General features: G+C 35.6%; 52 protein-coding genes and 7 pseudogenes (1 of these 59 running past the window's edge). 16 read left to right on the top strand and 43 right to left on the bottom strand.

Going from position 1 to position 57,671, the window contains the following annotated elements; all coding sequences use genetic code 11:
* Nucleotides 1–200 (top strand): annotated as a pseudogene (locus tag D8M06_RS20430) (hypothetical protein); the annotation flags it as partial.
* A gap of 828 nt (nucleotides 201–1,028) precedes the next feature.
* Here the strand turns inward: D8M06_RS20430 and D8M06_RS07600 are convergent.
* Both D8M06_RS07600 and D8M06_RS07605 read right to left on the bottom strand, forming a co-directional pair.
* Entirely contained in the window at nucleotides 1,029–1,907 is an 879-nt protein-coding gene (locus tag D8M06_RS07600) for a DnaD domain-containing protein (RefSeq protein WP_158591754.1), read from the bottom strand.
* Nucleotides 1,908–1,997: 90 nt separating this feature from the next.
* Entirely contained in the window at nucleotides 1,998–2,534 is a 537-nt protein-coding gene (locus tag D8M06_RS07605) for an RNA polymerase sigma factor (RefSeq protein ID WP_121203806.1), read from the bottom strand.
* 360 nt (nucleotides 2,535–2,894) lie between these two features.
* Between D8M06_RS07605 and D8M06_RS07610 the strand changes: the two genes are divergently transcribed.
* The 4 genes from D8M06_RS07610 (at nucleotide 2,895) to D8M06_RS07625 (ending at nucleotide 5,412) form a co-directional block, all read left to right on the top strand.
* On the top strand, nucleotides 2,895–3,155 hold the full coding sequence (locus D8M06_RS07610) for a helix-turn-helix domain-containing protein (RefSeq protein WP_121203807.1): 261 nt from the start codon (nucleotides 2,895–2,897) through the stop codon (nucleotides 3,153–3,155).
* 109 nt (nucleotides 3,156–3,264) lie between these two features.
* The gene (locus D8M06_RS07615) at nucleotides 3,265–3,726 is read left to right on the top strand and encodes a competence protein ComK (protein ID WP_121203808.1); all 462 of its coding nucleotides are present in this window, start codon (nucleotides 3,265–3,267) and stop codon (nucleotides 3,724–3,726) included.
* 40 nt (nucleotides 3,727–3,766) lie between these two features.
* Nucleotides 3,767–4,078, top strand: coding sequence for a hypothetical protein (locus D8M06_RS07620; RefSeq protein ID WP_121203809.1), 312 nt, complete (start codon nucleotides 3,767–3,769; stop codon nucleotides 4,076–4,078).
* Nucleotides 4,079–4,482: 404 nt separating this feature from the next.
* Complete coding sequence (locus tag D8M06_RS07625; RefSeq protein ID WP_121203810.1) at nucleotides 4,483–5,412, top strand: endonuclease; 930 nt, start codon at nucleotides 4,483–4,485, stop codon at nucleotides 5,410–5,412.
* Between the two features lie 163 nt (nucleotides 5,413–5,575).
* Here D8M06_RS07625 and D8M06_RS07630 read toward each other — a convergent pair.
* The 7 genes and pseudogenes from D8M06_RS07630 to D8M06_RS20130 form a co-directional block, all read right to left on the bottom strand.
* Nucleotides 5,576–5,689: pseudogene (locus D8M06_RS07630) on the bottom strand (flagellin); the annotation flags it as partial.
* A gap of 349 nt (nucleotides 5,690–6,038) precedes the next feature.
* A pseudogene (locus D8M06_RS20125) lies at nucleotides 6,039–6,743 on the bottom strand (flagellin N-terminal helical domain-containing protein); the annotation flags it as partial.
* Between the two features lie 330 nt (nucleotides 6,744–7,073).
* A pseudogene (locus tag D8M06_RS07650) lies at nucleotides 7,074–7,280 on the bottom strand (flagellin N-terminal helical domain-containing protein); the annotation flags it as partial.
* Between the two features lie 335 nt (nucleotides 7,281–7,615).
* Entirely contained in the window at nucleotides 7,616–7,810 is a 195-nt protein-coding gene (locus tag D8M06_RS07655) for a hypothetical protein (RefSeq protein WP_121203812.1), read from the bottom strand.
* The gene (locus tag D8M06_RS07660; RefSeq protein WP_121203813.1) at nucleotides 7,785–8,336 is read right to left on the bottom strand and encodes an REP-associated tyrosine transposase; all 552 of its coding nucleotides are present in this window, start codon (nucleotides 8,334–8,336) and stop codon (nucleotides 7,785–7,787) included. The genes D8M06_RS07655 and D8M06_RS07660 overlap by 26 nt, the downstream gene beginning before the upstream one ends.
* The gene (locus D8M06_RS07665) at nucleotides 8,336–9,781 is read right to left on the bottom strand and encodes a YifB family Mg chelatase-like AAA ATPase (protein ID WP_241558901.1); all 1,446 of its coding nucleotides are present in this window, start codon (nucleotides 9,779–9,781) and stop codon (nucleotides 8,336–8,338) included. Before D8M06_RS07665 ends, D8M06_RS07660 begins: the two co-directional genes overlap by 1 nt.
* 959 nt (nucleotides 9,782–10,740) lie before the next feature.
* A complete protein-coding gene (locus D8M06_RS20130) occupies nucleotides 10,741–10,854 on the bottom strand; it encodes a putative holin-like toxin (protein WP_241558902.1) in 114 nt (37 codons plus the stop codon).
* A gap of 567 nt (nucleotides 10,855–11,421) precedes the next feature.
* Between D8M06_RS20130 and D8M06_RS07670 the strand changes: the two are divergent.
* Nucleotides 11,422–12,096: pseudogene (locus D8M06_RS07670) on the top strand (UPF0236 family transposase-like protein); the annotation flags it as partial.
* Between the two features lie 246 nt (nucleotides 12,097–12,342).
* Here D8M06_RS07670 and D8M06_RS19965 read toward each other — a convergent pair.
* Nucleotides 12,343–12,492, bottom strand: a complete 150-nt coding sequence (locus D8M06_RS19965) for a hypothetical protein (protein WP_170150261.1) — start codon at nucleotides 12,490–12,492, stop codon at nucleotides 12,343–12,345.
* 549 nt (nucleotides 12,493–13,041) lie between these two features.
* On the opposite strand from D8M06_RS19965, the gene D8M06_RS07675 reads away from it, so the two are divergent.
* Nucleotides 13,042–14,136: an NAD(P)-dependent alcohol dehydrogenase gene (locus D8M06_RS07675; RefSeq protein WP_121203816.1), complete on the top strand. Its 1,095-nt coding sequence runs from the start codon at nucleotides 13,042–13,044 to the stop codon at nucleotides 14,134–14,136.
* Nucleotides 14,137–14,203: 67 nt separating this feature from the next.
* Here the strand turns inward: D8M06_RS07675 and D8M06_RS20435 are convergent, their stop codons facing one another.
* Both D8M06_RS20435 and D8M06_RS07685 read right to left on the bottom strand, forming a co-directional pair.
* Nucleotides 14,204–14,410 (bottom strand): IS3 family transposase, encoded by a 207-nt coding sequence (locus tag D8M06_RS20435; protein WP_121203817.1) that lies wholly within the window; start codon nucleotides 14,408–14,410, stop codon nucleotides 14,204–14,206.
* 63 nt (nucleotides 14,411–14,473) lie between these two features.
* Entirely contained in the window at nucleotides 14,474–14,827 is a 354-nt protein-coding gene (locus D8M06_RS07685) for a DDE-type integrase/transposase/recombinase (RefSeq protein ID WP_121203818.1), read from the bottom strand.
* 1,191 nt (nucleotides 14,828–16,018) lie between these two features.
* Here D8M06_RS07685 and D8M06_RS07690 point away from each other — a divergent pair.
* The 5 genes and pseudogenes from D8M06_RS07690 (at nucleotide 16,019) to D8M06_RS20440 (ending at nucleotide 19,097) form a co-directional block, all read left to right on the top strand.
* Entirely contained in the window at nucleotides 16,019–17,476 is a 1,458-nt protein-coding gene (locus tag D8M06_RS07690) for a DASS family sodium-coupled anion symporter (RefSeq protein ID WP_121203819.1), read from the top strand.
* A 39-nt stretch (nucleotides 17,477–17,515) separates the two neighbouring features.
* Nucleotides 17,516–17,860 (top strand): hypothetical protein, encoded by a 345-nt coding sequence (locus D8M06_RS07695; RefSeq protein ID WP_121203820.1) that lies wholly within the window; start codon nucleotides 17,516–17,518, stop codon nucleotides 17,858–17,860.
* Between the two features lie 158 nt (nucleotides 17,861–18,018).
* Nucleotides 18,019–18,333 (top strand): hypothetical protein, encoded by a 315-nt coding sequence (locus tag D8M06_RS20035; RefSeq protein WP_194074623.1) that lies wholly within the window; start codon nucleotides 18,019–18,021, stop codon nucleotides 18,331–18,333.
* Nucleotides 18,228–18,927, top strand: a pseudogene (locus D8M06_RS20040) (thiamine pyrophosphate-dependent enzyme). Before D8M06_RS20035 ends, D8M06_RS20040 begins: the two are co-directional and overlap by 106 nt.
* 29 nt (nucleotides 18,928–18,956) lie before the next feature.
* Nucleotides 18,957–19,097, top strand: coding sequence for a YolD-like family protein (locus tag D8M06_RS20440; protein WP_421904211.1), 141 nt, complete (start codon nucleotides 18,957–18,959; stop codon nucleotides 19,095–19,097).
* Between the two features lie 143 nt (nucleotides 19,098–19,240).
* On the opposite strand, the gene D8M06_RS07710 is transcribed toward D8M06_RS20440, so the two are convergent.
* From D8M06_RS07710 to D8M06_RS07730, 5 genes are all read right to left on the bottom strand, one after another.
* Nucleotides 19,241–20,335 carry a GerAB/ArcD/ProY family transporter gene (locus D8M06_RS07710; protein WP_121203822.1) on the bottom strand — a complete coding sequence of 365 codons (1,095 nt, stop codon included), beginning with the start codon at nucleotides 20,333–20,335 and terminating at the stop codon, nucleotides 19,241–19,243.
* A gap of 18 nt (nucleotides 20,336–20,353) precedes the next feature.
* On the bottom strand, nucleotides 20,354–21,523 hold the full coding sequence (locus D8M06_RS07715; protein WP_121203823.1) for a Ger(x)C family spore germination protein: 1,170 nt from the start codon (nucleotides 21,521–21,523) through the stop codon (nucleotides 20,354–20,356).
* Nucleotides 21,523–23,088, bottom strand: coding sequence for a spore germination protein (locus tag D8M06_RS07720; RefSeq protein ID WP_158591755.1), 1,566 nt, complete (start codon nucleotides 23,086–23,088; stop codon nucleotides 21,523–21,525). The genes D8M06_RS07715 and D8M06_RS07720 overlap by 1 nt, the downstream gene beginning before the upstream one ends.
* A 749-nt stretch (nucleotides 23,089–23,837) precedes the next feature.
* Complete coding sequence (locus D8M06_RS07725) at nucleotides 23,838–24,071, bottom strand: helix-turn-helix domain-containing protein (protein ID WP_121203825.1); 234 nt, start codon at nucleotides 24,069–24,071, stop codon at nucleotides 23,838–23,840.
* A gap of 76 nt (nucleotides 24,072–24,147) precedes the next feature.
* A complete protein-coding gene (locus tag D8M06_RS07730) occupies nucleotides 24,148–24,729 on the bottom strand; it encodes a hypothetical protein (RefSeq protein WP_121203826.1) in 582 nt (193 codons plus the stop codon).
* A gap of 118 nt (nucleotides 24,730–24,847) precedes the next feature.
* Here D8M06_RS07730 and D8M06_RS20135 point away from each other — a divergent pair.
* Nucleotides 24,848–25,106 (top strand): annotated as a pseudogene (locus tag D8M06_RS20135) (site-specific integrase); the annotation flags it as partial.
* A gap of 252 nt (nucleotides 25,107–25,358) precedes the next feature.
* Here the strand turns inward: D8M06_RS20135 and D8M06_RS07740 are convergent.
* A complete protein-coding gene (locus tag D8M06_RS07740; RefSeq protein ID WP_121203827.1) occupies nucleotides 25,359–26,228 on the bottom strand; it encodes a DUF5677 domain-containing protein in 870 nt (289 codons plus the stop codon).
* Nucleotides 26,229–27,116: 888 nt separating this feature from the next.
* Between D8M06_RS07740 and D8M06_RS07745 the strand changes: the two genes are divergently transcribed.
* Together D8M06_RS07745 and D8M06_RS07750 are read left to right on the top strand one after the other, a co-directional pair.
* Nucleotides 27,117–27,926 carry a HipA family kinase gene (locus D8M06_RS07745; RefSeq protein ID WP_121203828.1) on the top strand — a complete coding sequence of 270 codons (810 nt, stop codon included), beginning with the start codon at nucleotides 27,117–27,119 and terminating at the stop codon, nucleotides 27,924–27,926.
* Entirely contained in the window at nucleotides 27,923–28,756 is an 834-nt protein-coding gene (locus D8M06_RS07750) for a DUF3037 domain-containing protein (protein WP_158591756.1), read from the top strand. The genes D8M06_RS07745 and D8M06_RS07750 overlap by 4 nt, the downstream gene beginning before the upstream one ends.
* Nucleotides 28,757–29,070: 314 nt before the next feature.
* Here D8M06_RS07750 and D8M06_RS07755 read toward each other — a convergent pair whose 3' ends face one another.
* The 4 genes from D8M06_RS07755 to D8M06_RS19970 form a co-directional block, all read right to left on the bottom strand.
* Nucleotides 29,071–29,649, bottom strand: coding sequence for a hypothetical protein (locus tag D8M06_RS07755; protein WP_121203830.1), 579 nt, complete (start codon nucleotides 29,647–29,649; stop codon nucleotides 29,071–29,073).
* A gap of 389 nt (nucleotides 29,650–30,038) precedes the next feature.
* Nucleotides 30,039–30,575, bottom strand: a complete 537-nt coding sequence (locus D8M06_RS07760) for a transposase (protein WP_121203831.1) — start codon at nucleotides 30,573–30,575, stop codon at nucleotides 30,039–30,041.
* Nucleotides 30,576–32,108, bottom strand: a complete 1,533-nt coding sequence (locus D8M06_RS07765; RefSeq protein ID WP_121203832.1) for a YifB family Mg chelatase-like AAA ATPase — start codon at nucleotides 32,106–32,108, stop codon at nucleotides 30,576–30,578.
* Between the two features lie 420 nt (nucleotides 32,109–32,528).
* The gene (locus D8M06_RS19970; protein WP_170150262.1) at nucleotides 32,529–32,678 is read right to left on the bottom strand and encodes a hypothetical protein; all 150 of its coding nucleotides are present in this window, start codon (nucleotides 32,676–32,678) and stop codon (nucleotides 32,529–32,531) included.
* A 1,835-nt stretch (nucleotides 32,679–34,513) separates the two neighbouring features.
* Between D8M06_RS19970 and D8M06_RS07770 the strand changes: the two genes are divergently transcribed.
* Complete coding sequence (locus tag D8M06_RS07770; RefSeq protein ID WP_241558903.1) at nucleotides 34,514–34,780, top strand: hypothetical protein; 267 nt, start codon at nucleotides 34,514–34,516, stop codon at nucleotides 34,778–34,780.
* Between the two features lie 66 nt (nucleotides 34,781–34,846).
* Here the strand turns inward: D8M06_RS07770 and galE are convergent, their stop codons facing one another.
* From galE to D8M06_RS07875, 21 genes are all read right to left on the bottom strand, one after another.
* Nucleotides 34,847–35,842, bottom strand: coding sequence for a UDP-glucose 4-epimerase GalE (gene galE, locus D8M06_RS07775; RefSeq protein WP_121203833.1), 996 nt, complete (start codon nucleotides 35,840–35,842; stop codon nucleotides 34,847–34,849).
* Between the two features lie 42 nt (nucleotides 35,843–35,884).
* On the bottom strand, nucleotides 35,885–36,910 hold the full coding sequence (locus tag D8M06_RS07780) for an SDR family NAD(P)-dependent oxidoreductase (RefSeq protein ID WP_121203834.1): 1,026 nt from the start codon (nucleotides 36,908–36,910) through the stop codon (nucleotides 35,885–35,887).
* A complete protein-coding gene (locus D8M06_RS07785; protein ID WP_121203835.1) occupies nucleotides 36,891–38,261 on the bottom strand; it encodes a UDP-glucose dehydrogenase family protein in 1,371 nt (456 codons plus the stop codon). The genes D8M06_RS07780 and D8M06_RS07785 overlap by 20 nt, the downstream gene beginning before the upstream one ends.
* A 32-nt stretch (nucleotides 38,262–38,293) precedes the next feature.
* Nucleotides 38,294–39,313: a dTDP-glucose 4,6-dehydratase gene (rfbB, locus tag D8M06_RS07790; protein WP_121203836.1), complete on the bottom strand. Its 1,020-nt coding sequence runs from the start codon at nucleotides 39,311–39,313 to the stop codon at nucleotides 38,294–38,296.
* On the bottom strand, nucleotides 39,314–40,168 hold the full coding sequence (gene rfbD / locus D8M06_RS07795; RefSeq protein ID WP_121203837.1) for a dTDP-4-dehydrorhamnose reductase: 855 nt from the start codon (nucleotides 40,166–40,168) through the stop codon (nucleotides 39,314–39,316).
* A gap of 4 nt (nucleotides 40,169–40,172) precedes the next feature.
* The gene (rfbC, locus tag D8M06_RS07800) at nucleotides 40,173–40,733 is read right to left on the bottom strand and encodes a dTDP-4-dehydrorhamnose 3,5-epimerase (protein WP_121203838.1); all 561 of its coding nucleotides are present in this window, start codon (nucleotides 40,731–40,733) and stop codon (nucleotides 40,173–40,175) included.
* A 24-nt stretch (nucleotides 40,734–40,757) separates the two neighbouring features.
* On the bottom strand, nucleotides 40,758–41,636 hold the full coding sequence (rfbA, locus tag D8M06_RS07805) for a glucose-1-phosphate thymidylyltransferase RfbA (RefSeq protein ID WP_121203839.1): 879 nt from the start codon (nucleotides 41,634–41,636) through the stop codon (nucleotides 40,758–40,760).
* Between the two features lie 75 nt (nucleotides 41,637–41,711).
* Nucleotides 41,712–43,133, bottom strand: a complete 1,422-nt coding sequence (locus tag D8M06_RS07810; protein ID WP_121203840.1) for a lipopolysaccharide biosynthesis protein — start codon at nucleotides 43,131–43,133, stop codon at nucleotides 41,712–41,714.
* 369 nt (nucleotides 43,134–43,502) lie between these two features.
* Nucleotides 43,503–44,582, bottom strand: coding sequence for an EpsG family protein (locus D8M06_RS07815; RefSeq protein WP_147404955.1), 1,080 nt, complete (start codon nucleotides 44,580–44,582; stop codon nucleotides 43,503–43,505).
* Nucleotides 44,583–44,684: 102 nt separating this feature from the next.
* Nucleotides 44,685–45,632 (bottom strand): WaaS/CpsH family glycosyltransferase, encoded by a 948-nt coding sequence (locus D8M06_RS07820; protein ID WP_121203842.1) that lies wholly within the window; start codon nucleotides 45,630–45,632, stop codon nucleotides 44,685–44,687.
* Between the two features lie 27 nt (nucleotides 45,633–45,659).
* Nucleotides 45,660–46,829, bottom strand: a complete 1,170-nt coding sequence (locus D8M06_RS07825; protein ID WP_121203843.1) for a glycosyltransferase family 4 protein — start codon at nucleotides 46,827–46,829, stop codon at nucleotides 45,660–45,662.
* Nucleotides 46,826–48,145, bottom strand: a complete 1,320-nt coding sequence (locus D8M06_RS07830) for a polysaccharide pyruvyl transferase family protein (protein ID WP_121203844.1) — start codon at nucleotides 48,143–48,145, stop codon at nucleotides 46,826–46,828. The genes D8M06_RS07825 and D8M06_RS07830 overlap by 4 nt, the downstream gene beginning before the upstream one ends.
* Nucleotides 48,146–49,267, bottom strand: a complete 1,122-nt coding sequence (locus D8M06_RS07835; RefSeq protein ID WP_121203845.1) for a glycosyltransferase family 4 protein — start codon at nucleotides 49,265–49,267, stop codon at nucleotides 48,146–48,148.
* 38 nt (nucleotides 49,268–49,305) lie between these two features.
* Nucleotides 49,306–50,313 (bottom strand): GNAT family N-acetyltransferase, encoded by a 1,008-nt coding sequence (locus D8M06_RS07840; RefSeq protein ID WP_121203846.1) that lies wholly within the window; start codon nucleotides 50,311–50,313, stop codon nucleotides 49,306–49,308.
* Nucleotides 50,310–50,771 carry a GNAT family N-acetyltransferase gene (locus tag D8M06_RS07845; RefSeq protein ID WP_158591757.1) on the bottom strand — a complete coding sequence of 154 codons (462 nt, stop codon included), beginning with the start codon at nucleotides 50,769–50,771 and terminating at the stop codon, nucleotides 50,310–50,312. Before D8M06_RS07845 ends, D8M06_RS07840 begins: the two co-directional genes overlap by 4 nt.
* The gene (locus tag D8M06_RS07850; protein WP_121203848.1) at nucleotides 50,758–51,408 is read right to left on the bottom strand and encodes a sugar transferase; all 651 of its coding nucleotides are present in this window, start codon (nucleotides 51,406–51,408) and stop codon (nucleotides 50,758–50,760) included. Before D8M06_RS07850 ends, D8M06_RS07845 begins: the two co-directional genes overlap by 14 nt.
* Nucleotides 51,408–52,523, bottom strand: coding sequence for a DegT/DnrJ/EryC1/StrS family aminotransferase (locus D8M06_RS07855; RefSeq protein WP_121203952.1), 1,116 nt, complete (start codon nucleotides 52,521–52,523; stop codon nucleotides 51,408–51,410). Before D8M06_RS07855 ends, D8M06_RS07850 begins: the two co-directional genes overlap by 1 nt.
* A gap of 948 nt (nucleotides 52,524–53,471) precedes the next feature.
* On the bottom strand, nucleotides 53,472–53,852 hold the full coding sequence (locus tag D8M06_RS07860; protein WP_121203849.1) for a prepilin-type N-terminal cleavage/methylation domain-containing protein: 381 nt from the start codon (nucleotides 53,850–53,852) through the stop codon (nucleotides 53,472–53,474).
* Between the two features lie 264 nt (nucleotides 53,853–54,116).
* Nucleotides 54,117–55,007: a UTP--glucose-1-phosphate uridylyltransferase GalU gene (gene galU, locus D8M06_RS07865; RefSeq protein WP_121203850.1), complete on the bottom strand. Its 891-nt coding sequence runs from the start codon at nucleotides 55,005–55,007 to the stop codon at nucleotides 54,117–54,119.
* A gap of 304 nt (nucleotides 55,008–55,311) precedes the next feature.
* Nucleotides 55,312–57,132, bottom strand: coding sequence for a nucleoside-diphosphate sugar epimerase/dehydratase (locus tag D8M06_RS07870; RefSeq protein WP_121203851.1), 1,821 nt, complete (start codon nucleotides 57,130–57,132; stop codon nucleotides 55,312–55,314).
* Between the two features lie 90 nt (nucleotides 57,133–57,222).
* On the bottom strand, nucleotides 57,223–57,671 hold the 3' portion of the coding sequence (locus D8M06_RS07875) for a tyrosine-protein phosphatase (protein WP_121203852.1). It continues 319 nt past the right edge of the window; the window shows 449 of its 768 coding nt (coding positions 320–768); its start codon lies beyond the right edge, outside the window — the gene reads right to left on this strand; the stop codon is at nucleotides 57,223–57,225.

Here is a 57,671-nt window from a genome sequence, read left to right on the forward strand (position 1 = left end):
GCAAATTGAGATTTTATTTAAAACATGGAAATCATTATTTGAAATTCATCGGGTAAAGAAGATGAAAAAAGAGCGATTTGAGTGTCATTTATACGGTACACTGATACGATTACTTTTATGTTCCACGTTGGCGTTCCAGTGTCGAAGGATGCTTTATAGGAAGCATCAAATGGAAACGAGTGAATACAAATCAATAAGCATTGCGAAAGAATGCCTTTCTATATTTAAAGACGTTGTTTTAAAGAGAAATAGTTTAGTAGAGTTGTGTAGGAAGGTTTATATAAGTATTAAAATAAATGGAAGGAAGTGCCATAAGAAAAAGAAAGAAACCGTATTTGATATTTTAAATATCGCATATAAACCAAACGTATCCGAAGCAAATGACTAATCCCTTAGGAAAATGAAGTCTGAAAATAAAGTTTCCTTAGGAGGCTTATTTCCGCATGCAGAAAATTATTTAGAAAAACAAAAAAGAGAAAAAGCTAACAAAAATTAATGATTTGTTTTCATTACTTTTTTGTTAGCTTGATGGCTATGGGGACAGGTTCCTCGTCCCACCCAACTCAGGAGTTACTTGCAAGAAAACCTTAATAATAATACAGCATCCTGTTTTTGCAGAATACAATATTTTCTCCCATATCCTTGGTTAATTCTTAAATAAATCAAACGTTTGATTGAATCTGAGCATAAAAATCTCTTGATCAAACGTTTGTTTTATTTTTATATAGGAGAAATACCGCTACCGAATAATCACTAATACAAACAAATCCCCCTACTCCCAAAAAATCACCTAAAAGTCACGTCCCACCAAATCCATTTGTATAAGAGCAAACATACACCAATCTCTACCATTCGCAAATCGTATCATAGTAAAATTCTTCGTGATGATAGGGACAGTTCTCACTCCTAAATTTCCAGAAGGACAAGTCCCCCATCTTAATAATCACTTCTCATCCAACAAATCAAACGTTTGATTGAATCTAAAACAGCTAATCCCTCTAAATCAAACGTTTGTTTAACTCTCCACATTAACTACCCACATCACTCTCCATCTCCCGCTTATACCGCTCAATCCTCTCCCTCACCACATTCGGATCCTGCTCTTCCATCCGTCTCCGTTCCTCTTCACTCCGCTTCCTACTCTCTTCTCGATGTTTATCCATCCACCAAGGTACAATTTCTGAAGACCTTTGACGATTCTCTGCATAATAATATTTCTTACCAGATTGCAACTGAGCTCTTTCCCTCTCTGCATCTTCCACCGTCAGGATTCCTTTCTTCTTCCAACTTCGCAAAATCCCCTCCACATAACGCCACTCAGCTTTTTCTCGCTCTACCGCAAGATTCATCGCATGTAAGACAAGGTCTTCCCCAACTTCCTGCACCCATCTATGTAACGTTTCCGGAATCTTTTCTGTAAAATTTCGTTGAAAATAAATTTCGGCGTCCGTGCCTGCATGCTCTTTCCTATTTCCTTTTATTTTCTTTTCTTTTTGTTTATATAATGTGCTCGGATTCCCGCTCGCACTGTCGTTCACCTTGCCGCTCACTTTGCCGCCCGCTTTCCCGTCCACATTTCCGCTCGCCTTTCCAGCAACACCCCCTGCTTCCTCCACCCCTTCAAAGTCACACAACGAAATCATCGAATACACTGCCGCTTGATTTCCACCTCGCGACTGATAACGAATATACCCTTTCTCCTGTAATTCCGTGCGTGCGCGTTTACAGGTACTTTCACTTAATACCGCTTTATAACAAAGCAAACTCATTGCTACGGTAAATTCCTTCACCCACCCGGCACGATTGTTGATAGCCATCAGCACATGCCAAAGGTTCGCAGCTCCCAGGGATAATCGATTCGTTTCTTGCTTCACAGAAAATGCATTTAACTCTTTGATATAGTTCATTTTTAACATCCTTTCTATATATGTATAAACCGTAACCAGACGTCTCTACACTTCCTAGTTGTGGGACGAGGAACCCCCGCCCCACTCCTATCATTCTATGATTCTTTCTCTGAGTTTCTTCCTTGCTTGTTTGCCCCAGTCTTTAACGGCATGGACCGTGGTGCCTTCTTTCTCGGCAATTTCCTTGTATGTCCAGCCTTTCACGATGCAATAGTACACCCATTTCTTTTGCTTGACCGTTAGCTGCTTCAGCAATTTCTCCCAATAGTCGCGATCTTCCAGTACAATCCCCTCTGGATCAATCATTGCCTGTTTATCTTCCCCTACATGATTTCCATCGGTTTGCTCTCTCTTTATGTTTTGGGCGTATTTCTCTTTATGATCCTGTTCCCTCACATCTTTCCGAATCGTATCAATGAGATGATTACGTATGGAAAAATTGAAATACGTCGACATCGGACCTTTCGTTGGTTCGTATTTCTTATAGGCCATCCACATCGCATAGAGTCCCTCCGTGTAATACTCATGTAGTGGATCATGGATGCCCAAGCTCTTCAATTGAAAATAAATCCTTCCCTTATTCTGTTCAAATATTTCTTCAAAGGAATCTTTGTCGTTTTCTTCCATCTACTTCTTCCTCTCCTAGTAAAGTTTGATTCTGTACATCTATTAGCCGGCTTGTTGTTAGAAGCATCATACCGATGAATCCGTCTTTTGTCACATGCGCTAACTTGCAAAAAATGACCCAAAATGACAAAACAGACCAAAATAATCAGTCCAAAATGTCAAAATGGATCGTTTTATGCAAGTTAGGGACTTTTTAAACTTTTTCCTGAGATAACGGGGCACTGTCTTATTATTTGGAACAGATGGGGACAAGGAACCTGTCCCTCCGTCCCCCTACCAACTTTGTTTCCTTGGTGCATAAAAAGGGTGCTATAACACGTTCCGGCTTTGTTTTCTGCGCTTGATAATGGGGTAAAAAGGATGAAACTTCCATTGAATAAACAATCATTTGATAAATTATTTGGAGAAAAGCTTGAGGTTAGAAGAAGGCAATTGCTCAAGACACAAGATGACGTGGAACATGAAGCGCATATTGCAGATAGACACCTTGGAAAAATTGAACGTGGACAAGCATCGTCAAATGTTTATACCTTATATAAATTATGGAAGGTACTAGATTTAAGTGCGGATAAAATATTTGAAGAAATTGACAAAGAGATGGGATCGGAGAAAAGCAAATGACTCCTCTCCCCTCAGGCTAGCTATATCAATTACTTTAATGGAAGAAAGGAGGTTTCAAATCATCGCCATAAATCCGCCGTTAACGAAGAAGTCCTAAGAAGGAAATAATATGAAAATAAAATTAAGTCCTTACCACATCAATCCAAACACCTTAGCGATCATCCCAATTCAACACGACACCTACAAAAGTCTCATCTATGATTCCAACCAAACCATCTACAACAAAAAGAAGCCACTGCAATTAATGGAACAAGCCTGCATCGAGAATCTCTGTTTATTCGAAGATCGCAGAAAAGCGGTCATTCAGCTTACTGGTTTTAAGAAAAAAGTTCCCATCCCGATCAATCCGGACAAAAGCATGTACGCATTTCCTACACACTCCATCACAAGCGCGGATTGTTGCTGGGTCTTTTATCATCATCTAAGTCATGTAAAAAGCATCTCTAAAACCGTATCCAGGGTTTTATTTACCAATGGCGTACACTTGGAAATTCCTGAATCCCCACGAATGTTAAAAAAGCAGTTACAACGAACAAGAAAGTGTGTATTATATTTTGAAAAGATGGTATAGTAATTATTGTCAGAATTTATAAAAAAGAAAAGGTGATCAAATGATAGAATGGCAAATGCCACCAGATGGCGGAATGTATAAATTAGTAGGAACAAGAAAGGTTCCTAATGATATCAGTTTAATTGTCCTTATTGATGACGACAAAGAAGACACGCTGCATAGAAGGGAATACAGCTGGAGAAATGTCCCTAACCTGCATAATGAAGGGTTAAAACAGTACCTACTATCGATGAGCGATGGAATTGAACGAGGCTTTTATGATATAGCACTGATAGATGAAGAATTAGGAGAACTGCCTGAGGATTGGGAGAAGGAAAATTTTTATGTGGTTCGGGAAGTGAAGAAGCCATAGACTGAAATGATACTAGTATTTGATTACATAGGTAGAATACTTGCATAAAGTAAAAGCACAGGCCCGTTTTGAACTTTACTGATAAAGAAGTAATTATCTCACTCTATCCCGGGAGTAGTAATTACTTCTTTTTACAATATTCTTGTACTTGTCCCCATATCCCAAAGACACATATACTAACCACCCTTACAATATACAGTTGCTGTTTTATATTCTCCCTTCTTTATAATCACTAAACCCCGACAAATCCTCTATCGAAGTTTTGTACATGAATTCCATTTGATTACTATAAAAAATATTTTTAGGCAAAGGCATCTTTCCATATTAGTCTTATATTATATCAAATGTCATAATTCACTTAATAATGTTATAATTAGAATATACGTTCTTATGAGGTGAGAATTATGGAAAAGAATTGGCTAAATACAAGTGCTTCATTTAAAGCAAAGGTTATAGGAAAATTACTTGGAGATGGTTGTATTACCATGCAAGAAGGTAGAAAACCTAGATTTCAGTTCACACACGTTTCAAGAGATTATAGTTGGAGCAATTATTGCTACTTGCAACTATTGGAATTCTTACCTCTAAGTCCCCCTAAATACAAAAAGAACATTGATCACCGATTACAACAAGGTTATAGCTTATCTTACTACGTTCAATCAAGAACAGCAGATATGATTACTTATCTACGCTTAAAGTGGTATCCTGTGAATAAAAAGAAAATACCCTTCGATTTAATTAGTAAATATTTTGATGAACAATCACTAGCCTGGTGGTATATGGATGATGGACATTTGAAGCTAGAAGGGAATAAACCTAGAAAAATAATTTTATCAACCGAAAGCTTCAATAAATCTGAAAATAGTTGGTTAATTGACTTTTTAAAAGAGAAATATAATCTGCATTTTTATCTTGACAAACAGAATCGAATCATACTGTATGATCAATTTCAAATCTATTATTTCCTACATCTAGTAACCCCTTATTTACACGGAAGTATGCACAGAAAGTTTTTGAAAAGCTGTGAATATAGATTTCATATACCAAATAAAAGAACTACCATTTATCTCCCTACCTCAATAGCATTAAAGTATCCGACGAAAGAAATTAATGGAGCATTATATGAATTAGATAAATTAATCAACATTTATAAACGTGGTAAGTTTTATAAAAGGAATTTTTTCCTATTTAATGAGAATAATGAAATGCCAACAAAAGGCTACCAAATTATATTGGAATCAGATAACCTCTCTAGGTTATGTTTTATGAAAGGAGTTACTGGATTGACCTTTAGTAAGTTGGCGGAGATTTCCTTTAAGACAACACTCTACTAACCTTCTATAAATAATTTTCATTATATTATCTAATTAACATATTGTTATGTATAACTCCCAAAATCAGTATAAGGATCTTTTTCTTTTATACTTTGAAATAAATTATTTTTAGTATATAAAATAAGAGACTCCAGCAAAGCCAGAGTCTCTCCTAAATCTACTATTATTGTAATAGCTGTAAAACACCTTGTGGTTGTTGGTTAGCTTGTGCTAACATACTTTGTGCCGCTTGTGAAAGGATGTTGTTCTTTGTGAATTCCATCATTTCTTTCGCCATCGTGCGAACATTTACTTTCATAAATGACTAGACTATATCTTCACCCTCTAATTATCTAGTAGGGGCCGGGCACTTCGGATTTGAGAGGTCTAAGGCGGCACCTCTTTCACCTACGAATTTCATCACCTTAAGCTTAGCTGTTAGGTGGTCTATTCTAGTCGTTGAACCTTCGCCAGGCTTTCGCCACAGGCGCTTGGCTGCTCGATTGCCCAATCTCATCTTTTTTCCAACCTTCACGACTGCCGTTTCCAGCTTCGTTGTGGTAAGACAAGCTCTAAGGGGTTTCCAGCAATTCACCCGATAATTATCTCTAACCGTTACCAGTTAGGACGACTGTGACTGTTACTGCTTAAGCAGCTAAGTCATAATCAACGTCACGGATACGTGACTCTGCAGCAGTTAGGTTTTCTGCTGATGTTCCTAGGTTGTTGATTGTGTGGTCTAGGCGGTTTTGAACTGCACCAAGTTTAGATCGTTCAGATGAAACTGTATCAATAGCTGTTTGAATAGAGGTAATTGCACCGTTTGCCATTTCTTGAGTAGAAATATCAATTCCAGCAGTATCACCTTCTATTTGGAATTTAGTATCATCGTCTGGGTCGGCCGAAACAGTTAAAGGTTCAGCACTTGTTTTTGCTTCTAAATCGCTTCCAGCAGAATTAAGTCTTACATCACTTAGTTTGTAGTAATCATCTCCTACTTTTACAGCAAACTGATTTCCATCATCATCTTTTAATACTGTTTGACTACCTTTTCCTAAGACTTCCGCAGTAGCATCTTCACTTAGTCCAGTTCTTGTTCCAGTTACACCTAATGTTGATGCATCCATGGCATCAATACTAATTGTTAAATTTTGTTGTGCATTAGCTCCTACATGGAAGGTTCCTTTGAATTCCCCATCCAAAAGATTCTTTGTATTAAATTCAGTATTATCTGCAATTCTTGTTATTTCTTCTGACAATTGATTCATTTCATCTTGCAGTGCTTTACGATCTTCTTCATCATTATTTGTATCGTTGGAACTTTGAACTGCTAGTTCACGCATACGTTGAAGAATCGAATGAGTTTCATTTAGAGCACCTTCAGCAGTTTGAATTAAAGAAATCAATATGTTACCGCAATGGCATTTAATCCACTACTTCTCTATGTCTCCATAAAGCTCAGATCATATCTTCATCCCATTAGGATGCCCCGCGCTCGTGGGTGGGTTATTGGTCTGGTTCCTCACCACCTGATCGTTACACCTTCCTAACTACTATCTACCAATTCATTAGGCTTGGCTCGGTATTGCCCACCATCCGCAAACTGAAGCTTGGTTTGGGGTTCCACCGAATTCACGGAGTTTTCATCTAAGTATTACTACTTAGAGCGGCATTTCTTATTTACCGTCTTGTGCATTTCTTTGTGCAGTTTCCAACCCACGAATCTGCCCACGCATCTTCTCAGAAATCGCTAGACCCGCAGCGTCATCCCCAGCTTTGTTAATTCTCAAACCTGAAGAAAGCTTCTCCAATGAATTTTGTGTTGCACCTTGGTTTGCTCCTAATTGACGATGCGCATTAAGAGCTGAAATATTGTGATTAATAATCATAATTCCTTACCTCCATGTAAGTATATTTTTTGCAGGTCACATCCTTGTGTCCCACATATATAACAACTCTTATTTAGAGTTATTAACAAGAATAGTTGTACAGTTCACATCCTGTGCACTCTACATTTGAATAACGTTAAGGCCTTAACAAATCACCCGGTATGGATGATTACACTCTTTATATCGGCATGATTCGGGAATGTTTAACAATAAAATAGAAAAATTTACAAACTAACACTACTATCCAAGGTGGAATAATAATACTGCATGAATCTTATAGAACGAATTCATTGACTCCTTAATCCAACCTTATCTTCATCCTCAAAATCTGATACCTATAACCCAATGACATAGCCATACTTATTCTGTATGTTTACACCCCCCGTTGTTTCCTCTTCTTCTGGTACTTTTTCAAAATGCAATCCTCCTAGCTTTATAGCATCGAAAGGATATTTCGGAATACTTAAACTGCCGGTTACGGTTTTGGAATCACCTGTTGGAACGTCACTGTGACACACCAAGGCTTCCACAATACTTCTCCCGCCTCTGTCTCCATGTCCCTTCATAATAATCTAGTAAGCTATTCAAATTAATAAAACTCGGATAATGAACATTCTCATTCTTATAAAAATGAAAGCTGCTCCATGGGTAGTTTTCTGGTTGCTTAACCATTTTTGCCCTGACTGGATTTAGATGGATATAACGGCTGACTTCTAACATCCCTTCTTTATCTTCAATGACCTTGTCATAGAAGCGTTTTTCATATACATGGCCTGTGAGTTGGTATTTGGTATTATAGTAATTGGCATAACGCTTGTTGGTTAGCCCCATTATCTTTGAGATGGATGTTTCCTTTGATCGTAGTTGTAGGTGGTAATGATTGTTCATTAGGCAATAAGAGGCAATTTCGAAAGGGTACTTTTCGTTGAGTTGCTTTAGAATGTGGAGAAAAGCTTGGAAATCACTAGCATTCCGAAACAAGGGATCGCGGCGATTGCCCCTACTAACAATATGATAATATCGTCCCGGTATGTATATCCGTTTTTTGTATGGCATCATGTTTCCCTCGCAATCACTTGTTTTTTATTCTGACTCCATCTTCTTAATTTCATCGCCTCCCAAATGGCTTGATCGGATATCCTTTCTTCTCCTGCTAAATCAGAAATGGTCCTTGCGAGTCTGATAATTTTAATTTGGACACGATTGCTCCAGTTTTGCTTTGCAGAAACATTTGTGAGCATCCTTTTCTGCTCCGCCTGCAATGGACTCTTTTCTATCATCGTTTCAAACGGAACCTTGGCATTGGATACTTCTAGTTGATAACGTTCAAACTGACGTAGTCGTGCTGATTCCACTCGTTTGCGAATATCTGATGAGGTTTCTTGCTTTATGGATGGCTGGTTTACATTCACCGATTGTAGGGATAATAGAATATCCATCCGGTCATGAATAGGGCCTGAGAGGCGATTTCGGTAGGCTTGAATTTGCTTTTGTGAACACGTGCAGTAATGATGAAAAGATCCGAGATAGCCGCATGGACAGGGATTCATGGCACCAATAAGGATAAAAGAGGATGGGTACGTCACGGTGGAATGGGCTCTGCTAATGGTCACCTCTCCCGTTTCAAGTGGTTGGCGCAGCATATCAAGTGTTTTCTTGGAGAATTCTGAAATCTCATCCAGAAAAAGTACACCACGATGAGCCATTGAAATTTCACCAGGTTTTGGATTAGAACCACCACCAATGATGGCAACGGCAGAAGCAGAATGATGAGGGTGTCTGAAGGGAATAATTTGATAGTGGGTTCGTTTTTCATCTGCTAGCTGGTAAAGACTCATCACCTCTAGCTGTGCTTGATTCGTTAAGGTTGGTAGAATAGAAGGGAATGTTTCAGCCAACAAGCTCTTCCCACAACCAGGAGGACCACTCATGAGCAAATTATGCTCCCCAGCAGCCGCAATTTCTAAGGCTCGTTTCGCTTGCTCATGGCCAATCACATGACAAAAGTCCTTTTGATGTGTTTCAGGAGTGTGTAGCAATTGCTCCATTTGGGGAGAGTTTGGGTGAAGTGACAAACCTTCTTGCCCTTCCAGATGGTGGACCACCTCCTCCATATGCTGTACAACTATACACTCTACGTCCTTTATCATATGAAGCGGCAGAACAGGGTCATACGGTAAATACACTCGTTTAATCCCTAGCCCCTTGGCAGCAAGGACAGCAGGTAAAATCCCCTCTCCACTCACAACCGCACCATCAAGGGATAACGCACCAATGAAAGCCGTCTCTGTTGAAATTTCACACGTAATCTCACGCAATTCCTTTAATGCCGCAACCGCAATGGACAAATCAAACAAAGAGCCGTTCTTCTTTTGATCAGACGGCGAAAGATTCACGACCACCTTCTTATCAGTCACATCCAAATCAAAATGAGCAATCGAAGCCAACACCCGCTCCCGTGATTCTTTAACCGACGCATCAGGCAGTCCCACAATCACCATCGATTCCGTATCCTGCGAAACCCGCACCCCCACCTGCACATGGTAACCTTGTAACCTTAGCAGTCATACAATAGCCTCCAGTCTATTTAGTTTTTACTTCGCTCTGAAATAATAGGAATCGTTTAAGAAGAATATATCGAGATGAATGGTAGGGAAATAGGAAAACAGGGAATTCATCGGGGATTATAAAAGGAGTCTTCCCTTTGAATAATAGGAGAAAAAATACCTATACCTATCTTTTCTACAAAATAATTCAAAATCCTGCAAAAAAACAGAAGAAATTTAAAATTTTACTGTTTTACTATCTACTAATGTTCGACAAATTTCGGGGTGTCACTGTGATCTAGACTTCAATTCTTCATCTAGAAATTTGTAATAATTTTATGTATAATGGATATAGATAAAAGGAGAAGTGCTGTAACACTTCTCCTGCAACCTCTACCGTCAGGGTGGTGGTTGTCAAAAAAATATTATTTAATTTGAGATCCACCCCTATGCTTGCGACGGCGCGGGGTGGTTTTCTTGTGTTCTAGTACGATTTTCCGAAAGATATATGCACTCGTTTCACGCATAATTCCTTACAGAACTTCTCGTAGGAATTCAAGAAATGTTTCCATGATTATCACCTCTTTCCAAAAAGGAAAGAAGAGCGACAACCAACTACCCTCACCATATTCAGTTGCTACATTATTTCATCATATTCTTACTGCTTTTTTATCTACAACATTCGACAAATTTCGGGGTGTCACTGTGACCATAACAAAAAGTTGAAAAGCCATATTCATGTCATGTATAATATAATTAAATAGAAGATAAAATAAAAAATAGACAGAGTGCTTCCAACACTCTGCCTAAGCAACATACATGCCGCATTAAAGGGCGGCTGACCAATGATACATGATCCTTGTTTTAGTCAAAAAGAAGTAATTTCCCTACTCTTTGGTCGGAGCGAAGGGTGGTTACTTCTTTTTTCTATTGGTGACAACCGTGATGATGGTTACAACTGCTGTTATTGTCGTAACTAAGAAAATGCCAAATTGAAATAGCATATCCATTGCTTCATAAGTCACCATAATATACACCCCCTTTCTTTAAGGGAGTGTCAACCGCCCGTTCGCTTTATGTAGTTGCTATAACATTATTTTAACAATATTCTCAAAAAAGTTCTATAAAATCTATCCTATTATTAAAGGAGAGTAGAATACACAAACTATACACCTTTCAGCTTATACATTTTAACACATTAACACAGTGGGGGGCACTGCCTCCTTAGCCTGTGTCCCTTTTAACTCAAGTTATTATAAATAATTGAATAATTGCATAAACAAACGAAAGTTATGTATAATATAAATAGAATTATAATAAAATAAAAATAGACTGAGTGCTACTAACACTCAGCCTTAGCAACTACATGCCGCAAGAAGAACGGCTGACCAAAAAATATTAAGTACTTTTGAAAAAGTAACTATCCTATCCTTTGCTCGGGGGCTAGGCGGTTACTTTTTTCTCTGTTTAACGACCTTTACTATAAGTATCTAAACACCTATCAAAACCAGATTTGAGTTAAGTGCTATCATTACCAGGGCGTCACTGTGACCAGGGTCCAAAGAAATGGTCGTCGAATTAGAGGGTTCCGTGAGTTGCCAGAGAGGAAAGAAATAGACTTTCTCTATGCTGAAGCTGATGGCGTATTTTTTCGGGGGATAGAAAAGAAAAAGAGTCATAAGGTAAGCTATGCAATCCTTTATGAAGGGTGGGATAGGAACGGGAAATGGGTCTCTTTGCGTAACCCGATGGCGATTATGACAACCAAACCCATTGCGGATTTTTGGAAAGTGGTCACTAATAGTGACGGTGGTGCTGGATATACAGCTGAGAAGTTCCAAGAAAACTTCTCACAAACGGAATATCCCGTCCTGAATCAATTGGATGCCTATCATGTCTTTCAAGGGCTTAATCGGGCGTTCGAGGCTGGAAAAAGTGAGTATAAAGACGAACTGCGAAAAGCATTAAAAGACCATGATTTAGATTACTTTAACTTATGGATTGACACTTACGAAAGCACGCTTGACGATACCAAGAGGATAGAAAAAGTTCGGGCATTCCGTTCGTATATCTTAAACAATTGGGAGCGCATATTAGACTGGAGAGAGTGCGTTGATAACCCACCAGAGGATGCGAGAAGCTTGGGAGCGGAAGAATCCAATCAACGCCATATTACTTACCGGATGAAGAAACGAGGCATGCATTGGAGTTCAGAGGGTGCTGAGGCAATGGTCAAATTAAAGCAAGGCAAGCTAAACGGAACCTACAAAATTATAGTCCACCAAGCGATGCCATTCACGCAGTAGCCGAAAAAAGCGTACAAAAATAGAGTGCCAGAAATACTGGGGTAAAAAGGGTACCGAGAAAAGCTTGACACAAACCCGAAATCTAAATAAATAGAATTATAATAAGAAATCATGTATAATATAAATAGAATTATAATAAAATAAAAGAGAAGTGCAACCAACACTTCTCTCTGCAACCTCTACCGTCAGGGTGGTGGTTGTCAATAATATTTAACCTTTATCTTGAGAACCACCCTTTTGCTTGTGACAGCGTAGGGTGTTTTTCTTGTTTTCCGTGACGTTTTTACGTAAGATATATGCACTTATTTCGCGCACAATCCCCTTTAGAACTTCTCGTAAGTATTCAAGAAATGTTTCCATGATTATCACCTCCTTTCCAAAAAGGAAAGAAGAGCGACAACCAACCACCCTCACAGATTCAGTTGTTACTTTATTTTATCATATTCTTACTGCTTCACTATCTACTTATCTACTAATCTTCGACAAATTCCGGGGCGTCACTGTGACCAAGAGTTAAGCACTCTCCATAAGGAAATGTGCTTGATTTTTTAATGTTTGTAAACTGATTCGATCCGTTTATATATATATTTTGGTTAACAAACTAAATTGAAATTGCACCCATTATGACAAAACGATAGTGATATAATTTGACAAGAACGAAGAATACCAAGGAGGAATTACCTACGTAAAGTAGTATTGCTATTTTAGTATAGTTTAATTGTTCTTATTACTTATTTTACTTGTTGTAAAGCCTATAATCCCTCATTACTTAATTATGATACTCCTTCGTTTTTGGGTCAAATAAATTATTGTATATTAAACAATAATTAATTTGAAATAGATTACATGTATAATTAATTTATTTTGTCTTAAAATATAATTGAACCAAATAATCTCAAGGAGGCCACTATGAAGATTAAAGCAGCAGTAACAAATGGACAAGGTCAGGAGTTTAGTTTTGAAGAAGTAGAATTAGCAGCACCTAAAGCAAATGAAGTTTTAGTGAAAATTGTTGGTACAGGTGTTTGTCATACGGATGCAGTTGCACGTGATGAAGCAATTGCACCTCTACCTGCAGTACTTGGACATGAAGGATCAGGTATTGTAGATGATGTTGGTGAAGGAGTTACACGTTTTGAAAAAGGAGATCATGTTGTATTATCATTCGCACATTGTGGGCATTGCGATAATTGTTTAACAGGTCACCCAACAGTTTGTGATACTTTCAATGATTTAAACTTTGGTGGTACGCATGACGATCATACACACCGATTATCAAAAGACGGTCAACCGCTTTCAACATTCTTTGGTCAATCTTCATTTGGTACATTTGCCATTGCTCACGAGCGTAATGTTGTCAAAGTAGATAAAGATGTAGATTTAGCTTTATTAGGTCCTTTAGGATGTGGTATTCAGACAGGGGCAGGTACTGTTCTAAATAGAATCAAGCCAGAATTCGGTTCAACCATTGCCATTTATGGTGCAGGCGCAGTTGGTTTAAGTGCGATTATGGCTGCAAAAATAGTTGGCTGTAAAACTATTATTGCCATTGATGTACACGATTCACGACTAGATCTAGCAAAAGATCTTGGTGCTACGCATACATTTAATGGAACAAATGTAGATGTTGTGAAAGAAATTAAAGAACTAACAAACGGCGGTACAAACTACGCAGTCGATACAACAGGTGTTCCTCCAGTCGTTCGTCAATGTTTACAAGCTTTACGCCCACTTGGAGCTGCTGCAATCGTTGGTGTTACACCAGAAATGAATATTGATGTGCATAATGATCTAATGGCTGAAGGAAAAACAATGATGGGTGTTATTGAAGGTGACTCGGTACCAAATGTCTTCATTCCAGGATTAATTTATTACTACAAAGCAGGCCAATTTCCATTTGATAAATTAGTCAAATTCTATGAATTTGAAGATATCAACAAAGCCTTTGAGGATTCAAAAAATGGTTTAGTAATTAAACCTATCGTAAGAATTGCAAAGCAATAAATAAAACGCGTATAAGCACATTAAACTTCCCCCACTGTCAAGTAGACTAGGGGAATAATAAAACTGATCAAGCGGCTTTAGCTCTATATTTCAAAGGGATGAGGCCGTCTAGTCGTTTTTGATATCGATCATGATTATAAAATTTCATGTACTTATCTATGACTACAAAGCGCTTCATATGCTCATACTTATGTAAATAATACTTCTGACATTTTAGGATTCCCCAAAAAGACTCGATTGGTCCATTATCAATACACGACCCGTGACATGCTATGTGTCATCTCGGTTGCATCAACCCTTCGTTTAACCCATGAGATTTATACTGGAATCTCGGTCACTATGGATAAGTAGGATGATCACAAGGAGAAAGAGCTATGGATTGATCAATAGTCTTGAATACAAGTTTTTTATTGTTAGAGTATCCCAGAACATAGCTAACAATTGATCCATCATAAAGATCAAGAATCGTACTTAAATAGGCTATATTTGAAGAACCATACTTAAATTTTGTGACATCAGTAACCCATTTCTCATTCGGTTTATCCGCAATGAATTTTTGATTTAATACATTTTCAACGACATATCGATAAATCCGCTTGTAATTAAAGGAGCGTCCGAATTTTCGATTCATATTTAACATATATGGAATTCCTGATGATAATCCATTCATCTGATACTTGTTTAATCGCATCGTGCTACAGCCTCTTGGTCAACGTCTTTTTTTTCATTTTGAATTATCATAAACCCCCCTTTCCAGAACATATATTCCTATATTATCACAAGATGCAAGTAGGCTGTTAAATTAAATAGACCGCTGTATTGATAATCTCCTTGTTTTGTTAAATGCACCATTTACTTAAATAAGACTACTAATCCTTTTGTGACCTCTCATACATCATAACGTTGTTAAAAAAACTCCCGTGAAGATTATTAAATTTTTAATTTCTTTCTAGATTCTGCACTCCCAGTTTTTATATTAACAATTTCTTCTTCTAATGATAATAAACTTCCAGTTAGCACAAAAGCAACTGCCCCTATTGAACAATCGTACCATTTTGTTTAAGATTAATTATCTAAATTTTCACTGTTACTCTTCTTCTCTGCGTAATAATTCCAAATATCATATAAAAGCCAAAATATAATGATTACTAAAAGAGGATAATAACCCTAAAACATTTGGAATAAAGAAAAATAGTATTATAGCAGTTATCAAAAATGGTGACATAAGTATCCAATAACATTTATTCTTAAAGTGTTTAATAAGACATTGATGTTAAAACGACAGTACGCAAGCAGCAGTTTCCCTGCAGCTTGGTTGCAATCACTGTAGTTCTTACTTAGTATAACAATTGGGGACTCTAATTGGGCAAAGGATGTCATACAAGACTTTAACCAAGTTCCCAAGACAAGACAGACTAATCATTAAAAAACAATTGTAGATGGTTGTAAAAATGTTCAGATTACTACAATCGATACGATATCGCAATTAATATCCAATTGCTAGTACAACTTCTAGTTGCCATCGTTGCAATCTTGGATATTCTATATTCACTCTAGTTAAGGTTTGAACCGGAATCATCAAGTAGCACTTGGTGATTCCGGTTAAATTTATAGTTATGGAGTTGGAAAGGATAAACATCTCTTTATTTTCGTAATTCTTATAAAATAATAAGAAAAAAGATACATACAGTCAACTGAATTCGTCAATTTTTCTAATAGAGATACATATGATATACGTATTTAACTTCCGATACTTGTCCTTCCGTGGTGTGACCAGATTGTGAATTATGTAACTAATGTAAGTGTTATATAACTATAGAAAGCGCTTCCGTTATGAGGCATTCATTTATAATAGTTGTATAACAACAAGGAGGTTATTTCAATGAAAAAGAAAAATATTATCGCTTTGATTGCAGCATTTGTAGTTTTTATAATTATTTTAATGTTACCTAACCCAGAGTCACTGCCTTTTGCTGGGCAAGTGAGTTTAGCTGTATTAGCATTCGCTGTAATTATATGGGTAACAGAAGCAGTGAGTTACCCTGTGAGTGCAGTGATGATTGTTAGTTTTATTGCTTTATTTGTTGGTTTATCACCAACAATTGAAGACCCATCCGTAACTTATGGTACAAAAGGGGCTTTGGGAATGGCGATAAGTGGTTTCAGTTCTACCGCAGTATTACTTGTTGCAGGGGCACTTGTATTAGCAGCTGCGATGGAAATAACGGGACTTCATAAACGTATTGCACTATTTATTATGTCTAAAGTGGGAACAAAACCCAGGAATCTCGTAATCGGGGTAATTGTAGTAACCTTTATCCTAGCGTTGATCGTTCCAAGTGCAACAGCCCGTGCAGGTGCGCTCATTCCGATATTACTTGGGATAATAGCAGCTTTTGGAATGGCGAAAAATAGTAAATTAGCAGCCTTGCTGATGATTACTGCTGTACAGGCAATATCCATTTGGAATATAGGTATCAAAACTGCAGCAGCACAGAATATGGTTGCTCTTGGTTTTATGGAAACACAATGGGGTTTTGATATTTCATGGGGGAAATGGTTCCTGTATGCAGCGCCATGGTCTATTATCATGAGTATTGTATTATACTTTGTTATTACACGATTAATTAAAGTCGAAGATATGCCAGGTAATGCTGGTACAGAGAGCATAAAAGCTCAGTTAAAGGACCTTGGTAAAATTCATGGTAAGGAATTACGTTTAATCATTATTTCAGCAACACTATTAATTCTATGGGCAACAGAAGGTATACTTCATCCATTTGATTCCACCACAGTGACCATTTTTGCAGTTGCCATCATGCTAACACCGGGGATCGGAATCTTTACCTGGAAAGAAGTGCAACCGAAAGTTCCATGGGGAACATTAATAGTGTTTGCTACAGGTATCTCACTAGGTACCGTATTGTTAAACACAGAAGGTGCAACCTGGTTATCCTCCAATACATTTGAGGCAATGGGTCTAACTGATATGCCATTGGTAGTTATGATTGCGGTACTCGCTTTATTTAATATATTAATTCACTTGGGATTTGCTAGTGCAACAAGCTTAGCAGCTGCATTCATTCCAATTGTAATTGCATTGGTAGTTGGAATGGGAGAAACCGCGTTTAATGGTCCGGGGCTTGTATTGATTATGCAATTTGTAATCAGTTTTGGTTTTCTATTACCTGTCAGTGCTCCACAAAATATGCTTGCCTATGGTACAAATACTTTTTCTGCAAAACAATTTTTGAAAGCAGGTATCCCAATTACGATTATTGGTTATCTATTAATTGTATTGTTTAGTGCAACATATTGGCAATGGATTGGTTTATTATAAATCAATTCACAAAACTAAAATACGGGGAGTGTATGAATTATGGAAAGCAATCATTTAAATAACCCTTGGGGAGAAATAAGTGGTCCAAACCTTGGTTACGTTTTGGAACAATATGATTTGTATCTTGAAAATTATGCAGAAGTAGAAGATAGCTTTAGAAATATATTTGTCCAATGGGGTGAGCCTGTTACAGATGCTAAAGGTTCAACAGTGGCAGTTTCCGAAGTGTCGCCAAACATAGCTCTCAACAAAATGAAAAAACTTGTATCATCCATTGGTCGGTATGTTCTATTTCAAACCCTATGTCATTTGTATAGACCATTTTCAAGTATTCTACTGCTTCTAGTCCATCTGCAAGTTTTTCGCTGTTTTCAGGACAAATAAATTCGACTGGAATCTCTTTTAAATTTTCTTCCAAAGAAGATGAAAAAACATGGTTATTGCAAAAAGTTGAAAAAGAAATGCCTAAGGAAAAACTTTTGATTACAGATAAAGAAGAACTTCTGAAAAGTTTATTTGAAGCAGAAGGTTTCGAATAGCTTTTGCAAAAAATGTATGTTGGACAAAAACGTTTCTCGATTGAAGGATTGGAATCAATGGTCCCAGTAATCAATAAACTTGCCATGCTGGCAGCAGAAGATAATGTTAAGGATCTGGTTATTTCAATGGCTCACAGAGGACGGTTGAATGTCCTGACACATGTATTGGAAAAACCTTATGAAGCGATGTTTGCTCAATTTCAACACAGCAAATGGGAAAACAAGGACCCGAGTTTGATCTTAATTACTGGAAGTACTGGGGATGTCAAATACCATTTAGGTGCAGCCAAGAAAAAAAAATTGGGGATAAAGAGATAACTGTTACATTGGCACATAATCCAAGCCATCTTGAAATTGCAGGTACAGTTGTAGAAGGATATGCGAGAGCAGCACAGGATAATCGTACGCGAAAAGGATATTCTGTACAGGCTAATAAGAAAGCGGTCCCACTAATGATACATGGGGATGCTGCTTTTACAGGGCAAGGCGTAGTTACAGAAATGCTGAACTATGCGGGAACAAAGACATATAACACTGGTGGCACCATTCATCTGATTGCCAATAACCGAATAGGTTTTACGACGGAGAGTGAAGATGACAGATCCACCCACTATCCAAGTGACATTGTTAAGGGTTATGGGATTCCTGTTATCCATGTAAACGCCGACCGTCCAGAAGCATGTATGAAAGCAATCAAGCTTGCTTTTGAATATCGTCAAGTTCAATAAAGATATTATTGTGGACCTAATTGGATATAGACGTATGGGCCACAATGAAATGGATGAACCAAGATCTACAAACCCATTAACATATGGGCTTGTAGACAACCATCCAACGATTACTGCTGTCTATAAAGAACAGCTGTTAAATGAGAAATCGATTGGCTCAACGCGAATTCAAAGCTACAGCTAGCTATTCATAATGATCTAACAATTGAAATCATATATTATGATAAACATGATTATCATAATATAACTGGTAAGCTACTAAAGATAGATTCCATGAATGGATACCTGAAGTTAGATAATTGTGAACGAACAATAATTAATCTGGGCAATATACTAGATGCTAGTGTTGATTAACCCCTCTCCCGAGGGGCTTATCCTATCCATCTAATTCCTTATCGAGCAATGCAACATCATAGATACCTTTCTCAATACCATCACTCATAGATAATAAATACGCTTTTAATCCTTCGTCGTGTAGTTGCGGCACGTTCCTCCAGCTATATTCTCTTCGTTGTGCGCCACTTTCCGAGATATCTCCTTTCTTTCCAATGGGAAACGCTTAATAACAAAAATGGAACAGGGAACAAGATGACTAAATAAGCATAGATATTTAATACATGGTCCAGTCGCATATGATCTGCTGAAAGAAAATATGCGCAAATAGATACAAATAGTATAAGAAAAACGAACAATCCGTATTTTATCCAGCTGGATGAAATTCTATCGACGGTCATATTGTAGGCGATACGAAAGAAAAGACTGCAGCGAATATAAATACCTACAGACATTAACAGCAATCCGTAAATATCAAACCTGTCAATAAATCCTAAACTGATAATTCTGACTGATTCCAGCGCCGGATAGACAAAGTTATCTGATTGCCCTAACCCAAAAATGGCAATACTTCCGGTATATGTAGAAAGCATAAATAATGCATTCAGGAAAATTCCGATACTCCATAATAAAAACATCCGTTTTTCATTGGTATTCTGAATCGGAAGAAATAAAAGAAATAGCAGTTCCATCCAGATACTGATTAGAAGCAGAGTTCCCCACAATACAGGGTTTATTCCAAACTCTAGGAATGGACGCAGCTCTCCCCAATCTTTCAGTCGTGTATCCAGTAAAGTAATTGAATGACCTGTAAACATCGCAATCGCCGTAAGGATGCTTGCTGTTAATGCGATTCGTTTAATTCCTTTGATCACTGCATAAACAAAAAAGATTAAAAACCAGATCAATATCGGAAGTCGTGGTGTTTCCGGCAAAAAACCGATATGAACAAAATCGATTAGTAAAGCAAAGGAGTAGATCGTTAAAAACAAAAAATAAGATAGGAAGAGAAAAATAAGTACCCTTCCACCAAGTTTACCAAGCAGAAAGCGGGATATGGCAACCATGTCACTTTCTGGATATTTCAGTCTCAATCGATAGATGGCAAATGCGAAGAGCAAGGCAAACGGCAGGGATAAAAATATGGAGATCCAGCCATCCCTTCCAGCAACATCCATTAGCAATGGTGTAACCACTACATGTCCCATTACGGCGATTGCCATGATGATTAAAAAAAGTGTCTCCCATTTTGTGAGCATGCCTAATAGTTCCCCCCCTCAATTTCCTCTGTTGAATTTATAAGGGTTGTTATGATGTTTATCACGGTGACGTTCCAAGCTTTTATTAATTAGGCCTTGATGCTGAACTACGGTATCAACGTCGACAGTAATATCTGCCTTGGAAAAAACGTCATCCCAGTTATCCTGTACATGATGCCACTGCTGCGGGTACTTTCGATAAGTTTCGATACCAATGCCGGAAATATCGGTTTTCAATTCTTGTTGGAGCTTATCCAGTGTCATGTGAATATGATTTTCAATTTGGTCGGAAGCTTTTTTTTCCACTTGGTTGATCCATTCTTTGTTAATTGTATCCTTTGAGGTATTGTCGGCTAATGTACTTAAGATTTTCACTTCTATATGGGCTTTGAGATGATTTCCTTTCAGAACCGGCTCTATAGTTGTTTCTGAATCATTTATCTCAATTGAAATTTTATTTCCGTTCATTGTAAGCTGTGAATAGCCTCCGGATGCTTTATTAAAAAGTACATTCAATCCGTTTGTTTCATGATTGGTAAGTTTTCCGACCATCTTTCCATCATTTATAACCGCGGTTCCATTCAATGAAGTAATTGGCTGATTATTTTCCTCTGTTGTTTGAATGATTGGTATATATGCATTTGGAATCGGCCCCTCCATTGCTTTAAAAAAATCATACATTTTTACTGATGTGTACCCGGAAATGTGTTTTGTCTGTTCCAGTGCGGAAACAATCTCTGTAGAAGAAAGGTCGTCGTATAGGGTCGGAGTTTCAAGTATGTCAACCGGATTTTCTTCTGTTATAAACAGATAACTATTTAATCGGAACATCTGGTCTCGTCTGCTTAAATCCAAATAGCCGATCATATCGTCTTTAGCCAGTTTTTCACCAATTACCCAGAGCTGGTTATGATCAAAATGTAGACGACGTTTCACATCCCGAATTGATTCCCGAACTGCTTCAATTAATGTATCTGCTTCTTTTTCTATAATTATATTTTCTCCACTTGCACTGCCTTCAGACGATTCCTTACTTGGTTTGATAATTTCCATGCTGAAATGCAATGAATCTTCTGCTTTATTGATACCAAGTCCATGGACAAGTGCAGATTCATCCAATTCCTCATTGTTCCAGCAGCCGGTTAATATACATAAGCAGAAAAGAAGCATAGGAACCTTTATCTTCACTATTTATCACCTGTCTTTGGCAATGATTCGATTTTTTTCGGCCGTTTGTTCGGAATACTTTTTGGTCGTTGTTTTAACCAGCGGTACGGAAATCGGATTAGCGTATCATTCCAATCTCGGAAGTAAAAAGGTGCAAATGGTGCCATATAAGGAATGCCAATCGATGTCAAGGAAACCATATGGGTTAATAATCCAAGCATTGCCATTATCAGTCCATATCCTCCAAATAAACTGGCAGCTATAAATAAGCCGATCCGTAGCAACGATATAACACCCGATATAGAGCTATTGATAAACGAAGCAATGTAGGAAATGGATACCACTACAGTCGTCGGTGCCCCCATAATCCCTGCTGAAACGGCCACTTGTCCAAAAATTAATGCACCAACAATACTCAGTGCGGAACCAACTTGCTGCGGCAGTCGTATCCCCGCTTCCCGTACTGTTTCAAACATGAGAATAATAATGATAATCTCCATTGCTAAAGGAAATGGTACTGTTTCCCTGGCCTGAATCAGCGGTACCACCATTTCGGACGGGATCATAACTTTATGAAAGTTAAGAACTGCAATATAAAGAGCGGGAAATAAGATACTGATTAAAAAGGAAACGAAACGAATAATCCGGATGAACGATGTATAATAGGGGCGAGATGTGTAATCTTCCAGACTTTGGATACTCTCTAAACATAAGTACGGTGCATACAAAATGCACGGATCCCCGTCAACTATAAGAATTACTCTTCCTTCCATAAGTAAGGCAGATGCCTTATCCGGACGTCCTGTATTTCCGATTGTAGGAAAAATGGAAAACGGATGATCCTCGATGGATTGTTCAATTTCTCCGGAGTTTTCAATTGCATCCACGTTAATTTGGTGTAAGCGTAGTTTAATGCGTTCAACCAATTTTGGATCGGTAATATCTTTTACGTAAGCTATCGCTATTTGTGTCTGACTATACTTACCAATTTTTATGGTTTCAAATTGTAAGGATGTATGGGGAATTCTGCGGCGTAAAAGAGCCATATTGGTGGATATAGACTCAATAAATCCGTCGCGTGCTCCCCTTACCATGCGTTCTGTTTCAGGTTCTTCGGGAGACCTGAGCTCAAAGCCTGCGACATTCATCAGCAAGCCCTGGTCATATCCTTCAACTAATAGGAAAGCTGATCCTTGTAATATCTCAAATACTGCTTTCTCGATATCAGTTTCATTCGTCACTGTATTAAAAATAGAGACTTTACTTTTTACTTTTTCTAATTTATCTCCCCCTCGTTGAAGCTTTAAAGGTTGAGTAATCAGTGCATTGATAATATTATTACGAACAGCATTTTCATCAACCATCCCGTCAACAAAGACAAGAAGGGTATCTTGCGCAGTATCATCGTCAAAAGGAATATTTAACTGACGAAAAATAACATCTTCGCTTGGACCAAATTGCTTTTTTAGTTTCTCCTTATTTTTCTGGATGTCATTTGATAAAGTTTCTGATGTATGATTATCCTGATCTTTTAATTTTTTAGTTGCGGAGCTAAGTATGGATTTTAATTTCGAATCGCGTTTCACGTCTATACATCCTTCATGTGAACGTTTTAAAATCTAATGATTATTATGCTTCACTTTAATAATTGTATGTACTAGCGTTGATGATGAAAACGTTGTATATTCTGTGTAGTAATGAATGTCTAGCTTTTTGCTTCATCTAGTAATCCTTAGAGGAATAATTTTTTTATAATCAGATGACCGAAAAATTGATAAATGAAGGATGTACCAAGGGAAAGAAGGCAATAAGGTAATATTTAATTGAAAAAGGGAAGTTTTTTATCTTGTGTGTTTAAGTTTGATAAGATAATCTATTGAATCCACAAGAACGCATTTTTAGAGGGAAGACAATGAACAATGAAGTTAAGACAAATATATCTCCTTTATTGCAACATAATTCTACCAATAATGAACGAATGGTTGGGTAGCCGTGAGATGACCCATATTTTAACCCAGGTTCTTATTTGATGATTTCTATAATACAATTTTTGTGATAGAAGACAACTGAAGGATAACTGGATTCCTAATCGGTTACTACAATCAAACTGATCCGGAAGAAGCCTATATTCATCGAGTCGGAATCAATCCATAATATTGCCGACAAGGATACCACAGCTAGAAACGCCGCTTAGAGCCAAAATTTATGCTTTCTTATCTTATAAAAAGAGAGCTCAATTTAAAATCAACTCTCCTTTTTAACCATTGTGCACTTTAGCACATTAACGCAGTGGGGGTCTGTGCCAAAGTGCTAATCTTCGACAAATTCCGGGGAGTCACTGTGACCTAGAATCAATATAATTAAGTACGTCTAGTTTAAACGGTTCCGAGTAACTTGTATAGGATTTCTTCAATAGACCTTCTATACCATAAAGATTATATTGAGATACCCAGTTCATTACCACACTAGAAGACGTCCCAATAGTTCTTCCGATGGAATGATAACTCTCTTTTCCTTCTAAATAACTTTGAACTGCATTTATTTTATCTTCTTCAGTAAATTTAGCCATATAAAAACTGCACCTCCAACAATTGTTTGTGTCCAACAATTGAGGTGCAGTTCAATATTCTGAGCGTTCTAATTTGCTATTCTTGTCCTACCGGATCTTGAGTTGTTCCATCTTCTGTTGTTGGTTCTTCTAAGATTATAGCCATTTCACTATCTGTTTTTGGTTCCTTATCACTTGTTTGATTAGTAGTAGTAGCTAATTGCTCTTGAAGACGTGTAATATCATCATTTGCATTTTGTAGTTCGGCTTCTAAATCAAGTATTCTTTGAGCAAGTTTGTCACCATTATCTTCTGCTGTAGCAATTTCTTCATTTGCTGTATTTAAATCATCTGTTAAAGAAGTGATTTGGTTCGTATAATCCTCTACTTCGGCTTTCAAACCAGCAATTTCTTCGTCATCTGCTTTACCTTCATCAGTAAGGGTATTAATTTGTGTTTGCAAATCATCTCTTAAGGATTTTAATTCATTAATTTTAGCAACTAATTGATTTTCGTTCATTTCATACAACTCTATTTTATTTCCATGTTCTTGTAATGTTGTAATAGCATCATTTACAGTTTTATTTCCATTCCAGTAAGTCATACCACCTAAAGTAATTGCACCAGCTGTAATAACAGATATAGTTCCAGCTGCGACGACTTGTGATAAAGTTGGCATTTATGTCATTCCCCCATTGGTTTATGTGTAAGTTAAGTAACTCAACAAATGTAATTATATAAAGATTGACGAAAAAAGTAACTAGGTTTTGATTGGTAATTATGTATGTTTTTTACATAGTAGAAAAGGCAATCAAGCAATCACCACCACGCAAGCATACTGGAAATTGCAAAAGCAGCCGACATGGCGGAGATAGACAGCATCGGCACTCATACGATGCGGAAGACATTTTGATATTGGTAGTATAAGTTAAGCGAACCAAGGATCTTGCTAAGCTCTAGATGATTTTAAATCATGCTAAACCGGAAATAACTTTACGTTATATTGGAATCACAGAAGAAGAAATTGAAAATAATTTATATAGTTTTGTATTATAAGAATTATATTTTAAATTTAAAAGAGAGTACTATTTAGTTAATCAACTCTCCTTTTTAATCATTGTGCTCTTTAGCACATTAACGCAGTGGGGGGCTGACGCCAAAATCATTTAGTCCCTGTGGTCCTGCTAACTCAAGTTTAAACTTGAGTTTATTTGATATACAAGTAGGAAATGCATACATTTCCTACTATTCATCGTACCCATCAACACATTCGAAAAATTCCGGGGCGTCACTGTGTCCTAGAATGTGTCAGTCTAGAAACTCCTTTTTTACGCTACCTAATTCTTCTCGTAAAGATTTACGCATTGCTTTAAACATTTCTATCATTTTTTTATTAAAGTATTTAGACTTCTTCGGATTAGTGGCAGTATCTCGTGAAATTGCATCTATTAATTGAATTATTAAATTGTCCTGATATATAAGTGAATCGATGACTAAGTTATAACAAACTTCCTCTTCCCGAGTATTATAAAAGTCTTCACCTTCCACTGTAACAATAAGCTCGAATAGTTTAGTAAATACAAATATAACAAAAAAGCGTGTTACTACAGGATAATTATTCTTATTAAGAGTAAAACCTAAACTTTCATCGACGTAAAAATTACTGGTTCCAAAATTACTGTGTCCAACTGATGATAGTAAATCATAGAATAAACTATAATATTTTTTATCATCTCCAAGTTTAAATTCACTTGGATTTAATCTTTCCGAAATCTTTTCACCGTTACGGTCCTTAATCACATTTTCCTTAAAATCATAGACATACTCTCTAAAAAATAATTTTAAGTTTACTAGTGTGAAATTCTTGATATCTCCCTCATTTTCGTTCAGATATCTACTGCTCAAATAATTTTCAAAGATACTTCTTACCAGAATTAATACATCCTCGTTATGGCCCATTTTTAATAAGCTACGTATACTGATTAAAGTCTTAGTACTCTTAGTGAAATTAAAATATTCGTGATCATAGGTGAACTTATTATTAGGCTCAGGTACTCTAAGTAAATCTGCTGCCCCATAAGAAAATGCAGACCACTCCACAAATTTTTTAGAATGCAGGATGAATTGGTTTATCATTTTATTTAATTCATTCACGTATAATTCCTGTTCTTCAGTCATATCTTTACTCCAATCCAAATTTACTGTAGCAAGGATGCGAACATTCGTCCTTGCGGTGTGGCTAATCCCCAAATTCCACTAATCTCTCCATATTCACAGAAATAAAACCCACGATCTGTTCAACCTATGCTACTACATAAATAGCAATACTATAAAATAAACAGGAATCCAGAAGAACAGATTCACCGATCCAGTTGGCTATCTAGAGTGGCGCGAGGTGCCTATCCCTTCAGTTCCTTTATGACAGACCTGCGATTGTCCTCAACATGGTAAAAAGGTTAAGTCAATGGTGGCTGCATATAGATTTTAACTATTTACTTTCTCAACCATATATATCAATATAGATTTATAGTCTATAAAAGATATTAACTGAAAGTTTGCAAAATAATTTCTTTCACATATAACTCCCCGTTTTCTTCTTCGATAACAGTATTTTTATCAAAGAATCTGTTATAGTTAATTGATCTGTATGCGGAGGATTTTCATCTTTATGAGGGAATTTTGATCTATATATGTAAAGATTGGGTAATAACTGTCGCAACTGTTCCTCGCTTAAAACCTCTGGATATATTTCATACCATTGCTTTTCAGTTCCATTAATGTCTGAGCATATACTATATACAGAAGATGCTCATCTAGCTTCCATGTTAAATACTTACATCTCCACTATACTATTTCCCGTTAATTAGTATAATGGAGAAAGCTATTTATTCAATATTAAAAACGCAGTCAGGGTCTGAATCTTTTACCTGATTTGTTATTAGAGTAAAAGTTCAATTACTATGGTAAAATATCCTTATATAGAGTTGCGGCTGTCACTAAATAATAATTGTTCACTATGTATTAAAGAATATCTATTATTTAAGAGTTGTTGATTGGGGTGCCTAGATGGAGACTTTACAGGTTCAAATGCCAATTTCTCCAATAAAAAACGGAGTAACAAAACCTTATATAATTAATTGTTCTGGGGAAGAATACGTTGTTAAGTTTTTGCAAAATCCTGAAGGACATAAAGCTCTTATAAATGAATATGTATGTGCTGAGGTAGCTAGAATTCTAGAATTGCCATTAGCTAGTCCTTCCTTGATAGAGGTAGGAGATACCTTTGTAAATGATTATGGTAAAGAGATCTCTAGGCATACGCAAGAAGAAATAAAAGCAGGGATTCACTTTGGGACGAAGAAAATTAAAAAAGTTTTTCCTATAAATACACCTCAAATCGTTAAAAGAGCATATAATAAGGATATAATACCAGATTTATTCGTTTTTGATCAGATTATCTGCAATAAAGATCGAGACTCTAACGGAGGAAACTTAATATTTGACTATGAGAAGCAATCAATAGTTGTTATAGATCATACTCATGCATTTGATATTGGACCTCTTTGGGATGAACATCAACTTAAGATTAGAATAGGTGAAAAGTTTGAACCTTTCAATATGACAGGGTATGTTTATCATAAATTGGTTCCTTTTGTTGATGGTCATAATCCATTTAGCAATATCTTACAAAAGTTACAAGTAATTTCGATTGAGACCTTAAAAGAAATAATGGATAATATTCCTCAATCCTGGAATATTAATGAAAACGAGAAAGATGTACTAGTAAATTATTTAATGGACAGAATTAATAGAGTAGAAGAAATTCTAGAATGTCTACATCTATTATTACCAAAATGGAAAGGAGGGGTAACATGAGTACTTTATGTAAATTTTCCGTATTACGATATATACCGAATGAGACAAGAGAAGAATTTATTAACATAGGTTTAGTATTTCACTGTCCATCTGAAGGTTTTATTGATTTCCGTTATACAAGTAATTTTTCACGTGTAAAAAAATTTGATGATGAGGTTGATATTGAATTTTTAAAACTTGTATTAATGGGTGTTGAAAATGAGTTTACTCAAGGTACAGATCATGGGCCTTCCTTAAAACATATTAGCGATGAAAACTTTTTAGAAAAAAATACAAACTTTTACTCTAATCAATTACAGTTTTCCAACACTCGTATGATACGTTCTAATAATCCTTTAAGGGATTTTGAAAACTTATTTAAAACCTATGTATATTTTGATGCAAAGAAAAATAAACGTATTTCAGAGCAGGAAGTAAAAACAATTATGAATAGAGTTCTAAAAAAATCAATCTCTACAAATAAAGTTTCAAAAAACTATACGATTGATGTTGGCTCAGAAGATATTACTTTGGATTTTTCATATGAATCCAAGGAAAATTTAAGGAAAAAATATATTAAAACATTATCATTCGACTATTCTCCCAAAAAGACTAAAATGGCAACTCAAGTTGCAAAAGAATGGGCATGGAACTTCTCCAAGATCGAACAAATAAATAATAATTCCCAAATAAAAAATGATTTATTAACAGTTGTTTATTTTAATAAGCCTGATAAGAATATTGAAATTGCACTAAACATACTCGGGGAAAATTCAAAATTATTTTCAGCAAATAACGAGGATAAGATAAAAGAATTTGCGGACGAAATACTTGAGGATGTTAAAGAATAAATTGAAGTTATCAAATGCAGAGGTTGGTTAATCGAAAAATCCCCAATAACAAAATGAGAGAGCAAATCACGACACACTAGTGACTTGCTCTCAAAAAAATTTTACGCGCTAACCCTTTCAAAACTTTATTTTATCAAATTCTTACTGTTTTTCTATCTACTAATATCGGGGTGTCACTGTGACCTAGAATTTAAAAATATTTATTTCTCTGAGAATCAACCTTTTGCTTGCGATGGCGCAGAGTGATTTTATGTGTTCCATTCAAATATTGTGCACTATAGCACATTAACTTTGTGAAGGACTGACCCCATAGCCTATTCAACAGCAGTTAATATTGACAACGGCTCTACCTTTAATTTATACGTTTTATTGTTAATATTTTTTACTAAGATTGTAAACAGAAGTCTTTTATTATCTTCTGGTAAAAGCGTGACTTCTTCATTGAATAATGCTTCAGAATCCTCTTCCTTTTCAACCCTCAATTTTAAATTTATAGTTTCTATAGTTTTTGAAGGTAAATTAAAAGAGTAATCGTTATTCTCTCTTCCTTTAATTTCCATTTCTGGCTGGAGAAAAGCCTTATCATTTTTGTTAACCTTTGTTTCTATTAGAATTTCCTTTATTGCTGTATCGCCCTTACCATAATTATATACATCAATCTGTAAGTTTAAGTCAAAATATCCAGCTATATGTGGTTTACAAGTTCTTCTAAAGGAAAATCCATCTGTATCCGTACCATCTATAAAATAATTAAAATTCCCTTTTTTCATATCTATCTTAACCCTAGGTTTATTCTGCAATCTATTTTGAACTAAATCTTTTACCGTTGCTAACAGAAAACCTACAATAACCCCAAGGATAGGAAGAAAGTCTTTTATTAGTTGAATATCCATTTAGATAGATCCTTTACTATTTTAGTAGTTTAACTTATGTGAAAGAGTTTAATTCCCTTGGCCTACTCTTATATTTAACACATTCGGAATCAGAGAACACCCTACCTCCCAATGAAAACTGTTCATTTAACAAGTTCTCACGATTATAATAAAACGCTCTTCATCATCATACCAAGTAATCCTTTCTCCCGCCGTCATAGCCTGATACATCCAGCTCACACCGTGTAACCTTTGCCTTTTTTAGAAAAAATCCTTACCCTATCCGCTCAAAACTAACACAAGCAATTAACTTTAGCACAATAACGCAGTGGGGGGGCTGACACCAGTTTTGACAAATTTCGAGTGTCACTGTGACCTAGAGTTACGTGCCTGTCCCTGTGATCCTGCTACTAAACTTCCCCCTCCACAAACCTCCGATACCCCACCTCCCTCGGCTCCTTAAAATGACCCAAAATCCGCTCCGTCCTCACATGCGGATTCTCTTCACCTAAAACATACGCCCGATAACTACTCCACCGATATTCTTCTGGCTTGTTCACCATTTCTGCTTCGAGTGGATTTAAGTGAATATACCTGCTTACCTCTAATTCATAATCAATCGTTTCAATCAGTTCCGCTCCATACCGTCCTTGGAAAACATGTCCGACAAGGCGGTGGCGCTTATTGAAATAGAGGGCATAACGGGAATTTAGCATCTTCATGATATCTTTTGGATGATGGTTAATGGTTTCCAGTTGAAGGTGGATATGGTTGGTCATGAGGCAATATGCGTGGAGATGAAAGGGATAGTAAATTCTCGCTTGTTCTAAGATATCGAAGTAGGCTCGTTGATCATTCTCATCATAAAAAATCGCTGCTCGTCTATTGCCACGGCTTGTAATATGAAACATGGCACCTGGGTACCAAACGCGAAGTTTTCTGGCCATCTATTTCACCATTCCTTTTTGCGAATGAATATTTTCTGAACGTCTTAAGGTAACGGCCTCCCAAATGGCTTCATTTGTAATGTGCTCATCCCCACTTAAATCGGAAATGGTCCTGGCAAGTCTTCGTATTTTCATTTGAACTCTGGTACTCCAATTCTTTTTACTCGCCCATCTCCGCATCATTTTTTCTTGTTCTTCTGTTAGAATCGTACATTCTATCAATCTCTCATTTTCAATGGTTGCATTGCATTCCTCTGTTCCATATCGTCCATATTGCCTTTCTCTCGCTGCTATTACCCGTTTGCGTATCCTTTCAGATGTTTCGTTATTTTTAGCAGACTCGTTTTCTAAGGATACACTATCCAATTTAAGGAGCATATCCATCCGGTCTTGAATAGGACCAGAAATCCGATTATTATACGCAGTGATTTGCTTTGCAGTACAGGTACAATAGCGGTGTTTGGAACCTAAATGACCACAGGGACAAGGATTCATGGCACCAATCAGTAAAAAATTAGCAGGATAGGTGACGGTAGATGCTGCACGGCTAATCGTTACCTTTCCCGTTTCCATGGGCTGACGCAGCATATCCAACGTTCGTTTTGGAAACTCCGCCATTTCATCCAGGAAAAGAACCCCATGATGAGCAAGGGACACTTCTCCCGGTTTTGGATGAGCACCACCGCCAATGAGTGATACAGCCGACGCCGAATGATGCGGAGATCGATAAGGAGGATTAGCAGCGAATGGAGGTTGTAAACCAGCCAATTGATAAATACTCATCACATCAAATCGGCTCTCTTGTTTTAATGGAGGCAGGATTGATGCAAAAGTTTCCGAAAGCAAGCTCTTTCCACACCCAGGAGGGCCTACCATCAGTACATGATGTCCTCCCGCTGCAGCAATTTCTAACGCACGTTTTGCTTGTTTATGACCTAACACATGTTGGAAGTCTTTCTCATAGGTAGCCGTAACTTCTGTGGTTTCTATGGGGGATCTAGGAAAAGTGGTAAAAACAGATAACTGACCAGAAAAGGATTGAATGACTTCCTGCAGTGTTTCCACAAACCTTAGTTCGATGCCATCCATCGACTCCAGTGGCATATCCTCCATCCTAGGTAAATACAAAATCTTAAACCCTTCTCTTCTAGCAGCCACAATCGCCGGCAACATCCCCGCTACCGACTTAATCGTCCCATCCAGTGATAACACCCCTAGAAATGCGGCATCATCCGGTATCGCGTCCGTAATTTCCTCCGCCTCCTTCATGACCGCAATGGCCATTGCCAAATCAAATATCGGACTATTCTTCTTCTGTTCCGCTGGTGATAAGTTAATAATCACTTTTTGATCCCGAATCTCACAATCATTTGCATACAACGCACCCATCACCCTGTCTTTGGATTCCTTGACAGAGGCATCCGGAAGACCAACAATACTCACCCCATCCGTCCCTGGAACAAGCTGCACCTCCACCTGTACACGATACCCTTCCATTCCCTTTAGCCCAATACTAGAAACTACTGTCGCCATTCTCTCAACCCCTTTATCTTTAAAAATTATATGTTAGATAAAAGTTATAGGAAGTCCTAGATAAAGTCAAAGTGCTAAAAGTGAAAATTGGACGGTATAGGAGAGGCAAATTACGGTTATTGTATACCGAAAACTTCATTTTGGGACCATTTAAATATGCTAAAACTTTATTTTGGTATATTTGTTCTAAATCTTAAACCTCGTGGGTCTGACACCAACCACCATTCACTTTATGTAGTTCATTAATCAACTCTCCTTTTTTTCATTGTGCACTTTAGCACATTAATGCAGTGGGGGTCTGACCCCAAATTCCATCTAGAAATTTGTAATAATTTTATGTATAATGGATATAGATAAAAGGAGAAGTGCTGTAACACTTCTCCTGCAACCTCTACCGTCAGGGTGGTGGTTGTCAAAATTTTATTCGTTTTTCTGAGAACCACCCTTTAGCTTTCGACGGCACAGGGTGGCTTTCTTGTGTTCTAGTATGTTTTTCCTAAAGAAATATGCGGTAATCTCACGCACAATCCCTTTCAGAACTTCTCGTAGAAATTCAAGAAATGTTTCCATGATCATCACCTCCTTTCCATTAAAAGGAAAGAAGAGCGACAACCAACCACCCTCACAATATTCAGTTGCTACTTTATTTTATCATATTCTTACTACTATTTTATCTACTAACATTCGACAAATTTCAAGGTGTCACTGTGACCTAAGTTTTTGACACTTTGCATTTAATCTTAATAAATCAAATTATAATAAATAATTGCATAAACAAACGAAAGTTATGTATAATATAAATAGAATTATAATAAAATAAAAATAGACTGAGTGCTACTAACACTCAGCCTAAGCAACTACATGCCGCAAGAAGAACGGCTGACCAAAAAATATTAAGTACTTTTGAAAAAGTAACTATCCTATCCTTTGCTCGGGGGCTAGGCGGTTACTTTTTTCTCTGTTTAACGACCTTTACTATGAATGCCAAAACACCTATCAAAACTAGGTTTGAGGTAAGTGCTATCATTATTGCTTCATATGTCGTCATCTTCCCACCTCCCTTCTTTCGGGAGATGGTCAACCGCCCATCCGTTTAATGAAGTTGCTATGATTTTAATTTTAACAATATTCTTAAATAATATCTATAAAAAAATTTAAAGGAGAGTCGATCATTAATCAACTCTCCTTTTTAACCATTGTGCACTTTAGCACATTAACGCAGTGGGGGTCTGACACCAAATTCCACATTAAAATGGATTACACTTTGTTAACATTGAAGTAAACTAAATTACGGTAAATCATTTCTGTTTTCTTCATCGTAATTATTTATACACCAATATGTATAGCCTACAAACAAAAATAGAAAGACTGGCCTGAGATTCCGCATAAGTGGATCAATTCATCTGCAATATTACAAACATTATATTCAAAATCACATACACTTGTACACTTTACCACATTAACGCGGTGGGGGTCTGACCCCGAAATCAAAATTACTAAATGGCAATCAAGGAGTTTCTACCAGTTATTCGATATTCTAATTACTAGGATTAGAATTTTATGCAGTGGGGTCTGACCCATTGACCTTGCATGTGTAGAAATAATTACAATTGATAGATTTGGTATGTTATTTAATTTACAAAAATAAAAAAGCTCCTATTATCAATTGTACACTTTAGCACATTAATGCAGTGGGGGTCTGACCCCAAATTCCTGACCTTTACTATGGATGCCAAAACACCTATCAAAACTAGGTTTGAGGTAAGTGCTATCATTATTGCTTCATATGTCGTCATCTTCCCACCTCCCTTCTTTCGGGAGATGGTCAACCGCCCATCCGTTTAATGAAGTTGCTATGATTTTAATTTTAACAATATTCTTAAATAATATCTATAAAAAAATTTAAAGGAGAGTCGATCATTAATCAACTCTCCTTTTTAACCATTGTGTACTTTAGCACATTAACGCAGTGGGGGTCTGACACCAATACCTGATAATACATTGCAGCCATTGAATTAGAATAAAACTACTTCAATGGCTGGATTTTTATTTATAGCTATAGCGGTGGCTCTCTCCTCCGCATTCACTGGCTCTTTTGTCCGCAAACAGTGGCTCAAAACTCCGCACAGCTGGCTCATTCTGTCCGCAATACTCAAATGTGATGGGGTTCTATGACCCTTTAGCCTTACAATTAAGATAGATATCAAGAAAGACTAAACGGCCTTAGCCCTGTTGAATATAGAGCTAAAGCCGCTTAAGTAAATTTTTATTATTTCCATTGTCTACTTGACAGGGAGCAGCTCAAAACTAGTAACTCACTCTCTTTTTTAAAAAATCATTCATTTTCAATTGCAAAGGCACTTGTGTACTTTAGCGCATTAACGTGGTGGGGGACTGACCCCAAATTGCTTAGATTCTTTCGGACACGAGAAGATAATGATAAGCATTTTAGATATGATATGCGTACAAGAGAACTTTTATGGAGAACTTATGGCAGACTAGCTATATATGATAAAGATGATATTACTAAATACACAATAGCGGTAAGCAATGATAAAATATATGAGATTGTACTTAAATATCCCCCTAGATTGCTACGATTAAAAGTTACCGCCATGTTTATCGATCTAGAAGAGGGCAAAATTATTGACAAACAGATATTAAATGCATAAAAAAATAAGCATGACAAATATACCCGCCGAGCATTAAGCCCAGCGGGTAATAGTTGTTTCCTATACTTATTCCTTATAATTCTTCTCAAATCGCCAAGAATCCTGGCACATTGCAATAATATCCCGTTTAGCAGTCCAGCCTAGTTCCCTCTTTGCTTTTGAAGCATCCGCATAACATGAAGCAATATCCCCAGATCTCCGATCAACTATTTCATAAGGGACCTCAATATCATTTGCTTCTTCAAAGGCTTTTACTAACTCTAATACACTAGTACCTTTTCCAGTTCCCAAGTTATAAACATGAACACCTGCAGTTAAATTTTCCAGTGCAGCAACATGGCCCTCAGCAAGATCCAATACATGAATATAATCTCGTACCCCAGTGCCATCCACCGTTGGGTAGTCATTGCCAAACACACGTAATCTATCAAGTTTACCTTTTGCCACCTGAGTAACATATGGCATAAGGTTATTGGGGATTCCATTAGGGGCTTCACCAATTAATCCACTCTCATGAGCTCCTACCGGATTGAAATATCGAAGAATTGATACAGAAAAAGCAGGGTTTGCATTTGCTATATCAGTAAGAATCCGCTCACTCATGGCTTTCGTTTCACCGTAAGGATTAGTCGTTGGTAAGAGATCCATTGTTTCAACAAAAGGCACTTTATTATCTCCATACACTGTTGCTGATGAGCTAAAAACAAACCGATTTACACCATATTTCTGACAAGCTTTTGTTAGAATCATTGTACTTACAATGTTGTTGTAATAATATTCTAGTGGTTTCTCTGTAGATTCACCTACTGCCTTAAGGCCCGCAAAATGAATCACACCATCAATCTTATAATTTCTGAAAATAATATCAATGGCTTCTGCATCTGTTACATCAATCTCGTAAAAATTAACTTCTTTATCAGCAATGTCCATTATTTTCATAACAGTCTCACTCTTACTGTTAGAAAGATTATCAGCTATTATTACCGAATGTCCTGCTTCTAACAAAGCAACACAAGTGTGTGATCCTATATATCCAGCTCCACCAGTTACTAGTATGTTCATATGATGAAAACCTCCTTTCCTGTATATTTCTACAAAAAAGTATTACTTAATTTTATAATAATCTACATACCAGTTTGCAAATTTCTGCAAGCCTTCTTCAATAGTAGTTTCCGGTTTAAATCCTACAGCTTTCTGCAATTGATCTGTTGAAGCATAAGTAGCAGGTACATCACCTGGCTTAATTGGTTCAAAGATCTTTTCAAATTGTACCTCTTTACTTAGCGCTTTACTTAAGGCCTTTTCTAACGTTTCAATAAACACCATCAACTTCTCTGGGCTATTGTTTCCGATATTAAAGACTTTATGTTGAACATCACCTTCTGGTGGATTACTTAATAATCGTTGAATCCCTTCAACGATGTCATCGATATAAGTAAAGTCACGATAAAGGTCATTTTCAAAATCACCATTATTAAATATCTTAATTGGTTCATCAGCAAAATACTTATTGGCAAATCCAAAATAGGCCATATCTGGTCTACCCATTGGACCGTAAACAGTAAAGAACCGGAGCCCCGTAGCTGGGATCTTATAAAGGTGGCTATACGTATGGGCCATCAATTCATTTGATTTCTTTGTAGATGCATAAAGTGATACTGGATTATCTACAAAATCTGTTTCCTCAAAAGGAACCTTTTTATTGGCACCATAAACTGAACTAGATGATGCATATACAAGATGATCCACTGGATGATATCTACAGGCCTCAAGGATATTATAAAAGCCAATGATGTTACTTTGAATATAGACATCCGGATTCTCTATTGAATACCTTACTCCTGCTTGTGCAGCTAAGTTTACTACAACATTAGGCTTGTAATCTTCAAAAGTCTTCATTATCATATCCTTGTCTGATATGTCGCCTTTAATAAAAGTAAACCTTTCATAAGGTTCCAAATTCGCTAAACGAGTATGTTTAAGGTTCACATCATAGTAGTCATTAATATTATCAATACCAATCACTTGGCATCCCTGTTCTAGTAGTTTTCTAGATAAGTAGTATCCGATAAAACCAGCTGCTCCAGTGATTAAATAGGTTTTACTAGGATCAAGAGTTTTGTAATTCAAGATTCTTCGACTCCTTAACAGCTGCTCTAGTTGCAGGCTTTCTTCCGATTGAGTGATACTCTACTCCTGCTTCTTGCATATCCTCGACACCATAAATGTTTCTACCATCATATACTAATGGTGTTCTCATTAATTTCTTATAGGTTTCAGGCGTAATTGCTTTTACTTCTCCCCATTCGGTAAAGACAAAGCAGACATTCGCACCTTCCAAAGCATGCTCTATATTAGCAACATAAGTAATGCTACCCCTACCGTTTTTTCCTTCTGGATAAACCTTAGCAAAGTTTTCTGCTCCAACAGGATCATAAGCGTAGATATCTGCACCTTGTTCTAATAATAAAGGTACATTTTCAAGAGATGCAGCTTCCCTCAAATCATCCGTTCCTGGCTTAAATGTCAATCCTAGAACAGCAACTTTAAGACCATTAAAGGTAATAAGTCTTTTACTAGCTTTCTTATAAAGCATTGTTTTTTGTTCTTTATTTACATCAATTGCCGCTTTAACCGTTTTGAGTTCATAACCGTTCTGTTTAGCAATATACTCGAGTGCTTTAGTATCTTTAGGGAAGCATGAACCCCCAAAACCAATCCCTGCATTTAAGAACTTACTTCCAATACGCTCATCAAAGCTCATTCCCATAGCTACATCCTGAATATCCGCTCCAACCAGTTCACAAAGATTAGCTATGTCGTTCATATAAGAAATTTTTAATGCAAGGAAGTCATTAGACGCATACTTTATCATTTCTGCCGATCTTCTATTTACTGAAACAATCGGTAAGTGAAACGGTTCATAAATTTTTGTTAATAATTCCTCAGCCCATTTACTTTCTGTTCCAATAATTATTCTCTCAGCATGAAGAGTATCATGAACGGCAGATCCTTGCGCTAAGAATTCAGGGTTTGATGCTACTTCTACTTTCACATCTTTGACTAAAAAGTCCTGAATAATCTGTTCCACTTTATCATTCGTTCCAACTGGAACTGTAGATTTAACTACTACTAGACAATCTTTTTCTACTGATTCAGCAATTTGTCTAGCAACTGTAGCAATGTATGATAAATTTGCAGAACCATCAGGTTGTTCAGGTGTCCCTACACCAATAAAAATTGCATCAGCATCTTTGTAGGCTGATTTGAAGTCAGTTGTATACTCAATTCTTCCAGCAGAATAATTATTAGCCATCAACTCTTCTAAGCCTGTTTCATAAATTGGAGAAACTCCAGACCTCATTAATTCTACTTTTTTTTCATCTATATCAACACAGGTTACTTGATGGCCTACTTCAGCAAAACAAACACCGGCAACTAAACCGACGTAACCTGTACCAGCTACTGCAATTTTGTACATAGACATGCCTTCCTTTCTTAATAGTAAGGGCTTTACATACTATACTGTTTTTCGAAATAATTTTGATACTCTCCGCTTATTATTTGCTCCAACCATTTTTTGTTATCAAGATACCATTGAATAGTATGGGCAATACCTGTTTCAAATGTATAAGTAGGTTTCCATCCTAATTGTTCTAATTTAGTTGGGTCAATAGCATACCGTTTATCGTGACCAAGACGGTCTTTAACAAATTCTATTAAATCCTCTGATTTACCTAATGTACTAATTATAGCCTTTACCACTTCTAGATTTGTACGCTCATTATGTCCACCAACATTGTATACTTCTCCGTTTAAGCCCATATGCATCACAAGGTCAATTGCAGCACAATGATCAATAACATGTAACCAATCACGGATGTTCTTTCCATCACCATATACAGGAACGTTTTGATCATTTAATACACGGGATATTGTTAACGGAATTAACTTTTCAGGAAAGTGATATGGTCCATAGTTATTCGAGCAGCGAGTTATATTAATTGGCAAGTCATACGTTTCATGATAAGCACGGACTAATAAATCAGAAGATGCTTTACTTGCACTATATGGGCTGTTCGGTTGTAGCGAAGTTTCTTCAGTGAAAAATGTCGTCGGGTCAAAGTCTAGTTCACCATAAACTTCATCAGTTGATACATGGATAAATTTTGTAACTCCAACTTGCTTTGAAGCTTCTAACAATACTTGTGTTCCAAGTACATTAGTTTGAACGAATACTCCTGGGTCTGTAATAGAACGGTCAACGTGGCTTTCTGCTGCAAAATGAACTACATAATCAAACTTCTCTTTTTCAAAAAGAGGTATTATTGTATCACGATTTGCAATATCTGCTTTTACAAAATGATAGTTTTCCTTAGTTTCAATATCACGATGTTTAGTTAAATCTCCAGCATATGTTAATAAATCCAAATTATATATATCATATTCCTTGTATTTATTGACCATATACTGTACAAAGTTACCGCCAATGAAACCCGCACCACCAGTAACAAGCACTTTTTTTCTTGTCATCTATTTCACCTCTAGTTTTAACTCTTTTAAGTATCTTCCAACTGCATCCTGCCATGTTGGTAATGTGGAAAACCCATTTTCCACCAGTTTTTGCTTTGACATTCGGGAATTTTTAGGACGTACGGCAGCAGTTGGATAGTCTTCTGTTGCAATAGAATTTACTTTAATATCTTTATTTGCATGTTTAAATATTTCCTTAGCAAACTCAGCCCAGTTACAAAAACCCTCATTGGAAGCATGATATATCCCATACTTCTCACTTTGGATCATGTTAATTAGCAATTTAGCTAAGTCAAATGTATAGGTTGGAGAACCAAATTGATCACTGACGACATTCAATTCATCTCTAGTGTTAGCCAATCGTAACATTGTCTTGACAAAATTATTCCCATTAATACCAAAAACCCATGATATACGAACAATAAACCAATTCTCTAACAATCTTTTAACTAACTCTTCACCTTCATATTTTGTTTTGCCATAGTATCCAACTGGATTAGGCTTGTCAGTTTCTTTAAATGGGATTTCACCCTTTCCATCAAATACATAGTCGGTGCTAATATACATAAACTTTGCATGAATACTTTTAGCAGCTTTAGCTAGATATTTTGTACCTTCTACGTTAACTTTCCAACATGTACTTTTCTCATCTTCAGCCCTATCAACTGCGGTATATGCAGCACAATGAATTATTGCATCTGGCTTAATCTTATTAATATAGATAAAAACAGTATCTTCATTTGTTAAGTCTAAGTCTGAAGAACTGATACCTATCATATTAAGTCCCCATTGCTTTCCATAATGAACAACATCATAACCAAGTTGGCCTGTATAGCCAGTTACTAAAATTTTCATAACATTACTCTCCATAAATGAAATTATTTTCAGCATCCTTCAGTAATGGTACTTTTTCATCTTTTGCTGACAATATAGGCGTAACGTCCATTGGCCATTCAATTCCAATTTCAGGATCATTCCAAATGATACCTCTGTCACAATCAGGAGCATAAAGCTCGTCTACTTTATATTGAACTTCTACATCTTCAGTTAAGGTCATAAAACCATGTGCAAATCCTTTTGGAATTAGTAATTGCTTTTTATTCTCCTCAGTCAATTCTAATCCAAACCATTTTCCAAATGTTGAACTACCTTTTCGTATATCGACTGCAACATCATAAATTGCTCCCTTAGTACAACGCACCAATTTTGTCTGTGCTTTCGGATTTAATTGATAATGTAATCCTCGAAGAGTACCTTTTGCAGCCGAGAAGGATTGATTATCCTGAACGAATTTTATATTTATTCCTGCTTCAGCTAAATTCGACTTATTATACGTTTCCATAAACCAGCCACGATGATCTCCAAATACTTTAGGTTCTATTATTACTACACCATCTAAATCAGTTTTAGTAAATTTCATTTTTTATATCACTTCTTTCAATACTTAATATTGTATTTCTCCATTTGCAACTTTCATTAAATATTGACCATATCCAGTTTTACTTAGCTTTTCGCCACAATCCCATAACTGCTCTTTAGTAATCCAACTATTAATAAAGGCAACTTCCTCCGGAGCAGCAATCTTTATTCCTTGATGCTCTTCAACGGTCTTAACAAAATTTGTAGCCTCTACTAAACTTTGATGAGTTCCAGTATCCAACCAAGTAAACCCTCTGCCTAATAACTCCACTTCTAAATCTCCCATTTTTAAATATGCTTCATTTATTGAGGTGATTTCGAGTTCACCACGTGCAGAAGGTTGGACATTTTTAGCTATATCCACGACACGATTATCATAGAAATATAACCCCGTAATAGCATAATTAGATTTTGGTACTTCCGGTTTTTCTTTAACACTAATTACCTTGCCGTCCTCATTAAATTCTACAACCCCAAAACGGTGAGGATCTTGCACATGATATCCAAATACAGTAGCACCATTTTCCTTATTTGCTGCACGTTGTAATATTTTTCTCATACCACTTCCATAGTAGATATTGTCCCCTAATATCATCGCCACGGAATCATCACCAATGAATTTTTCACCAATTAAAAAAGCCTGAGCTAATCCATCTGGGCTCGGCTGAACTTTATATTCGAGATTTATTCCAAATTGTGAACCATTACCTAATAACGCTTCAAATCTTGGAGTATCTTCTGGTGTTGATATAATTAATATATCCTTAATTCCAGCAAGCATTAAAGTTGATAGCGGGTAGTAAATCATTGGTTTGTCGTAAATTGGTAATAACTGCTTACTTGTGACCATTGTTAATGGATAAAGTCTAGTACCACTACCACCTGCAAGTATGATTCCCTTCATAAAAGCAACCCCTTCTCCAAAGTATATTAGTATAGATGTAATTCCACCTAAAATTCAAATCTACGATTATACATATTAACTCTTTACCAATATTTTAATTATATTTCTATAAGTTACTGTAAGATCTTTGTATTTAATTATTAAATATACTACGTATGCCATGAAGTAAATAATAATTATATACCATGAATCAATAAACCATGCTATAAAAATAAATAAGACCGTCAATCCTAATTCTAAAATAATATCTTTTGCTACAGAAACCTTCAGTATTTTAGACAAATATAACTCTGAAAAAATTGAACGAATAGCTAGTATAATAACAATGGATAAAACAGCTAAATCAAGGTTTTTAAAAATTATTGTAGTAATAACAGTTATAATTATACTGATTGTAAGAACAATTAAATTAATAGTCAGCATCATTTTCTCTTTCCTTAAGGTCTTTAGATAAGTATTAATTAATAATGCCATCTTTCCCTCAAATAAAAGCATAGGAAAAAGGAGTGCCATATATTTTAATCCCTCCTCATAATGAGGTAACCAGTTAATTAATATTTCCTTTAATGGATAATAAATAAATAAAATTCCTAACAAAATTGCCATTAAGAAATCTCTCATTGTAATGTATACTGTAGGTAACTTTTCTTCTGGGCTTCTTCTTAGTAGTGGAAATAATATAATACCTATTGCATTTATAAATATCATCATCATACCACTTATGCTTAGCGTTAAGGATACTTTACCAAATGTAGATACACTCCATGATCTCTCAACGCCAAATCTCACTACTCCTATTATTAATTTGCTTGCGAAGTTGGAAAACATTAACTTTATACCAACATGAATATTATCAATCATTTCTTTAAAACTGAAGTAAAATGAAAAGGTCTTGCTAAATACTATATCCTTACAAAGGTACATAGCGTATATTAAGGAGAGTGATTTTCCCACCAAATCAAAAGTTATCATCCACTTAAAATCAATAAAGTTTATAGTTAAAGAACTAATTATCAGGATTGCATACAGAACTCTATCCAATATCGTTACACGGGCATAATCTTTTATTCTATTAGTTGCTTGTAATAAGAATAATAACATATATCTCGAATTCACAATTAACATACAGAACGACGTCATTTGTAATACAAATAATCTATTACCACTATCTAAAAATACGAATGATATTAATATAAAAGATACAAAGAATAAGGCTTGTAGCATTACGAGCATATAAAATTGAGAATGGAATAACCTTTTATTTAATTTTTCGTAGTGTTCTCCGCCATACCGCAAATAAATTCCATCATTCCAACCGAAATGAAAAAAACCTACATACCCTGTATAAAAAATGTATAGTTGCCAATAGCCGTATTCTTCTACCCCTATAAATTTTGGTATTATCAGAACAACTAAAGTGGATATTATTAAGGATAATAAGTTGGATGATAACGTGTATGAAAAGTTCCTTAATAAATTTATAGCTTTATGATTCAAAATTACACCTCTATATTATATTTATTGTAATCAAGCTCTTATAAAAAATATTGAATTCCCTCTGATCAGGACTATATACAAACTATGAAAGCATTTTGAAAAGAGTAATCTTGAATTATAGTTAGGCGGTGCCTCATTCTCACATAAAGCCTTTACGAGTAAAAATTCTATCCTTACAGATAGTAGTTTAGAAACTGAATATTCCATGTAGGATTAACATATTCTATACTCCCAAATATTAAATATCTAGGACCTAATCAATATTATTTTAGCGAATCAAGTTTTCCCTTAACGGCACCAGAATTTGGTTCTAGTGCCATTTTTATACTGGTGATATCACTTAAATAAATAGTAATAAGAGCCTTATAGCTAGTTTAAAAAGTAATTTCTATTAAAAAATTGATATATTAAACGTTCAGGTGATGTGGTAATAAATAAATCTAAAAATAACCACATCAGTATACTAGTCAGGATACATAGATTAAAGAGCAATTTTAATGCACTATCTTTCTTTAAATAACTTGAAACTATTGAATATGATATAAAATTAAGCAACATTAAGTTTCTTACAATCCTGTAGAAATGCAAGGAAGTCATGAATAAAGGGAAAAATAGGAATCCAATTATATTTACATAAAATATCATATTTATAAAAGATATATCTGATTGACCTGTTCTTTCCTTTTGTAATGCATTCAATTGTTCATAAGTAGTTATATTCGAATTAACTTTATTATAAATAATATTCTTCGCCCATAGTGCGAGTAAAAAGTTAAAAGTGTGGAGAGTAAAGGGTATTAAAAAACCATACTCTGTTTTTTTATCAGTATAGCTTGTAAACTTATCGACACCTATTAAGTTCTGTATAGAAGAAATAAAAGGGATTTGATTATTATTTAAAAAGACTATTAACGCAAATATAAGAGCACTTAACGCAATACCTTTTACTAGGATTTTCTTGTTTTTTAAGTCAACAAGTAACAATACTATATACAGGGCGAATGAGACATGAATACTGCTTGCAATTATTATAGTTAATAGAAACTTAATCTTATTTTTAATCTTATAGGAACCAAGAAATCTAATACCATATAATAGAATCGTTAGAGCAATAAAATTTCTGAATTGTTCACTATCAATTATCATTGGATATAGCATATATGCTAGAAGAATATAATTTGAGTTATAGGAATATCTTTTTATAACACCGAAATAAATAACAATTAAACATATACCGAGGATTATTAAACGAAATGTAAAAAAGTCCAAGTTTAGTATGTTTCCAAACTTCAATAGCAACATATAACCTATTTCTTTACTGTCCATTAGTCCTTGGTTACTAGCAGTTTCGTAATCAATTTTATAATTAACATAATCATTTTGACCTAAATAATTAACTCCAGAACCACCCATTAAAATAAAGATAAATACTAATGTTGTAATTGCCAAACCCTTGGACGTTCTTTTTTTATAAGCATTAATTAAATTTGTTAATATAAAAAATAAATATAGTATCAGAGTCACTATTCATCAACCTAATCTTCATCATTTTCATTTGTTGTTAAACTCATTATTCTCTACAAAAAACCTACTTATCCAGGTATCAAAATCGTAGTTATTCCTAACATTTAAATCAACTGGTATAAAGGGTTCATTCAGAAATTCAGGCAAATAATCAATATCATCTGTACCTAAAATAAAAATATTTTCTTTCCTATAAAAATCTTTATATATGATATTTCTATCATTAGTTATTAATTTTTTATTAAAGAAAAGAGCTTCTAATGGCCTCAAAGTTAAACCATTCTGATTTTCAGATACAATATCTAGGATTGCGTTACTCTTAGAAATATATTCTAATACTTTAGAATAAGGAATTCTCTCCTTATATACATCTCTGTATTTTTCATTTATTTTTTTTGTTGGAGTAATATGGAAGTAATTTGTTACCAAATTATTATTTAACCAACTTTGAATTTCTATTAACTCATTTATTCTTCCTTTGTCACCACCAACGAAAAATACATCATATTCAATTTTTCTATTTTCCAACTTCAATCCCTTAAAATAATATTGTGAATTATATCTTAATCCATACGACTTACAATCCTTTTCATCAAATGACCAAAATTCACAATTTGTTCCAGAAAATTTGTCTAAAGGAACACATTTATCTACTGGATTCCAAAACCAAACTATAATTCTTATATCAGGATTTTTTTTTCTAATATATTTAACCACAGGTGGTGCCAACTGAGATGCATGAATGATTACAGTATCATAAAATTTGATATTTTTTTTCCAAGAGTTAAGCAGAAGTGAAATACTAGGCAAATGTAGCATTAAAAATAGCCTTCTAATCAATCGAAAAAAAGTACCAGATTGCGTGTACATTTGCCCAACAGTAACCCCTCTCTTTGAAGCCTCAATTGCATGAAATTCGTTACTATTTAACCAAAGAAATAAACAACTATCTTTTTTACTATTTTTTGAACTCATTGTCTCAATCCCTATAAGTAGTTTAAATTAATGTATTTTACTATTATTAATAAATTCCTGAAAGAAATCATATCTCCTTGTTTCAATTACATTCTTATCATATTTTATTGACTCTTTAAAATTTCTTTTTGCCTGTTCAAACATCTCTTCTGGTCCCAATCCCAACAATATATTAGTAATTTCTAAAAAGTTATTTCTATTATTACTAAAAATATATTTATTTTCTAATAGTTCAGGAATACCAGCTGTATCTGCACCAATTGCTGGTATCCCCCTGCTCATTGCTTCAATTAAAGCACGTGGCAAGCCTTCTTGCATACTTGGTTGAGCATATATATCAATAGTCTCTAACCACTCAAACACTTTATTATGAGGTAAAGGACCTAAAAATTTTATATAATCACTAACTTCATATTTTTCAGCTATAGATTTTAAGAAGTTTTGATCTCCACCACCCACAAGCTGATACTCAAAGTTTTTGATTCCTTTCTTTTTGAGTTCGCCTAATGCCTTGATAACACGTTGTTGCCCTTTATATTTAACATTAACTGCAGCGGTTGTACCAATAATTATCTTACTTTCTTTAGTTAAGGATTTAATTTTATTAAGCCTTTTTTCAAGAACGACGTCATCAAATTCTTGCAAAGTCACATTTGAACAATTAGTGCTTTTTCCATTTGTAGGGTAACGCCTTTGTAAAAATTCATTAGTAACATATACAGCATAAGGGGCTTCTTTCACCACCTTTTTTTGTTTAAAGTAATTGTACGGTGCTATTAGTTTACCAATAAGGTTATAATTCCATGAAGCATCCCACGAGCATCCTACTACTTCAACTAGATAGGGCTTATTATATTTTTTTGCATATTTTATTGCTATATTGGCTAATGAACTTGTCCTTGCAATTATGAAATCAGCTTCTTTCACTTGATTTTCAATTATTTTCTTCGCTGAGAAAAAGGAATGAAGTTTAGATATTGATTTATAATTTGGCACTCTAACAAATGATGTATTTTCAATACTTGATGGCTCTAAACCTTCTTTTACTTCACTAACATCTCTCCCCCTTGTTACAAGGGTGATATTACCAAAAATATTTATATAACGCCGCATTACATCGGCAGTCAAGCTTCCACTTGTATAGTACTGTCCTTGTTTTTTTAAGAAAACATGACTGTGTACAAATATTGTTTTCATTTATTATCTCCACCTAGGTCATTGTAATCTTTAACCAAATTTGCTAACTTTCGATGCTGTTCATCTATTTCAATTTTACATTTCTTTAAGTGAGAACGGATATCTTGATCGTTTTCATTTAATTTGCTAATAGTTGATATCGCTTTTTCAGCACCAAATTCACTGATTGAAATTGCATATTGGCCTATACCTAAGTCATGCATAATGCCTTGTCCTTTGTTTCCACCATATGTTATTGCAATTGATGGAATTCCCTCAGATAATGCAAAAATCACCGAATGAAACCTTGTGCCTACAACAAAATCGAAGTCACTATATATGGATTTTAAATCCCTACACGTGTATTCTACATTAGAAATTAAAGAATATTCTCCTGTATTCAACTTTGATACTATCTGAGATATACATGTTCCATCATCTTCATGTGTTGTTTCAGATAGGGTATGTTCAATAAATACGGGCAAATAGTTATTTTCATAGAGCCATTTTGAAAATTTAACTATTCCATCCAAATATTCTTGATATTTTTTTGCAGGGTCAGAACTTCTAGGAAATCTATAAGGTCTGGCAGTAATTGCAACTAATTTTCTGCCTGGATATTGTTCACGAAGATCAATAACTTCCGAATTATCTCTCTCATTTTTTTCTAGGGCAAATCCTAAATCAGGAAACTGTTGTGAATCTACTCCTATCTCCGTGAGCATCTTTTTTGATATACTTTCTCTAACTGTAACAACTTTACTGCGATTTAATACTTTACGTACTAGCCAAGCTATTCCAATTCCATCGAACGGACCAAATGAATTTGGCATAACAAAAACAGGTTTGCCTAAAGATTGAGCGAGTAAGACATGGAATAATTGAAAATAGACTGTATAAGAATCAGTAAGTTTCCCTGATGAATGTATAAATCCTCCACCTTTTACAAAGCACGCATCGCTTTCTTTCAAAATATTTAATGTCTCTTTTTCACTTTTTGATAAAAACGGAGATATAAGCATTCTGGTAATACTCGTTAAAAGAAATAAGCTTTTAAGTAAATCCAATAGTGCTACAGAACCCCATTTTAAAATTAAAGCTTTATTATATTGATTGTTCTCTTTAGATTTAAATTTTCTACTAGGGTGTTTAAGAATAGGTAACAGCACTTCTATTCCAATTTTATGCGACTGCTTAGCTAAGCTTTTCTTTTGAGCTAGCATATAAAACTTGCCTTTACAACCTGCCTTCTTTGCAATCCCCATAGTTTCCCAAACAAGCGCTTGGTCACCACGGTTTAAATCACCACTAGATGGAAGAATTACATACTTTTTCACTTAGTTAATCTCCTCTTCATGACTATTTTTGTAAATATTACTTATGTTTTTCAAAACATTATTTTTATCAAATTTCTTAATTCTATTTTGATTAAAAAAGCTAAACTCATCTCTTAACATAGGACTCTTTAAAATCTTATCTATATACATAGCAAAACCATCAACATCATTTGGATTAACTAGATATCCACCTTTATCGTTTATTATGAGATCTCTATTCCCTCTAATATCTGAGCAGATAACCGATAATCCACTAGCCATTGCTTCCATTAGAGCTACAGATAAACCTTCTCTAAATGAAGGGAAAATAAAAACATCAGAAACCTTGCAGATTTCCGCAATATCATTTCGATAGCCTAACAACTTTACTTGTTCCTTTAACCCTAATTCTTCTATCAATTCTTTCAATTGATTTTCATAGGGTCCTTGGCCACATATTAGATAATAGTAATTTGGGTTGTTTAATTTTGCTACAGCTTTGATAACTGTTTCATGATTTTTGTTTCTATTAAGTTCACCTAATGAAAGCATAATATATGCTCCATCGGGAACTCCTAAGTCACGACGTTTTATGGTTTTATCTACATTTACTTCAGAAAACCTTTTGGTTTCTATTCCGACACCTGGTACATACTTAACACTCTTGGCTTTAAACGAACTATTGGCTCTTTCATAGTCTTCTTTATTAATCGTTATTATCACATTTGTATATTTAGCCATCCATCGCTCAGATGGATAATATAAAAGCCAGTTTTTAAGTGGAGCTCCTTTAAAAAAATGAAACCCGTGTGCAGTATAAATCATTTTTACATTGTCCATATTTCTGCAAGCAAGTCTTGCACAAAATGAAGCTATAGGTGTATGTGTATGAACTAAATCATACTTCTCATCATGTATAAGCTTTTTTAATTTCCTATAAGCACTATAATTTTCTTTTCTTAAAGGAGACCTTTGAAATTCTAAGTTATAAACCTTACAACCACGTCTTATTAATTCAGAATTAATTGGCTTTACCATATTACAAGCCATATCAACAGTATGCCCTTGATCTAATAGCATATTTATATGGTCTGTAAAAAAACCCATAGTATTTGAGATTGTTGTTACATAAAGAATCTTCATCATTTTCCTCACAATATATTTAAATTCTCTTATTTGAACTAAACTAAACTTTCTTGTTTTACATTTTTACTCCTATAAGCCGGAAAGTAGTTATCTTCTTCCACAACCTTGTTTATTTCACAAAGTTTCTCATAGATATATTTATTCCATATCTTTTTTCCTATATAAAATTCAAATTCAGTATTTTTTCCGAACTGCTTTTTAAAAGAGAAAAGGGAATCTTTAGGATCATTCGTACGTCCACCACCATGATGAATTAACCTGTATCCATTTTTCTTCCCCCATTCTGTAACCGCAAATCTTAATATATATGCTGGTGACAAATAAAGGAATTCACTAAGGGTACCAGATAGATGTATGTGTATTGTCTCGCCATAAATAAAATAGAATCCCATAGCTATAGTTTGTCCTTGGTATATGGCTTCTACTAATAATAGATTGTCCCTAAATAGTTTTACACTTCGATTAAAGTAATCATCATTAAAGTAATAATAGTCATCGGCGTTATTACGATTCATTGTTGAATAATAAATTTTTTTGAATTCACTAATATCGGTTGGAGCTTTTGTAATTTTATAACTTATATCTTCTTTTAGTGCTTTCCTAATATTTTTCCTACATGACTTTGAAAACTCCGATTGAAAGGGATCGTTGAAATCCACTAGATTAGTTCCGACAGTATTTCTAATATGGTTTATTTCATAACACTCTTTAAAATCTATAGCGTTTCCTTCAATTGGATGGAATCTTACAAATTCACTCACGATATCATTATCATTACAGTATTTTTGAAACTCATCCTCAAAATTCTTTACCAGTTCAACCCTATAGCCTTCCTTGCACTCAATTATTAACGGCCCACCATACCCATAGGGTGTCACAAGATCATAATATTTTTTACCATTAACCGAAAAGGGTATTTCACGTTTTATGAATAGATGAAATACTTTACCTATAGAACTGTTATATTCAAAGACCTCGCTCTTACCGTTTTCAATATCCTCATACAACTTCCCATAATTTTCTTCAAAATATATGTCATTCATTTTAACAACCTCTTTTTCATAACAAGCCGCTCAACTTCAAAATTCCTGTTCAGATAAAAATTAACAGCATTCTCATTATTTTTAGTAACAAGTAATTCGATTTCTTCTATTCCTCTTTTACTTGCATATTCTTCAACCATATTCCAAAGGGTATTTCCCAGACCTCTGCGTCTAAAATTCTCATCGACAACAAAATGATTTATATGAATTAATTTACCCTTCGGTGTATCCTTTTCAAAAAACCACACAAAACCAGCTAAGCTTTCGTCAATTTCACTTCCATAAACTAAAGCCTTTTTTTCATTTAAATATACTTTAAGTGATTCAACTCGATCATAAAATGATGTTGGTTCATAATTTAATTCTGGAAAACTCTTCTCAAATGATTGCTTCAGCATTGTAACTATTTCTTCTTTATATTTTTCAATATCATCTATTGTTAACTTAAATATCTGCATGGTTTGAAACCCCTCTTTCAACATCTAAGCTTTTAATAACATGTTGATTTCCCACAGCAATGTCTTTTCTTTGTATTACCTTTTTTAATGTGAGAAAAATAATATAAACATCCTGAGTAAAAGAAACGCTCTGTGCATATTGAACGTCAAGTTGTAGACGTTTATTCCACTCTAATAAATTCCTTCCGCTTACCTGTGATAAACCTGTTAATCCAGGTCTAACATTATGACGGACTCTTTCTTTATCAGTGTAATAAGGTAAGTATCTTATTAATAGTGGTCTAGGACCAACAATAGACATATCCCCCTTTAAAATATTGAATAGTTCTGGGAGTTCGTCTAATGATGTTGACCGTAGTAACTTCCCAAATTTAGTTAGTCTAACCTGATCCGGTAATAAATCTCCATTATTATTCCTCTCATCGGTCATTGTTCGAAACTTATACATCGTAAAAATCTTTTCATTCAACCCTGGTCGCTCCTGCTTAAATAGCACAGGACTACCTAACTTCGTTCTCACAAGTAGCGCAACTATTAGAAATACTGGACTAAGAACAATAATAGCGATTAAAGAAAGCATGAAATCCATTGGTCTTTTTACAAACCTTCTATAAATACCACCTTTGGAATTCTTCATTATTCTAACCACAACCCTTTGATATTCTTTACAACTCTTTCTAAGTCTTCATCCGTCATCTTCGTATCAGAAGGCAAACATACACCATTCTCAAACAACTTTTCTGATACACCTGTTCCAACAAAATCATACTTCTCAAAGAAAGGCTGCATATGCATTGGCTTCCAAACTGGCCTTGATTCAATATTCTCTTTTTCAAGAGTCTCCATAATATCAATCGGTCTAACTTTGCCATTTAGAGTCATTGAACTTAACCAGTAGTTAGGCTCATTCCACTCATTGCTAGGCATGAATTCAATACCTTCAAGCGCTCCAAGCTCTCTTTTATAGAATTCAAAAATGTAGTTCTTTTTGGCAACTCTTTGATCTAGCACTTTGAGCTGCCCTCTGCCAATCCCAGCAACAACATTACTCATCCGATAATTAAATCCTAATTCACTATGTTGATAATGCCTTGCTTGATCCCGGGATTGAGTGGCCCAAAATCTTGCCTTAGCAATTCTCTCTTCATTATTAGAAACAAGCATTCCACCACCAGAAGTAGTGATAATTTTGTTCCCATTAAAAGAGAAGATGCCATAATCGCCAAAAGTCCCTGTTTGCTTACCTTTATAGTAAGTACCCAATGACTCAGCAGCATCTTCTATAACCGGTACATTATGTTTCTTACAAATATCCATAATCTTATCCATATCAGCGGACAAGCCATATAGATGAACAACAATAACTGCCTTTACTTCTGGATACTTCTCAAATGCTTTTTCCAAAGCAATAGGACTCATGTTCCAAGTTTCATAATCACTATCTATAAAAACAGGAACTGCATTTTGATAGATGATTGGATTTGCAGTAGCAGAAAAAGTAAGTGTTGGACAAAATACAATATCCCCATCTCCAACTCCCGCCGCTTTAAGAGCTAAGTGTATAGCAGCAGTACCAGAAGAAAGTGCCGCAGCAGCCTTAGAACCAACCTTCTCGGCCAGTTCTTTTTCAAATTCATTTACGTTTTCTCCAAGAGGAGCAATCCAGTTAGTATCAAAAGCCTCTTGTACATACTGCATTTCGTAACCCTCATCACTCATATGTGGTGAAGAGAGGAATATTCTTTCTTTCACTTTAGTCGACTCCATCTTCTAGACTTCCTTCCCTTGTTAAGTTAATATTTTAGTAGATTAGGACTTACTTGGAACCTTCAAAACTCCAACCAACTACTAAACCACTAAAATTGTTATCTACTTCTGATAGCCACCTCGCATTTTATATTCAATATGCGAAATAGATGAAAAATCAACATATAGTATGTTTTGTCGTTACAAACTGATTTTTAATACTACATATTGCGTATTGTTATCATATTACGATACTCACCTCGGATATAATATTCAATATGAGAAATAGATGAAAAAATCAACATATAGTATGTTTTACCGAATTTAATTAAATTTTAATACTACATATTGTGTTTTCTTATCAAATTACAATACTCACCTCGTTACCACTATGCAACACATTTACGCAAATTTCAATACTACATATTGTGTTTTATCCATATCCGATATTCACCTCGTAATATCTATTCAATCTACCTAACAAATACGAAATAGATATTTACTTCATAACCGCTTCAAATCGCCTTTCTTCCTATTATATATACCATTCAATCAATCTATAAATCTCACTAAAAAACCCTCAAACCCTTATCCCGCAAGGTTTCTAGCGTTCAATCTAACTGCGATACTCAGTTCCTTAACTCCATTCAATATTTTCCATATTTTAGGTTGCTGAAAAGCCCGTCAAATCAACGTTTTCTAAAACCAAAATACCTGATTTTAGGCATTTTATCTTCATATACTAACAAAATGGTACTATGTTATATAGATAAATCCCATATATTGTATAATATAATGATTTTTCACTGGTTTTAACACAATATGTTGTGGTTATCTATTGACCATTCTGACTTCCACACCACCATCCAATCACCAAATAACTAAAAAAATGGGAAACCGAAGCAAACCAGCAATCCTATACCCTTCCCATCTAAAATCCACTTCTAATACACCCTACAAATACGGAACCTCATCTTCCTCATCTTCATAGTCATGGTCATCTTCCACAGAATGTTTATCACAATTTACTTCTCCTTCAAAATAACTAACAATCCCATCTTCAGGACAAATAGTATCAGCAAATTCCATAGAAAAATCAGTAAAAAAATGCTCTTCATGATCAAGTTGTTCTAAAACCAAATATCTCTCATAGGCCCTTTCCAACTCTTCTACATTCGCATGGCAAACCTCGGCATTAGCCTTTGCAATACTTGCTGTAAAAGTTGGAACAGCTATCAATAATATAATGCTTAAGATCACTAGCACAGCTAGAACTTCGATTAAAGTAAAACCTCTATCATTAAACCATTTTCCTAACCTTGTACTATTCATCATAGAGCTCACCCCTATAAAAAATTGGTATTGCACACTAACTCTTGTAATGCCACAACTGCCAATTCTAAGAGGTATTATATAATTAAACAGGGCATCCAACCCCACCTCACACCACGCTCCTGACAACAAGTGTCTAAGGTCCTATACAACCCACAGCACAGCCGAGTACCTCCATTGATAAAGGTAAGGAGGCATCACCTATATTTTCTTCTAAATATCTACAAATTTCGCAAACAACCTATATTATAGTAACATAAGCATACACTATATGTTTAACTTAATTTCTTCCAGTTTCCCTTCCAAATACCTGTAAAGATCTTCCCTAATCTCCTCATTCTCCAAAGCCAAATCAACCGTCGTCTTCACAAATCCTAATTTTTCCCCAACATCATACCTCTTACCTTCAAAATCATAAGCATACACACTTTGAAGCTCATTCAGCATCTCAATCGCATCCGTCAGCTGAATTTCCCCACCAGCACCAACTTGCTGCTTATCTAAGAAGTTAAAGATTTCAGGAGTAAACACATAACGTCCCATAATAGCCAGGTCCGAAGGAGCTGTCCCCTTCTTAGGCTTCTCAACAAAACTACGAACTTTATAACGCCTATCCTCAGCACTTAAAGGATCCACAATCCCATAACGATCCGTCTCACTTTCAGGAACCCGTTGAACACCAACAACCGAAGACTGAGTCTCCTCAAACTCACCAATCAACTGCCGCAAGGCAGGCTTTTCATCACCCTGCACACGCACAATATCATCACCTAATAAAACCGCAAAAGGCTCATCCCCAATAAATTTACGAGCACACCAAACCGCATGCCCAAGTCCTTTAGGCTCTTTCTGACGAATATAATGCATTTCCACCTTAGAAGATTGATTAATCTTATCTAGTAACTTTAATTTTCCTTTTCCCTTTAAGTTCTCTTCCAACTCAAAATTACGGTCAAAATGATCTTCTATCGCACGTTTCCCTTTACCAGTAACAATAATAATATCCTCAATACCAGACTCAATCGCCTCTTCCACAATATACTCAATCGTAGGCCGATCAACAATCGGCAACATTTCCTTTGGCATAGCCTTTGTCGCTGGTAAAAATCTCGTACCTAATCCAGCAGCTGGAATAATCGCTTTTTTAACTGTTCTCATTCTTAGTCCTCCATAATTCTATTGTGATTGTTTGAAAATTATTTTTCAGATATTAATTCAATGAAAGAAGATTTGTAACAGAACACCACACCAGCGAAGGAAATAAACGTAGACTCCTCGAAAAAGAAAACTATTTTTTCTTCGTGCGATGTATCGCTTTCGAAGCCTTCCTTGTCCTGCGGGAAGAAGAGCATCGGTGAGACTACGAAGTGCGTTAGCACGTAGTAGGCTCACCAGCTCCCCGCGGAAATCGAAGTGTATATCCGCAGCGGTAGGTTAGGCTCTTTCATAGAAGTGTTGTAATTTAACTAGTCAACAATTCACGTTCTCTATAAACAATATTCATCAACGCATCTTTCAACTTAACCGAATCCAACTCATCCAAATTACCAATCAACTCTTTAATCATCGTAGAATCAATCTCAACCGTCCGACCAACATAAATCTTCTCATAAACCTCACCAGGAAGAACTTCATTTTCATTGAGTATTTCCTCAAACATCTTCTCTCCAGGACGAATACCAGAGAAAGCAATCGGAATTTCTTCTTCTGTATAACCGGATAGTTTAATCAGATTACGAGCTAAATCCACAATTTTCACTGGTTCTCCCATGTCGAGAACAAAGATTTCACCGCCATTAGCTAACGTCCCTGCCTGAATAACAAGACGTGATGCTTCCGGTATCGTCATAAAATATCTTGTCATATCTGGATGTGTAACAGTAACTGGTCCGCCATTTTCAATCTGTTTCTTAAACAGCGGAATAACACTCCCGCGGCTTCCTAGCACATTACCAAAACGTACGGCAACGAATTTTGTTTTACTGTGCTGTGCCATGTCTTGCACAATCATTTCCGCTACACGTTTCGTCGCACCCATCACATTTGTGGGGTTAACAGCTTTATCCGTCGAAACCATAACAAAGGTCTGAACACCAAAGGTATCTGCAGCTTCTGCGACATTTTTCGTACCGACAATATTGTTTTTCACCGCTTCATGCGGATTATACTCCATCAACGGCACATGTTTATGTGCTGCTGCATGATAAATAATTCTAGGGGTATGTTCTCCTACAATTTGAAAGATACGTTCTCTGTCCTGTACGTCCCCAATAATCGGAACAATTTCAATAGCTGAATCCTTATATTGATTTTTCAATTCCATATCAATGTTATAAATGCTGTACTCCCCATGACCGACTAACAGAATTCGCTCAGGAGTAAATTTCATCAACTGACGACAAATTTCGGAACCAATGGAACCTCCAGCGCCCGTAACCATGACTGTACTACCAGTAACATACTCCGATATCTTATCAATATCCAGTTTGACGGGTTCACGGCCAAGTAAATCTTCTACTTCCACATTTTTCAAATGCTGGACATTGACTTTCCCAGTCATTAAGTCCTCGATTTTCGGAATCATTTTCACTTTCGCATTCGTCTTATTACATTCAGCAACAATCTCATTCAATTCCCCATTCGTTAACGAAGGAATGGCGATAACGATATGCTCGATATTCAAGTTTTCTACGACCGTCGGAATATCTTTAATCGTCCCTTCTACTGGGAGATTGTATAATTGCATCTTTTGTTTATTGAGGTCATCATCCACAAAAGCAACCGGACATAATTCCACATGATTATGCTCATTCTTTAATTGGCGAGCAATCATTGCACCAGCTGCACCTGCACCAACAATTAGGGTACGTTTCTGGTCTTCAGTATTGGTTAAGTATCGATCGCGATAAATGCGCCAAGCAAATCGCGATCCCCCTATAAGGATAATGTGTAATAACCAGGTTACGATTAGCGCGCGACGATACACGGAGAAGTCATTAAAGAGAAACTGCACAACCCCAGTCGCGAAGATTGATAGAGTAATAGCTTTTACAATCGCTACTAATTCCCCAACACTAGCATAGGACCATACTTTGTTATACAGCTTATATAGAAATGCAAAAGTATGATGAAAGAATAAAAGTGCAACTGCGCTAATAATAATAGGTCCTGTTAGAGTCATTTCTGTGCTTGGATAAACAATCCATGTTGCGAGAAATATTGCCGTACTGACAATCGCAGAGTCTAGTAAGATTAATAACGTTAATCTTTTTTTATAGGACATTTACAGCCGACCTTTCTATTTAATCTATAAATCTACTTATGTACCATGAAGGCACAAGAAGTACCTTCATGGGAAGATACTTTTATTTACCTAAAACAACCCCAAAAACTTCTTCTTTTTCTTCACACGAGACGGCTCCACAAAATTCACATTCATGTTATCTACTAATAGCTGACTATTTTCTAGAAACATAAAGTAATAATCACTACCAAACTCATTCTTTATCAAACGAAACGCATCATCCATACAAAAACCTCTAGTCGTTGTATTATGAGCATCCGAAGCAATAAAATGCGTCAAGTTAGCTTCTATTAATTGCTGAGAGAACTTCTGTATGTTCTTCCCAAACTTCCCAACCACACTAGCAGCAGTCACTTGCGTTAATGCACCATTTTTCACAAAGTCATACATCTTAGATGGATGTTCCATAAGCTCCCTATTTCGTTCTGGATGCACAATAATCGGTTTATACCCCGCTACTTGCAAATCAAATAACATTTGCGAGGAATATCGAGGAACATGTCCTGATGGAAACTCGA

It is taken from the genome of Oceanobacillus halophilus, assembly GCF_003628505.1.
GTDB lineage: Bacteria > Bacillota > Bacilli > Bacillales > Amphibacillaceae > Oceanobacillus > Oceanobacillus halophilus.

Coding starts and splice junctions, on each gene's coding strand:
- D8M06_RS07850 (WP_121203848.1), bottom strand. CDS start 51,408: ATGAAGAATTCCAAAGGTGGTATTTATAGAAGGTTTGTAAAAAGACCA.
- D8M06_RS07610 (WP_121203807.1), top strand. CDS start 2,895: ATGAAACTTCCATTGAATAAACAATCATTTGATAAATTATTTGGAGAA.
- D8M06_RS07695 (WP_121203820.1), top strand. CDS start 17,516: ATGGAAAGCAATCATTTAAATAACCCTTGGGGAGAAATAAGTGGTCCA.
- D8M06_RS07740 (WP_121203827.1), bottom strand. CDS start 26,228: ATGACTGAAGAACAGGAATTATACGTGAATGAATTAAATAAAATGATA.
- D8M06_RS07755 (WP_121203830.1), bottom strand. CDS start 29,649: ATGGATATTCAACTAATAAAAGACTTTCTTCCTATCCTTGGGGTTATT.
- D8M06_RS07870 (WP_121203851.1), bottom strand. CDS start 57,132: ATGTCCTATAAAAAAAGATTAACGTTATTAATCTTACTAGACTCTGCG.
- D8M06_RS07625 (WP_121203810.1), top strand. CDS start 4,483: ATGGAAAAGAATTGGCTAAATACAAGTGCTTCATTTAAAGCAAAGGTT.
- D8M06_RS19970 (WP_170150262.1), bottom strand. CDS start 32,678: ATGGAAACATTTCTTGAATTTCTACGAGAAGTTCTGAAAGGGATTGTG.
- D8M06_RS07675 (WP_121203816.1), top strand. CDS start 13,042: ATGAAGATTAAAGCAGCAGTAACAAATGGACAAGGTCAGGAGTTTAGT.
- rfbC (WP_121203838.1), bottom strand. CDS start 40,733: ATGAAATTTACTAAAACTGATTTAGATGGTGTAGTAATAATAGAACCT.
- D8M06_RS07840 (WP_121203846.1), bottom strand. CDS start 50,313: ATGAATGACATATATTTTGAAGAAAATTATGGGAAGTTGTATGAGGAT.
- D8M06_RS07860 (WP_121203849.1), bottom strand. CDS start 53,852: ATGATGAATAGTACAAGGTTAGGAAAATGGTTTAATGATAGAGGTTTT.
- D8M06_RS07730 (WP_121203826.1), bottom strand. CDS start 24,729: ATGCCAACTTTATCACAAGTCGTCGCAGCTGGAACTATATCTGTTATT.
- D8M06_RS07785 (WP_121203835.1), bottom strand. CDS start 38,261: ATGTACAAAATTGCAGTAGCTGGTACAGGTTACGTCGGTTTAGTTGCC.
- D8M06_RS07845 (WP_158591757.1), bottom strand. CDS start 50,771: ATGCAGATATTTAAGTTAACAATAGATGATATTGAAAAATATAAAGAA.
- galE (WP_121203833.1), bottom strand. CDS start 35,842: ATGAACATACTAGTAACTGGTGGAGCTGGATATATAGGATCACACACT.
- rfbD (WP_121203837.1), bottom strand. CDS start 40,168: ATGAAAATTTTAGTAACTGGCTATACAGGCCAACTTGGTTATGATGTT.
- D8M06_RS07620 (WP_121203809.1), top strand. CDS start 3,767: ATGATAGAATGGCAAATGCCACCAGATGGCGGAATGTATAAATTAGTA.
- D8M06_RS07745 (WP_121203828.1), top strand. CDS start 27,117: ATGGAGACTTTACAGGTTCAAATGCCAATTTCTCCAATAAAAAACGGA.
- D8M06_RS07660 (WP_121203813.1), bottom strand. CDS start 8,336: ATGCCATACAAAAAACGGATATACATACCGGGACGATATTATCATATT.
- D8M06_RS07665 (WP_241558901.1), bottom strand. CDS start 9,781: ATGGTGATTGTGGGACTGCCTGATGCGTCGGTTAAAGAATCACGGGAG.
- galU (WP_121203850.1), bottom strand. CDS start 55,007: ATGAGAACAGTTAAAAAAGCGATTATTCCAGCTGCTGGATTAGGTACG.
- D8M06_RS07760 (WP_121203831.1), bottom strand. CDS start 30,575: ATGGCCAGAAAACTTCGCGTTTGGTACCCAGGTGCCATGTTTCATATT.
- D8M06_RS07605 (WP_121203806.1), bottom strand. CDS start 2,534: ATGGAAGAAAACGACAAAGATTCCTTTGAAGAAATATTTGAACAGAAT.
- D8M06_RS19965 (WP_170150261.1), bottom strand. CDS start 12,492: ATGGAAACATTTCTTGAATACTTACGAGAAGTTCTAAAGGGGATTGTG.
- rfbB (WP_121203836.1), bottom strand. CDS start 39,313: ATGACAAGAAAAAAAGTGCTTGTTACTGGTGGTGCGGGTTTCATTGGC.
- D8M06_RS07710 (WP_121203822.1), bottom strand. CDS start 20,335: ATGCTCACAAAATGGGAGACACTTTTTTTAATCATCATGGCAATCGCC.
- D8M06_RS07765 (WP_121203832.1), bottom strand. CDS start 32,108: ATGGCGACAGTAGTTTCTAGTATTGGGCTAAAGGGAATGGAAGGGTAT.
- D8M06_RS07825 (WP_121203843.1), bottom strand. CDS start 46,829: ATGAAAACAATATTTGTACACAGTCATGTTTTCTTAAAAAAACAAGGA.
- D8M06_RS07820 (WP_121203842.1), bottom strand. CDS start 45,632: ATGAGTTCAAAAAATAGTAAAAAAGATAGTTGTTTATTTCTTTGGTTA.
- rfbA (WP_121203839.1), bottom strand. CDS start 41,636: ATGAAGGGAATCATACTTGCAGGTGGTAGTGGTACTAGACTTTATCCA.
- D8M06_RS20130 (WP_241558902.1), bottom strand. CDS start 10,854: ATGGTGACTTATGAAGCAATGGATATGCTATTTCAATTTGGCATTTTC.
- D8M06_RS07690 (WP_121203819.1), top strand. CDS start 16,019: ATGAAAAAGAAAAATATTATCGCTTTGATTGCAGCATTTGTAGTTTTT.
- D8M06_RS07685 (WP_121203818.1), bottom strand. CDS start 14,827: ATGCGATTAAACAAGTATCAGATGAATGGATTATCATCAGGAATTCCA.
- D8M06_RS07835 (WP_121203845.1), bottom strand. CDS start 49,267: ATGAAGATTCTTTATGTAACAACAATCTCAAATACTATGGGTTTTTTT.
- D8M06_RS07725 (WP_121203825.1), bottom strand. CDS start 24,071: ATGGCTAAATTTACTGAAGAAGATAAAATAAATGCAGTTCAAAGTTAT.
- D8M06_RS07600 (WP_158591754.1), bottom strand. CDS start 1,907: ATGAACTATATCAAAGAGTTAAATGCATTTTCTGTGAAGCAAGAAACG.
- D8M06_RS07615 (WP_121203808.1), top strand. CDS start 3,265: ATGAAAATAAAATTAAGTCCTTACCACATCAATCCAAACACCTTAGCG.
- D8M06_RS07750 (WP_158591756.1), top strand. CDS start 27,923: ATGAGTACTTTATGTAAATTTTCCGTATTACGATATATACCGAATGAG.